The following is a 57,671-nucleotide window of genomic DNA, read 5'->3' on the forward strand; positions in this document are numbered from 1 at the left end:
CATGGTCGGTCTTACGAAATTAATGGTGTCCCTTTGATTTCGATTTGGGAGATTCCTTTTTCCGACTTGCAGTATGTCTTTAAGCGAGCGATTGATGTGGTGTTGTCTGGGTTAGCGCTGGTGGTGCTGTCTCCAGTCATGACGGTGATTGCCTTGGCTGTGAAGTTATCCTCACCTGGTCCGATTTTGTTTAAGCAGCGTCGGTACGGTTTAAATGGCCAAGAAATCATTGTCTATAAGTTCCGCTCCATGACGGTGATGGAAGATGGTGGCGCTGTGGTTCAGGCGACTCGTGGTGATCGTCGTATTACGCCAGTGGGTGGCTTCTTACGCAAAACGTCTTTGGATGAACTCCCTCAATTTTTGAATGTGTGGCAAGGTCGCATGAGCTTGGTGGGGCCTCGTCCCCATGCGGTGGCTCACAATGAGATGTATCGGAAGCTCATCAGCGGCTATATGCTTCGACATAAGGTCAAGCCTGGTATTACAGGGTGGGCTCAGGTCAATGGTTGTCGGGGTGAAACAGAGACTTTAGACAAGATGAAGCGACGCATTGATTATGACTTGGAATATCTTAAGAACTGGAGTCTGGCAAAACTGCTTGATTGGCCATCAAAGACCACACCGTAGTAAATTCAGGCCATTAACCATCGTGTTTGCCCAAAGGTGTAGTCATTCTAAAAAGCATCATCCATCCAGACCAGGCTCTAAAACAGTACCTCTCACACTTGAGCATCCCGTTATCTAAACCTCAACAGCAGCATGTGCTGCGTATTGTTGAAGGATTGATTGTGGGCAATGGCCGCAAAACCCTTAGCCACTTGTATGCTCAGTGGGTTGATGCTCCAGATGCCAGTGCAGTGGCTGACTTTTTACGAGTGAGTACCTGGTCTGAGCAATCTCTCGACAAACGCCTTGGGGAAATCAACCTGGCCGATGTCATAGAGCGCGTGCAGCGAGGAGGAAGTTCTCCTGTGGTGTATGTGAGTATTGATGACTCGACCAGTAGCAAAGATAAGGATACCCATGCCTTGGAAGGGGTGGATTGGCAGCATGACCACAATGCCAGTGGTCGCAATACTCCCAAGTACAAGAAAGGGATGGTGCATGTGAGTTGTCGGGTTCAAATTGGCAACCACAGTGTTCCCTTCGCCTATCGGCTCTATTTACGGGCAAAAACGGTTCGCAACTTGAACCGGGGACGTGCCAAGGAGGAGCGATTGCGCTTCCAAACCAAGTATCAACTGGTCCGGGAGATGCTTCAGCAGCTCCAGCCTCTATTACCCAAAGAATGGCGGGTGTACGTTTTATTCGATAGCTGGTATGCCTCCGCCAAACTACTCAAGTTTGTTCGGCGGCAAGGCAAGCGATGGTTTTGTTTGGGCGCTATCAAATCCAATCGCATTCTTGATGGCAAGCGTCTGAGTCAATGGAACAAAGACCTCAAGCACAAACACTACGACTCAGTTGAGTTAAAACAGTGACAGGCTCAAAGCACACCTACCTAACGCGCTCGATTACGGGCCGATTAAATGAGGTGCCTTTTGACGTCTGTGTGGTCATCTCCAAGCGGCACCCTCGGGATTCTCACCCGAAGTATTACCTGTGCACAGACACCTCATTGTCTGCGGCCAAAATACTGAAACGCTACTCAAAGCGCTGGTCCATTGAAACAGATTATTGGTATCTCAAGCAATGTTTGGGATTGGGGAGTTTCGCGTCCAACACTATGAAGCGATTCACAAGTGGTACTCTTTGGTGCATTTAGCGTTGCATTTTTTGTATGCTCAACTGCGCTGTTCTCAACAGAGGGATGATCCATTCATTTCAATTGCCCAAGTGATTGAACATCACCGACAGCAACAGGCTCAAGCGGTCTTAATGGCTGCTTGTGAGCAGGCCATCACGGATGGCAATACGCAAGGAGTCGTGAAGCGCTTCATTCTACCAACTCGGATTGCAGCCTAATGGCTTGAGAAACATTAGCTGAATTCGAGTTACTGCTCTGAGGCACACACTTCAGAGTAGGTTACCGCCTGTTCTGGCGGTAATGAAAGGAGGCTGAACTTTGATGAAATTTGCCAGACTCCAGTTAAGAACTGGTCTCTAAGTCTTGATATTCAAATTCTTTTGAAGACGGCTTTTGTGTTTCTGAGAGACCAAAATGCTTACTAAGCACGGTCTGGTTCCATAGATTGGCCTACGGGCAGGAAACTCCTACGGTCGTTCAGCGTCATAATTAGCACATAGGAATTGTGTATCTCTCTGCTCAATACGCTCAAGCGGGCAGAGAGTTACGCCTATGATGCTGTCTCATCGTCTGGTGACTTTATGAAAGATGCAGTTTCCCAGCCGCCCATTTCTAAGCGTGTTGTTGCTGCTACTGCTTTAGCAACGAGTCTTGCGATCGCAACTCCAAATCCAGCCCAAGCAATTCCTTTGAGAGACTTGATCTTTCGAGGAATTCAAGTGATTCAGCTGTCTAATCTTTCCAATCAGCAGGAGCGGGAGCTAGGGGAGCAGATTCACCGCAATCTGCAAAGCCAAGGCATGCGTTTACACCAGGGACAAACCCTCAATCGCTACGTTAATCGCATTGGTCAACGTTTGGTAGAGGCTGGTGCCAGACGCCGGAAAGTGGCGTATCGGTTTCAAGTGGTGGATGATAAACGGGTGAACGCCTTTGCCACGATGGGCGGGCGAGTCTATGTCACCACGGGGCTGATTAATGCTGCGGATAATGAAGCCCAGCTGGCTAGTGTGATTGGTCACGAAATTGGCCATATTGACCGCAAACACCTCGTCAAGCAGATTCGCAAGACAATGGTGGCCCAAGGACTCACAACCGCTGTTACTGGTTCTAATCGTAGTCAAGTCGCCAATATTGGGGTCAACTTATTGGTGAGTCGTCCTCAAAGCCGCAGCGATGAGTATGATGCGGATCGCGAAGGGTTGCGTATTCTGAGAGCAGCAGATTATGCCACCTCAGCCATGCCTGCGTTTATGCGCAAACTAGTGTCTAGCCGATCGACTCCTACGTTCTTAAGTACACACCCCGCCGTCCCCGATCGCGTTGTGCGTCTGGAGCAAGACATTCAGTCTGGTCCTAAAAATGTGTGCGATAGCAACCCAGATCTTAGAAGTTGTGGTCTCAGCGAAAGCCGCTATCGGCAACTCGTGGGCAGCCGTTAAGATGGAACCACTACCTCTATGCCCTCAGCTTGTGATGGCCTTACAAAGGCTGGGTAATCAGATCTACTCTTTGAATTTTGTTTTGATAGACTTCGGAAACGAATGCCTTGGAGCGATTCTCGTCTAGGGTTAGCTCAATCGTTTGAATCCCTAGGGACTCAAATAATTTCTCGTAGCTATCAATAATAGTGCTGGGTTGAAGAGAGATGCCTGCGGCTGCTATTTCTTCCGCCATCTCCTCATAAATTTCGGCTTCTTCCTCAAAGTCTTCGGTGGTTTGGTAGCGGGTTTTGGGATTTCCTGGTGAATAGAGTTGGCAGTCTACTGCGCCAGAGGTATCTTCTCCTGCAAAGACGAGTACCTGGGCATTCAGTGTTTGGGAGAAGTCGGATACTGAGTCTAGCGGTATATATCTGCCGACATGATGGAAGATAATCACCCAGTCACTATCAATAACTTGGACCACTGCACCAGTGGGGTCATATTGATCCGCTTGTTTGGTTGTGGAGGCCGTGATCGGTAAATTATGAACCATTTCACGCTGTAACGTCTCAGCATAGAGGGTTGAAACAGCATCCAAAGGGGCGTTCACAAATAAGACAACCCATGAATAATTGCCAAAATCGCCTACATAGTCTTGAAATGTTTCGGGTCTATTCATAAGGGTTTAGGACAAGGGGTTCACTTCAGCAGTTTGATGATTTAAATTCCATTGGTCTAGGGTCCGCCAGGTTTCTACAGCAGTCCATTCTCCTGGTTGTTGTGGACGGACTACTGCTAGGGTATCGAAAATAAACGTTTCCTTGATCCTCAGTGATTGAATGATGAGCTGGCGTTCGGAGGAGGCCATTTCTTTATAGATCAAACTGATATGGGGCATAAAAGGTTTGACGGCATTCTCAGGCCACAGTTCGTAAACCTGTTCCCGTAAGGTCACCAGAGAATCGGCTAAAGAAGTACGAATATAAACAGTTCGAAATAACGCTGTGCTATGGTCTAAGCCTTGATTATGCAGCTGCAAGATCGGTGTAGCCACGGCCAGCTCCGATAGGGATGCTTGATATGGAACGGAGACTTGGAGGCGTCCGGCAAGGGTGACATGGGGCCTAAATCGAGGGGCTTGATATTTTTCGGCCAGCTGATCGATTATGCCTTGCAGATAGGCGGCATCTTCGGGTTGAGGAACGAGCCAGAGTGAAACTTCTTGCATTAGCAGTGTTGCCTCTTGTATGCCGTCCCCTTTTTAATGGTGAAGTCTCGACAGAGATCAGGATATCTCTAGGGGATGCAGGACCTTATGCACTGGAGTTGCCATGACCCATCATACCCATCTGGTAGAGCAGTTACAGCAACTGGATGGCAAAGGCTACAAAGCCTATAAAGTCATTCGAGGTTCGTATGATTTTCCCCGATTTACCCTGAAAATTGATCGGGTACAGGGTGATCCATTCGCCAAACCCAGCCAATGTCGCGTCCTGATCCCCCAGAAAATCGCGGGCTTTCCAGCAGCGTTATACGCCAATCACAGTCGAGCCGTGGGACTACGAGATTTCTTGACTCGACAGTTTCACCAGTTAGCACAACAGAGGCAGCGTCGTTCAGGGACTGGCAATAGTGGCTTGATTGCGATTACCCAGCCGGGTCCAGAAATCTTAGAACGGACTGCAGCTTTTATTGATGACGAGCAGGTCGAGCTGCGATTTTGGGTGGGCTTGCCTGCTCGGGGCCGCCGCATCGATGGGTGGCAGGCGGCTGATTTGCTCTGTGAACAGATTCCTCAGTTGGTGGAGGGCCTGCTATATGCTCAATTGCCAATACAACACCTTCAGCACCATATTGATACCCAAGAAGATGCTGACTGGCTGAGGCAGCAACTGTCTACTCAAGGACTAGTGGCCTTTGTCGCTGATGGGGCCATCTTGCCCCGTCGAAGTGGCATTGATCGGCGTCCTTTAGACACCGCCACACCCTTTCAATCACCGGCATCCTTACGGGTTGAATTTCACTGTCCCCATCAAGGTGTGATTACGGGCATGGGAATTCCTGCTGGCATTACCTTGATTGTCGGCGGTGGCTATCACGGCAAATCGACGCTGCTGAAAGCCCTAGAGCTAGGAATTTACAACCATATTCCGGGAGATGGCCGTGAGTTAGTCGTGACGAACGGAGATGCAGTCAAAATTCGGGCTGAAGAAGGACGCCCTGTGGCAGGGGTAGACTTATCTCCATTTATTAACCATCTGCCCCATCAACAGAATACGACCCAGTTTTATACAGCAAATGCCAGTGGTAGTACATCGCAAGCAGCCAATATTATCGAAGCTTTGGAGCTGGATGCCCAAGTGCTACTGATTGACGAAGATACTACTGCCACCAATTTGATGATTCGCGATCGCAGAATGCAATCCCTGATCGCCAAAGACCAAGAACCGATCACTCCATTCATCGATCAAATCCGCCCTCTGTATGAAGATCGCGGCGTTTCCAGTATTTTGGTGATGGGGGGGAGTGGGGATTATTTTGAAGTCGCTGATACGGTGATTGCTCTAACGGCGTATCGCCCTGAAAATGTGACAGAGCAAGCCCATGGGATCGCAGCCCAATACCCGAGCGATCGCACCTGTGAAGCGGGACAACCCATCAACACTCACCAACCTCGAATACTGCGACTGAAGCCATCAGCATTAGAGTGGAAAGGGCGACCTGCCAAAGTTAAAGTCCATGAGTTACGAGAAATTATTTTAGGTCGCGAAGCCATTGATCTAAGCTACGTTGAGCAGCTTGTGGAGTCAGGGCAACTGCGTGCGATCGCAGCCGCTATCCTTTATCTCCACCAGTCCCCACCGCCTGATCTAATTTTTTCCCATGGGATCCGAGCTATTCTGTCGCACCTCGCTGCAGAGGGTTTGTCTGCCCTCAGTTCTTTCCCCGAAGGTGATTTTGTCGCTTTTCGCCGATTTGAACTGGCAGCAGCCCTCAATCGTTGGCGGAACCTTGACCTAGAAAATTGAAGGGTTGGAAAAATTGTCTGGGCTCAGCAAAGTTCTGTCTCCACTTCATGACAAAATAGAACAGGATTTTGATAATTACCATGTTACCTGGGGCAAAATCATGGCAACGCATCAGCGCTGATCAGGAAGTTCACCCCGCCGCAGATTAGGAGGAGCTTAATCCGGTGATACGACTGTCCAACCATTTTTGTTCAGGATTCAATTGAAGAGGACATGGGCATACTTTGAGCACTACGACTTCTCAAGCCTGCCCTTAATCAGTTAAGTCAGTGACCTTGATGGGAGATTTTGGCCCGTCAAGACTTAGGAAGCCGGTGTTTGTCCACACTGCTGCTTCACTCAATGTTATTACCCTTCTCTTCAAAACCTATGAATTCACTTGGAAGACATATCTTAGTTGAGTTTTATGGCGGCTCTGCCGAAGTCCTGAACGATGTTCTCCTGATCGAGACCAATATGTTGAGAGCGGCTAAGGAATCAGGCGCGACCATTATTACCTCCCAATTTCATCGGTTTCCGCCCATTGGCGTCTCCGGCTTTATCGTGCTCCAAGAAAGCCATTTTGCCATCCATACTTGGCCAGAGTATGGCTATGCCGCTCTAGATTTATTTACCTGCGGCATGTCCGTTAATCCCTGGATCGCCTATGAAATTTTGAAAGCAGCGTTTCAAGCCGATCATGGGTCAGCTTTAGAGTTAAACCGAGGGCAACTCCATTTGCTGGAAACAGAAGATGTAGACTTCAAGCGCCCTGAAGACGTTGCTGCCTATGAATATTCGGATCCACAGGAGAAACGCACTGTCTGGTTTACGGATCGCAATGACAATATTGCCCTATCCATTCGACATCGAGGCGGATGGATCTTCCGAGAAAAATCACCTTACCAAACTGTAGAAGTCCTTGATACCTTCGAATACGGCAAAATGCTAGTGATCGACAATATGGTCATGTGCAGCGAAGGGGATGAAAAAGCCTATCACGAGATGATTGTCCATGTGCCGATGCTCACATACTCTGCGCGCAAAGTACTGGTAATTGGCGGTGGTGATGGCGGTAGCGTCCGGGAAATTTTGCGTCATCCCCAAGTAGAAGAGGTCACCCTAGTCGAAATTGATGAGGTAGTAATCAAAGCCGCCAGAGAACATCTGCCCAGCCTATCCTCGGCCCTCGACCACCCCAAACTGAATCTGTTGATTGGCGATGGGATTGAGTATCTGGCAGCGGCCGCCGATGAGTCCTACGACCTGATTATTATTGATTCCTCCGACCCAGTCGGATGTTCTGCACCCCTGTTTACCAAAGAGTTTTATCTCCAGGTACACCGAGTTTTAAAGTCAGGTGGAATTCTGGTGGCCCAAAGCGAATCCCCCCGGTTTAATCAACCCAAATTTGTGGAACTTTATCAGGACTTAGGTGCAATTTTTGGGGCCTCTCAGGTTCACTGCTATTTGGCCTTTATCTCTACTTATCCCACTGGAATGTGGAGCTTTGCCTATTGCTCCAAAAATGGTCCACATCCAATTCAGGGTTTCGACTCACCAAAAGCCCAGCAGTTTTCCCAGGACCATCAACTGGCCTACTACAATCCTGGCATTCACCAAGCGGCTTTTTGCTTACCCACCTTCGTCAAAGACATGATTACGGTAGAGCAGCCTGTGCTGATCTGACGATGACGACCTTTGATCCTAATGGCGTGGGCCTAGAGAATGGCAATCTGTTTGGCTTGCCCTTCGATTTTGACAGTGCCCAGATTATTGTCTGGGGGATTCCCTGGGAAGTAACCGTTTCTTATGGTTCAGGAACGGCCCAAGGTCCAGCTGCGATTCTGCGAGAGTCCCCACAGTTGGATTTATACGATTTTGATCATCCAGGCGGGTGGCAGCAAGGTATTTGTCTGGCGGGCATTCCCGACTTTATTCAAGTTAAAAATGATGTGCTAAAAGACAAGGCTCAAGCTGTGATTGAGTATACTAGCCAAGGCCATGCGGTTGCCGATTCACCCCCTTTAATGGCAGCGCTCACGGAAGTGAATCAGGAATGTCGCCATCTTAATCAGTGGATTTATCAGCAAGCTCAAACTGTTCTGGCCCAGGGCAAAAAGCTGGTACTTTTAGGCGGGGACCATAGCATTCCCTTGGGCTATTTACAGGCACTAGCTGAGCAGCATAGCGAATTTGGCATTCTCCAAATCGATGCCCATTCCGATTTACGTCAAGCCTATCAGGGGTTTGAATATTCTCATGCATCGATTATGACCAATGTCTTGAAATTGCCCCAGGTCACGAAACTTGTTCAGGTGGGGGTGCGGGATGTCTGTGCGGCTGAAGTGGAAACCGTCACTCAATCCCAGGGACGAATTGTCACCTACTACGACCCAGACCTAAAAACGCAGCTTTATCAAGGGACGACTTGGCATTCCCTGTGCCAAGAGATGGTGGCGCATCTGCCGAAGCAGGTCTACATTAGCTTTGATGTGGACGGTTTAGATCCCAAGTTATGCCCCCATACGGGTACTCCAGTGCCGGGTGGCTTGGAGCTGGAAGCAGCTTTCCATCTGTGTCGAACGATTGTTCTCAGTGGGCGATCGCTTATTGGCTGCGATATCTGTGAAGTGGGTGATGGGGTGTGGGATGGCAATGTAGGCGCGCGGATTCTCTACAAGCTCTGTAATTTGATGGGGCTATCTCAGCCCTAGAGGCTACTTTCAACTCTAGCAAGAGTGCAACTAAAATACTGATTAAACTTGTTGGTGATTCAAAAAGTGATCGGATTGAAGTGCTTCTAAGAATTCCTGTGCGCTATAGCATCGAGTCGGTTGGCGCTGTCTGAGTTCCTGACAAGCGGCCTGTATTTCAAGAGCTTTGACAAACAAACGTCCTCTTTGCCGTTGTTCAATAAACTCTAAAAGTTCAGTGACAGAATAATGTGCAAATTGCATGCTTACTTCTTTATGGCCAAGTCTTTTCTACAGTGCCAAAGGGATGAATACAATAGTAACCAATTCTACGGTTTTGATGATTGACAATTCCTACGTAGTAGTATCATCTATTCCCCATGAATCAGGGCTGTTTTAAGTTAGCAGCGAAAAAATAATATCGACCCGATTAGCCAGCTTAGTCATCGCGGTTTTGAGGGATTGATAGTCGTTTAGCCGCAGGATATTAATCCCAATAGTTCTAAGCACTGACCAATTGAGCAGTGCTTGTTCATCTTCGAGTCGATAATCATCTTCGCCAAAAACAACATCCTTCGGCCAATGCAACCGATTTTCAATGCCCCAATGTTCTCGGACCAGAGATTGCCAATGCTGGGGTGAGGTGGCAGCTGAACTGATGTAATAGGCCGTATTGTGATACTCCTTTCCTTTGCTTTGTGCCCCATCGTTGGACACAAAGCACAGAGCGAATTGCTGTCCATTCTTGTAGGGCTATGCCGACAGGCTCATAAACCTGTATACACCGATGTTCATCTCGTCCTCTACTTTGGGCGGAGTGGATGTGCTCAGCCATGGGTTTAAGACACTCAAAGTAAGTCTGGAGGTGGTCGTAAAGTCTTCCCTGATTGGATTTGACCGCCACAAGATAGTCGTTACCCGAGGCCACAATCTTCTCAAGTGTTTTTTGGGCGTGTAAGGCATCCATGGTAATCAGCAAGCCATCGAGTTGAAGGGTTTCCAACAAAGCCTGGACGACTTTGATTTCGCTATTATCCTCCTGAGTGAGGGCTTCGAGCTTGAGGGTGATGCCTGCTTCCACCGCAAATAAACTCACCAAGCCCACAAAACGCTGCTTCCCCTTGGCATCTGTCAGCCCCTGACGAATCCGTTTGCCATCAATGGAGGCTGCATAATTATCGGGAGAGTGAGTCTGGGCTTTCGAGAGCATCCATGCTTCAAATTGGTGGCTCAACGCTTGGAAGTCAAGCCCCTTCATCACTCGACGAAAGGTACAGTGAGACGGAACTTCGAGGCTCTCAAGCCCCAATAGCTCACTTAAAGGCTGGCGATAATCGCTCACAAAGGTTTCTAACGGACGGTACCCTTGATATCCAGCAAGCATGCCCATCACCATCAATAGCAACAGCAGCCATAACGGATGAATACGGCCATGGGCACTGCGGAAATCCGGGACTTGCTTCAAAGTATCGATTAGATGGCTCATCGGTCTCTCTACTGTTGGTCAGTAGAACCATCCTATTTTTTCTAGGAGTAACGTAAAACAACCCTGCCCCATGAATAGCTTCCAACCAATTTTTGACTGACTAACCCTACGGACAATTTTCTTCAATTTGACTCGCTAACTCAATCTGGATTTTAGTGAGAATAGGCATAATTCTGTTGGGTCAATAACCTCCATCATCTATATGAGTAAATGCGATGTCTCAGATCCGCACGAATCGTGATTTATGCCTTGAGATTAATAACTTATTGCAACAGCAGATCCAGAACAAGCGCACACTTGAAATATATCTGAGAGCTTTATTAGCAGGTGTTAATTGTTATGCAGATGCTGTTTCCATCCGGGCTAATGAATTTTATGAGCTCTTAGAAAGAGGATTTGTTGGTGTTCCATTACCTTTTAGTACCGAATGGAATGAACAGTATGATGATCTTCCGAACAATTTCGCAAGCTTTCATAGTGTTCAGTTAACCTTAATTAGACAAATCGTTGATCTGCATGAAATGGCTGATCACGGCATGCTTGCCAACAAACTACGATATTTTGGAATCCATTCCCCCCGGAAATCAATTTGGTATAACTTTGAGCCAGTAAGCTATCTTGAATGCGCTGTAGCTGGTTCCTTGGACGGCGGGAACTTAAAAAATGATATCCTGCAGCAATCTGTTCCAGGTGTAGTCGAAACCTTAGACGATAGTGCTCATCATGGAACCAAAAATTCAGAAGATATGCCTTCTCCTCAGAACGATTTAGAAAGGGTTACTTGGCAACAATTTCAAGTGTTTCTGGACTGCGGGCAAATGTACGAATGAGATTATAGTTTGGGAGATGTCTTGTGCCATTCTGTAGATTGCTCATAGGCATAGGCGGCTTGTAGTACCTGATCTTCCCGCAAGACATTACCAACAATCTGCAGACCAATCGGTAACCCTTGGTCATCAAAGCCACAGGGTAGGCTGAGGCCCGGTAACCCTGCTAGATTTACAGGAATCGTCATCAAGTCCGAGAGATACATGCTTAAGGGATCAGCGGTTTTCTCTCCTGCCTTAAATGCGGTTGTTGGCGTGGTGGGACAGACCAACACATCCACGCTCTCGAATGCCTTTTCAAAGTCTTCCTTGATTAACGTGCGGACTTTTTGAGCTTTCAAATAGTAAGCATCGTAATATCCTGCAGACAGAGCATAGGTGCCAATCATAATCCGGCGTTTCACTTCAGCGCCGAACCCTTCTGCCCGAGTATTGGTGTACATGGACATCAAATCCTCAGAGTCATCGGTGCGGTAGCCATACTTGACGCCATCGTAGCGGGCTAAGTTCGCAGAGGCTTCTGACGGGGCAATTACATAATAAGTCGGCAATCCATAGCGGAAGCGCGGACAAGAGATCTCTTGCACCTCAGCACCTAGTTCAGCTAGTTGATCGATCGCCTTGCGCACCGCCTTTTCTACAACTGAATCTAGTCCTTCTCCAAAAGTTTCGGTGATCACGCCCACCTTTTTCCCTTTGAGGTCAGGAATCAGAGACTTGGAATAATCAGGAATTTCGACTTTGAGGCTAGTAGAGTCTTGGGGGTCGTAGCCCGCGATTTCTTGTAGAAGGATGGCAGCATCTTCGACCGTGCGACCAAAGGGACCAATTTGGTCCAAGGAAGAGGCATAGGCCACTAGGCCAAAGCGAGACACCAAACCATAGGTAGGCTTGAGGCCGACTACGCCACAGAGGGCGGCTGGCTGTCGAATAGAACCACCTGTATCCGAGCCAATGGATACCACACATTCATCAGCGGCTACTGCTGCAGCCGAGCCCCCTGAGGATCCGCCCGGTACTCGGGACATATCCCAGGGATTGCCCGTGACTTGGTAGGCAGAGTTTTCTGTGGAGCTGCCCATGGCAAATTCATCCAGGTTGGTTTTACCCACCATAACCGCCCCCGCAGCCGCTAATTTTTGGGTTACGGTAGACTCGTAAGGGGGAATAAAGTTTTGAAGGATTTTTGACCCACAGGTTGTAGCAATTCCTTTGGTACACATATTATCTTTGATACCAATGGGAATCCCCGCTAGTAAACCAATCTCTTCCCCCGCAGCTAACTTAGCATCGACCTGTTTAGCTTGGGCGAGTGCTTGGTCAGCAGTAATGGCCAAAAAGCTATGGAGTTTGGGTTCTAATTGATGAATGGTTTCCAGGGCTGCTTCGGTAATTTCTTGGGCTGATCGCTCTTTAGTGATTAGCTCTTGATGCAACGCTTGGATGGATGCCATGCAGCAAATCCTTCTGTTCAAAATGTGCCAATCCTCAGTATACGGTGACCTATGACTCACCCGCTTTATATCGCCTTTATTTGGCATCAGCATCAGCCTCTTTATAAAAGCCGAGTCACCGGCCAATACCGACTTCCTTGGGTTCGGTTGCACGGGACTAAAGATTATTTAGATTTGGTCCTGTTGCTGAGTCGCTATCCTAAATTGCACCAAACGGTTAATTTAGTGCCATCGCTACTAATGCAGATTGAAGACTATGTAGCAGGGACTGCCATTGACCCTTATTTGGAAGTGGCGACTCTGCCTACAGAAAAGCTGACACCAGAGCAACATCAATTTATTGCCCAGCATTTCTTTGATGCCCATCACCAAACCTTGGTTGATCCCCATCCCAGATATTCTGAACTGTTTTGCCAGAAGCAGGAAAAAGGGCAAGCCTGGTGCTTAGAAAACTGGACGGCCCAAGACTATGGCGATTTATTGGCCTGGCACAATCTCGCCTGGATTGATCCCCTGTTTTGGGATGATCCGGATATTGCCCGCTGGCTTAAACAGGACCGCAATTTTAGTCTTCAAGATCGCAAAGACATTATCGAAAAGCAGCGTCAGATCCTCAGTCGCATTGTGCCCCAACATCGACAGATGCAGGATGACGGTCAGCTAGAGGTAATGACGACCCCCTACACCCACCCCATTTTGCCCCTGTTAGCGGATACCGATGCGGGACGAGTCGCGGTGCCCCATATGGATTTACCGGAAACTCAGTTTCAGTGGCCGGAAGATATCCCTCGCCATCTCAAGAAAGGATGGGAGATGTATGAGGAACGATTTGGACGCTCTCCCCGAGGGTTATGGCCGTCTGAGCAGTCTGTGAGTCCTAGTATTTTGCCCTATGTGGCCAAGCAAGGTTTTGATTGGCTGTGTTCCGATGAAGCCGTTTTAGGATGGACTACCCATCATTTCTTCCATCGGGATGAGTATGGCAATGTCTTTGAACCGGAGATTCTCTACCAGCCGTATCGCTTAAGTACCTATGAAGGCGATCTGTCGATTGTCTTTCGAGATCACCGATTGTCGGATCTCGTAGGCTTTACCTATAGCGCCATGCAGCCGGAAGAAGCCGCCTCTGATTTGGTGGGGCATCTGCATGCGATCGCAAACACCCTCATCGACCGCCAACCTGAAGAAGGCACCGCTCTGGCGAAACCCTGGCTGGTGACGATTGCCCTCGATGGCGAAAACTGTTGGGAGTACTATGAAAGGGATGGCATCCCTTTCATAGAGAGCCTCTATCAAAAGCTGAGTGAGATAGATGACCTCAAGCTCGTCACCGTCTCTGAATATCTGGAACAGTTCCCACCCCAAGCAACTCTGCCGACGACTAAACTCCATAGCGGATCTTGGGTGGATGGCAGTTTCACCACTTGGATTGGCGATCCCGTTAAGAATCGAGCCTGGGATTTATTGACCGAGGCGAGAAAGACCTTAGAGAAGCATCCTGAAGCCACAGAAGAACAGAATCCAGACGCTTGGGAAGCCTTATATGCCGCAGAAGGGTCTGACTGGTTTTGGTGGTTTGGTGAAGGACATTCTTCCAATCAAGATGAAATTTTTGATCAGCTTTTCCGGGAGCATTTAGTTGCCCTCTATCAATCCTTAGACGAGCCAGTCCCCGAAGTTCTGCAGTATCCTCTGGAAGAGCATCAGTCAACGGCGGATCATCGTCCCCAAAGCTTTATCCACCCTGTAATCAACGGTGTTGTGGATGAACAAGATTGGGATCATGCAGGCCGGATAACCATCGCGGGTTCCAGAGGGACCATGCATCGTAGTAGTACCATCCAGCGCCTTTGGTATGGGTTGGATCACCTGAATTTTTACATGCGATTTGATTTTCAGGTTGGTAAAAAACCGGGCGTTGATTCTCCCCCAGAACTGCACTTGTTGTGGTTCTATCCGGGACAAACGATGAACAATAGCCTCATCCCTCTGGGCCAAGTTCCTGATCAAAGTCCTCTGAACTACCGATATCACCATCATCTGGGCATTAATCTCACCAATCACGATATTTGGCTGGAAGAAGCAGCTGACCATAATCAGTGGTACGGTCGCTCCCATCGGGTACAGATTGGTCTTGATCAATGCCTAGAAATCGCAGTGCCTTGGAGCGATTTACATCTACAGCCTGATTGGCCCCTAGAGTTAGTGGTCGTTTTATCTAAACACGGTGAGTTCGTTGAACACCTGCCTGATAATACGTTGGTGCCCTTGCAAGTGCCTTAGAAGTATGATTGGCTCTTTGCCTACACAAAACAATAGCCCCCAGAACTACACCAGTTCTGGGGGCTATTGTTGATGAAAGATGACATATTCAACCCAGTGGATGGGGCTGGTACAAGGAAGCCTTATGCCTCTTTGAGGAAGCCACTGTAGGCTTCCATGCCATGTTCGCTGATATCGAGTCCTTTGATTTCTTCTTCTTCAGGAACCCGGAGTCCAGCAATTGCCTTGATGGCAGCCCAAGCAATGGCCGTTGTGACCAACGTGAAAGCACCGACAGCCAAGATCCCCACGATTTGCGGAATCATTTGTTCAAATCCACCGCCTAGGATAAGACCCTTTGCAGGACCGCCTCCTTCGCCATAGATCAGACCATCTGGTCCTTGAGAAAATAGACCGACCGCCAAAGTGCCCCAAACACCACAAACACAGTGAACAGAGATGGCACCCACTGGGTCATCAATCTTCATGCCATCAATGATAGTGACCGCAAACACAACAATCACCCCAGCAATCAGACCAATCACCGCAGCCCAAGGAACCGTCACCCAAGCACAAGGGGCCGTAATGCCCACTAATCCAGCCAAGATGCCATTGATGACCATGGATAAATCAGGCTTGCCGAGGTAGAACCAAGCCGTGAAAGTTGCAGCAACGCCACCGAAAGCAGCCGCAATGTTTGTGGTCAGGGCCACATGAGCAATGGCAGCACCATCCCCTACCCCCATAGTGGATCCTGGGTTAAAGCCAAACCATCCTAACCACAGAATCAAACACCCTAGGGTGGCAATACTCATATTGTGACCAGGCATAGCAGTGGCCCCAGTTTGAGAATAGCGACCTAACCGAGGTCCAAGGAACGCAGCACCAACGAAAGCTGCCCAGCCTCCGACAGAGTGGACGACTGTAGAACCGGCAAAGTCCCAAAAGCCCATACCTGCTAACCAGCCGCCACCCCAAATCCAGTGACCAGAGATGGGATAGAGAATGCCAGTGAGTACTAAGCTAAAAATCAAGAAAGAGACAAACTTAATGCGCTCAGCCACTGCTCCAGACACGATGGTGGCTGCAGTTCCAGCAAACACAAGTTGGAAGAGGAACTTTGCAAAGAGGGGAACGCCCGTCCAGTTCAAAGCGCTAAAGATACCTTCATAGGCATCTCCTGTCGCAGGACTATTATCAGCACCTCCGACAAACCATCCAGCCGTCCCTAAGACGGGGCTGCCATCACCAAACATCAAGCCAAAACCAATGGCCCAGTAGGCAATAGTGGCCAATGCAAACACAATCAAGTTTTTGGCTAGGATATTGACGGCATTCTTTTGACGGCAGAAGCCCGTTTCCAGCATGCCGAACCCGGCGTTCATAAAAAAGACTAAAAAAGCACAGAGCAGTACCCAGACCGTATCTAACCCAACGGTGAGGGTTGCTGTGGGGTCAGGGGGAGCTGCTTCTTGGGCAACAGCGGCCACGGACCAAAATAATAAAACTATTGCTGTCATTGGCATGCAAAGCTGCCAAGCAGGAGATAAGCGCTTTCTGCGCTTGAGGTTTTTAGGCCTCGAGTTAATTGGCTTAGACATCACCACAATACGTTTCCTAGATAAACGATGGACAACCAATTGCTCTAGTAGTTGATTTGATAAGGGCATCAAAATCATGACTTAATAACAACTTGAGGGCCATCTTTGAATGATTACTTAAGTGATAGTTGGGACTTGAATGCACTCAAACCTATTTGGGGTCCTAATCTAATCGATTCAACAGTGCTAGGTACTGTAATTCTGTATTTTTAGATACATTTTTCTTTTGCAAAAGACCTCATGGCTTAACTGGATCAGCCCATTGAAGCCTCAATCATAAAATATTCTCCACCCTATCCTTAGATGTAAACCTGAGCCTGTGTAGTTTGGATATATTCACAAAACGCCCTGGAGAATACCAGGGCGTTTTGTGAATATATGTTGTTCAACCTCTAATGCCAGACATTTTCTAGATAGCTTTTTAGAGAATTCTTAGCGTATTGCTGAGGTTGCTCGGCTGCCTTGAACTTGAGCATCTTTGAGGAAGCCACTGTAGGCTTCCATGCCATGTTCGCTGATATCGAGTCCTTTGATTTCTTCTTCTTCAGGAACCCGGAGTCCAGCAATTGCCTTGATGGCAGCCCAAGCAATGGCCGTTGTGACCAACGTGAAAGCACCGACAGCCAAGATCCCCACGATTTGCGGAATCATTTGTTCAAATCCACCGCCTAGGATAAGACCCTTTGCAGGACCGCCTCCTTCGCCATAGATCAGACCATCTGGTCCTTGAGAAAATAGACCGACCGCCAAAGTGCCCCAAACACCACAAACACAGTGAACAGAGATGGCACCCACTGGGTCATCAATCTTCATGCCATCAATGATAGTGACCGCAAACACAACAATCACCCCAGCAATCAGACCAATCACCGCAGCCCAAGGAACCGTCACCCAAGCACAAGGGGCCGTAATGCCCACTAATCCAGCCAAGATGCCATTGATGACCATGGATAAATCAGGCTTGCCGAGGTAGAACCAAGCCGTGAAAGTTGCAGCAACGCCACCGAAAGCAGCCGCAATGTTTGTGGTCAGGGCCACATGAGCAATGGCAGCACCATCCCCTACCCCCATAGTGGATCCTGGGTTAAAGCCAAACCATCCTAACCACAGAATCAAACACCCTAGGGTGGCAATACTCATATTGTGACCAGGCATAGCAGTGGCCCCAGTTTGAGAATAGCGACCTAACCGAGGTCCAAGGAACGCAGCACCAACGAAAGCTGCCCAGCCTCCGACAGAGTGGACGACTGTAGAACCGGCAAAGTCCCAAAAGCCCATACCTGCTAACCAGCCGCCACCCCAAATCCAGTGACCAGAGATGGGATAGAGAATGCCAGTGAGTACTAAGCTAAAAATCAAGAAAGAGACAAACTTAATGCGCTCAGCCACTGCTCCAGACACGATGGTGGCTGCAGTTCCAGCAAACACAAGTTGGAAGAGGAACTTTGCAAAGAGGGGAACGCCCGTCCAGTTCAAAGCGCTAAAGATACCTTCATAGGCATCTCCTGTCGCAGGACTATTATCAGCACCTCCGACAAACCATCCAGCCGTCCCTAAGACGGGGCTGCCATCACCAAACATCAAGCCAAAACCAATGGCCCAGTAGGCAATAGTGGCCAATGCAAACACAATCAAGTTTTGGCTAGGATATTGACGGCATTCTTTTGACGGCAGAAGCCCGTTTCCAGCATGCCGAACCCGGCGTTCATAAAAAAGACTAAAAAAGCACAGAGCAGTACCCAGACCGTATCTAACCCAACGGTGAGGGTTGCTGTGGGGTCAGGGGGAGCTGCTTCTTGGGCAACAGCGGCCACGGACCAAAATAATAAAACTATTGCTGTCATTGGCATGCAAAGCTGCCAAGCAGGAGATAAGCGCTTTCTGCGCTTGAGGTTTTTAGGCCTCGAGTTAATTGGCTTAGACATCACCACAATACGTTTCCTAGATAAACGATGGACAACCAATTGCTCTAGTAGTTGATTTAGATGTAGAGACTTCAGCCATTCCTAAACTTTGGATACTAAAGCAATTAAACGATCTAAAGAAGATAAGCCCGATCGGTAAAGCAAATTGGATATGGGATCACCCAACCCACTGATTTAATCGATTCAACAGTGGTAGAGGCCGCAGTTCTGTATAGGGTGATACATTTCTTTCTGGGTAGAGAACAGAGTAACCTGAAAGGAGTGGATCAATAACACCTTGGGGTTTCTCACCTAATTCCCCAAAACTTTACACTGATAAAGCATCTAGGGTTTGACATTAAATATGAGTAAGGTTTGGGAAATCGATTTTTATTCGCGCCCCATTTTAGACGAGCAACAAAAAAAAATTTGGGAACTATTGGTTTGTGATTCTCAGCGAAACTTTGAGTTCACCAAAGTCTGCTCAGGTTCGCAGGCCAATGCCCGTTGGCTACAAGAAGCATTAGCTGAGGCGTTACCCCTATGGCGTCAGCAAGGGAATTATGGTGAGCAAGACTTTCCAGAAAGAATTCGCTTTTTTCGGCGTTCGATGAAAAGTATCATTCCGCGGGCTTGTGAAGCGTTGGAGATCCCAGCCCAGCCGAGTCGGAGAACATTTGGGGTGTATCAGTGGCTTTGCGAACGGGAGCAGACTGTATACCCTCAGCATCCGGGGTATCAACCCATGATGGCTGCGCCCATGACCTTTGAACCTACCTTGCCGAAGCCTTTACCAGATGCTCTGCAAGGAGAGGGTTGGCGGCTTGTGACGCTTCAACTCAGTGCATTTGAAGATATGGATGAGTGGGATATTGCTTTTGGCGCTAAAATTCCATTGGCGCAGCTGAATCTACCGCCAGAGACTGCAATTCCTGGACTCCTGATTTTCTCGGAGCGCTCTACGCCCTTGGCAGGGTGGATGTCGGGTTTAGAATTAGCCTGCCTGAAACTGGAAATGGATCCTAAACCTCAATTGCTTCTAGAAACAGGACTTAGCGATCGCTGGGTGATTGCCTATCTGAATGATGATCCCCTGGTAGCTGAAATTCAGGACTTTGAAAAAACTAAGCAGGCTGCCCAGCAAATTCATTTTGTGGCTGTGCAATCTTCGCCTGAATCTGAACAATTTGCCGGGTTCTGGTTAATGCAAGAAATAATGGCTGCTTAATGCGGGGTTCTAGCTTCATCTTGTGAAAGTTAGGTCAAATCTGTAGACAGTTCTCCAGGTTGGCTTTAGGCACCTAGAGCTAGCCATCGTTTCTGAAGCGTATTCAGGCTAAGATAGGCCAACTTGGGAGAAAAATCTGATCTGAGTAGCCCACCATGGGGCCAGAAGCCGTCATCCGCTAGATCCCACCACGTCACGGCTTGGATATAAGATTTGCTGTAGCACAGGGTATAGGACTGTTCGACCCAGTCGGCTTGGATATTTTTATTCCAAGGAGCATGCCAGAGCACGGGTGGATCTGGGCAAGGGGTATTCTCAGCCCGAGTGGTATTGGAAGAAACCTCTAACTCTGTGATGTGAATCGGTGTACCGAGCTGGCTAAATCGCTCTAAGAGTCGGTTGACTTCAAACATGTCCTGATTGGGGTAATACAGCTGCATACCGATAATTTCAAACGGGATATCATTCTCAAGACAGGTTTGTAGATATTGATAGGCACTGTGTAATGGGGGTTGGCGGGGACCCTTGGGAATATATTCGGCCCACTGACAGCAGGTGTTTCGCTTTGTGATAGCCTTCGACCGTTGCTAGAGAAGCGAATTGAGTCATCTCTCGCTGGTGTTCTGCAGAGAAATTGAGGGTATTGGCCCAGTCCGTACCCGATGAATCCGAGACTCAGCACAGGCCAAATTCAAATTCAGAGGAAAGTCTGCTGGTGTATAGCCTCGGCCTTGGTTGTCGGCATAAAGGGCAACTTTACCAAACCCTTTAACCGCCAGATAGAGAACAATTGCAAACGGAACAGGGGGGGGTGTGGTCCACAATACACCCGAGTCTACTTGACGGGGAGGATTGGGCATGGGTTCATCCCCTAAGGTGAGGAAAAACGTTTGGTTGAAGACTTTAGCAGGCATGGGTTTGCCCGTAGATGTCCATGCCTGCAGCTTGATCCGATTCGTAAGGGCGGGAACCTTGGCCTTAGATTGTTCAGAGCGTGAAGCGCCCAAGGTGAGGAGTGCTGCTGTTCCGCCAGTTAGCGTTAAAAATTGCCGTCGATCGATTGCCGCCATGCAGGGTCCCCCATTTTGAGTTGTCAGCTAAAGTTAGCGATCCGGGTAATCTGACTGCAAGGTACCCAATATTTGTAATGGCCATATCCTCAGACTCACAATTTGATGATCTGAACCCCTCTTCTGCGGATACAGCGGCGGCTACCTCGCCGCGATCGCTCCTCGGTATTCTCTGTCTAGGGCTATATTTTTTGTTCACGCTAATGCCTGATAGTCACAGCATTATGGCGGCGTGGCCCTGGGTGTTGGTGTGGCAATTGACCTGGCTGTGTCCCGTGCTCTGGCTAGTGGGACAGCTTTGGCAGCGTTCACCGATCCCTCGTTTACAGCAAGGTCTAGATTGGCTCGCTGCATTGACCGTGGTGGGGTTGCTGCTATCGGCCTTCTTGGCTAGATTCCCCAACCAGGCGCGTTGGTACACGGGGGCTGCCCTGGGTGGCATAGCCGCCATCTACTGCGTCAATGCCTGGGCACGAACGCCCCTTCGCCGTCAACAATTACTGGTGACCCAAGGCATCGTGAGTGCGGGGTTGATTGTCACCAGTCTTGGCCTTTGGGTGAGTCAGACCTTATTGCCAGAGCTGAATCGCCTCCAGTCGCTGCAAAAATTAGGGGTGCAAGCTAGCTATAACTTCTCAACTCTAGAACTGCGAAATTGGGCTCCCTTTGGTCATCAAAACTATGTGGCTGGCTATTTAGTGCTAGCTCTGCCGCTTTTACTGGGTTTGGGATTGACCCATCTGCGTTGGCGATGGTGGTGGTTTGGCTGTTTGGGGCTGGGTCTCATTGATCTGTACACCACTAGCTCTAGAGGTGGTTGGTTAGGGCTTTTGGTTGCCGGTGTGTATTTGGGATTGGTCCTCTTTCGTCAACAGGGATTGAACCGTCGCTGGTTAATGGGCGGAATTGGCATTGTTTTCGTCTTAGTATTCGCCAACAATCGCCTTAGCAGTCAAATCAGTAATTTTTTGCAAGGCCGTTCCGGTGGAGATATGGCCTATCGACTGATTACTCATGTGGCCGGTTGGAACATGGGACTGCAACAACCTGTGACGGGAATGGGCGCAGGAAGTGTGCCTTTGGCCTATCAAGCCTATCGACCTCACTGGGCAGGCTTAGAAGCCGAACATGCCTATCAATTACATGGAACCTTGCCACAAATTTGGGCCGAGCTGGGTTTGGCAGGAATGGTTCCTTTTGTCCTTTTGCTGGGGTGGCTAATTTGGCAAGGGGGGCGATACATGACCCAAGCCACAGCCAATCTCTTGCCCCAAAGTTTGTTCGCTGGCCTTTTAGGATACAGTCTCGTTTCTCTGACAGATTATCAGTTAGACAATATTGGCATTAGTGGTTTTATTATTATTAGTCTCGGTTGCCTCGCTGGCTTTATGAGGCCTACCAAGGAAGTAACCCAAGTCAAAGCGCCATCTGATAAGCGTAGTAAATCAATCGCAGGTGTCCTGCTTGGCGTTGTTCTAGCCTTTGGAATATCGGTTGCCCCCATCCATGCTGCTTGGCAGGTGTCTCACCAAGGATTTGCTGCTTTAGATCAGCAAGAGATCGAGCGATTCCGCCTGCACTTGGCAGATGCTCAAGCCAAGGCCCCGTGGGAACCCTATTATTCCTACCAATTGGGATGGAACTTAGGAGAAATGGGATTAAAAACCCAGGATCCTAAGTTCCGAAGTTACCTAATTCAAACTGCAACTCAGCACTTTATCCAAGGTAATCAGGCCGCTCCAGATCAAGAGTTTGGCCATACTAACTTAGGGTGGCTATATCTGCAGACAGATCCACGGCAAGCGACCCAGGAGTTTGCCCGGTCGGCAGAACTGGTGCCTGCAAAACGAGGGGTCTTTTTTGGGCTGGGTCTCAGTTTAATCGGTCAGGGCCAAACCGATCTTGCTGTGCAAGCCATGACCTTAGAATGTCTGCGCAATCCTATCTGGATTACGAGTCCGGCGTGGAAGTCACCCCCCTTGCAATCTATCTATGAAAAGGTTCTTGCGAACTTAGGACAAACCTATGACCAATTGTTGCAGGGACATCAGCATTTAGATGATCTCAATACCCATCTCCATAAAGGTAGAGGCAGTTTGGAATGGTGGCGTGGCAACTTCGAAGCGGCCCAAGCCGATCTCGACACCTATGGTAGCCCCCTCAGTCGAGCTTTGGTAGAGGTGGCTCAAAGTCAGCCAGGGGAACCTATTCAAGTTTCTCCAGAATTATCAAATGCCTCTCGCTATATCCTGCAAGCTTGGGCCATGCCGGATCAACGATCGTCTTTGTTGGCTAAAGCCTGGTTAAGGGGAATGGGGACCGATAAAACAGAGCAACTGGTGAAAGTTACCTTAGACAGCATGCAGCAGGCCCAAACGTTTCAGGAATGGTTGCAAGACTATCCCATCGTGCGGAAATATCATCGACAACGGGCCGGTTTTGGGGTGTTGAGTCGTCATACTGATGGTCCTAATCCGACAGACTTTTTTCAGGTCATCGATAATGTAGTTATGACTGAAATTTTTAGTGACATGATGCCTGTGCCTGAATATTTTCCTGATTTAGATCGAACCCTAAAAGAGCGCCGTAGTGCTTTGTTATCAGAGGTTAAAGCCTTATCAGAGAATGCTATGCTGACCTCATCGCTGATGCAAAGTGGTGCAATGGATAGAACCCACTAATGTTCTGTTGCACCCTGTCAATCTAGTTTTTAATTGCGCTTTTCTTCGGAGAATAACCCTATGAGTGAACCCAGCGATCAGGTCCCTATGAAAGATGCTACCCCTAGCGATCCCACTCGGGTTGAGGAATTTAAACTCAGCAGTGGCTCAGTGATAGACAAAGTAAAAGAGCTGGTCAAAAAAGGCAATGTCCGCAAAATCATTATTAAAACGGACGCCGGACGTTCGTTAGTGGAGATTCCCCTGTCTGTCGGCGTGGGGGTGGGTGCTGTTGGGATCATCACTGCCCCGTTATTAACTGTTTTGGGTGTTGTGGGAGTTTTTGCAGCACGTCTTACTATTGTTATAGAAAAATCCCTGGAATAGTTAAGGACTGGAATGGAATTTCAAACGCAAGCTCAGCAGGAGTGCCACACCAAAGTTGCCAGCTGGATGGATGAACTCTTTGAGGACATCCCTTGGGAGAAACTAGATGACCCAGGTTTTGGTCTGTTTATGGGGTCAGCATGGGTAGAGGTACGTGTTTTTCCTTGGCAAGAAGATAGCGTGATCAATATTCGCTCTACTGTCGTATCCGGAGCCAATATGGCTGCTGACTTGCAATCCCATCTATTGCGTGAAAATGCAGAAATGCGGTTTGGCGCATTTTCCGTGAATGATGCGGGTGACATCCTATTTGAACATACGATTGTGGGGTCAACTTGCGATCCCAATGAGCTAGAAGCCTCCGTGCATGCGGTCTTGGCTGCTGCGGATAATTACGATGATCAGATTGTTCAACGCTGGGGTGGAGAGCGAGCGTTGGATCGGAATCCTTAAAGATAGCTCCCCAAAACAGTGTGGCCAATATTTAATGCTGTGAAGGCTTCAGATATTGGCTACAACAACTGATAGGTATGGGAATGAGAGAATGAACCTGTTGACCAAAAGACTCCTGATTGCTGGGATTTTTTTGGTAGTTTGTGTGGGTATTTATGGTGTTTTCCGCAAACTGGGCTTAATTTTTCCCTTAACTCATGTCCCTGACCTTTTATGTGGTAACCAGTGTGCGCCTAAGCGATTACATCGGCCACCTGTGGGCAATCGCCTGATCAATGGAAATCAGGCGATCGCAACAATAACGAATCGCTCTACCCTCGATTCTGAAAAACTCACCCTTCTGATCGAAAAATCTAAATTTAGGCTGACAGTTTACTACGACCAAAAACCGCTCAAATCCTATCCAGTAGTATTGGGGAGTGTACCGACGGGAGACAAGTTACGAGAAGGCGATCGCAAAACCCCCGAAGGTTTGTTTCAACTCCAAGATAAATATCCCCATCCCAGCTGGTCAAAATTTCTCTGGTTGAATTATCCAACGGCTGATTCTTGGCGCAAGCATCTAGACGCCAAACGCCAGGGCACAATCAAGGCTAGTGATACTGTGGGCAGTGCAATTGGGATTCATGGGGTACCCAGAGGCTCCGATCATTTAATCGATCAGCGGCAAAACTGGACTTGGGGCTGTATCGCGCTCAAGAATAAAGATGTGGATGAGCTTTATGGGATTGTGAGCAAGGGGACTTGGATTGAAATTTTGCCCTAGTGCTGATCCCTGGCGCTGTAGTACTGAGCAGGATTGTGCTGTAAGAGATTAGCCCGGTGTTGTATCCCTGTCCTGCGGCCTTGCTGATAACCACAGGAAAGTAATTTTAGGTGTGAAGTAAGGATTTATTAGGTGTCTTAGGTGAAATTATCAGGATGATATGGACTGGTATGGGATGTCTCGGTTATTTACCCAATTCTGCTAGGCGCTTATCTAACAGCATGAGAAAAGGCTTGATTTGGTCTTGATTGGGGGTGTAGTAGAGGTTGGCATTGCCCCGATCTGTATCTTCCCAAAACTTGGGTTGAGATGCCCGTAAGCGATCGCAAGTTTTCTCGATCCGCTGCCGAAAGGCTTTATCCCCCAAAACGGCAATATCATCCAAAATATCGGCAATGATACAGTCTACAAAGTCATACTTTTGCTCTTTGAGATAAAACAGGGCTAGACAAATTTGCAAGGTGCGTACCCCACTATTAAGATGAGGCTGATTGGAATTATCGGTTTCAATCTCAGGGGGACGATCCACCAGCAGCATCTCGCCGAGCAGCTGTTTTTGAATCTCTTCAGACCATTGTTGTTGATGGACTAGCACCAAGATTTTTTTCATCTCTGCTGCCACCACATCCACAATGAAATACATGGCAGAACTACTCCGACCATAACCATAGGCTTCATTCCCATACAGACGCAGGTAATAGAAGCTCTGCCAGGAATGGTGAAGACGGTGGTGGGTGACGAGGTTCTCAATAAAAGCCCGATAGTGAAAGGCCAAATTATAGAGATTGCGGGCCTCATTATGTTTGACCCCATGTTTCAGGGCAAACCGGAACATGGTGTTAAAGCGGACAATAATCACTTCTAAGAGCTGATCATCTTTCAGTTCGATCGCTTTTAAGCCAATATTGCTCATCTCTGAAGCACAGAGGGACGCTAAATCAAATTCCGAATCATCCAAGAGATGGACATAGATATTTCCCAAGAGGCGAAAGCATTTCTGCTCATAAAAGGTTTTGCTTCGTTCTAGATCCTCGAATTGATCAATCAGGGTTTTGAAGGAAATATCTGAGCAGACCGTATGACCGACTCTGAAGAACTTGGGATTAATATGGGGCTTTGTGGTGATATAAGTCTGAATCATCAGACTTATATTTTGAATGGCTTGGGCCTTGGGTTCCTTGAAGGTCAGGTATTCCAGCAAATTTCCTAACTGGTTCAAAGACTCTAACAGGCGGTGCTGACATTCTTCTCGATAGGCATTGTTGTGGAGGAGTCGGTTGACGGAAGATCGCTGTAATTTGTGAATATTAGCGATATGGGTATCAACAATCTTGCGGATCACCGTAATTGGCTGAATGCTTTTGAGAACATAGAAAATATAGGGAAATGCAATGATGATCGACCCCGGTAAAAAGATATAGAGGTTGAGCATCAGGCTGGCGGGCCTGATGCTGGCTGTATCTTGGTAATACTTGATCAGAAGAGCATGGCTGCCACCGATCATCAGGAACCAAATGTAGGCTAAGCTCACCCAATCCCGCATGTAGAGTTCCGCAATTTTGGGAATGGTTTGGGCGGCGACGGAGATGGCAATCACCAAGGTCCCTAAGGTTAGGGCAATGAGGGATAGCCATACTTCGGGAGCAAAGGCAATATCGAGGGTTTCTAAAAAATTAGGATAAACTTGCCAGATTTGTTCTAGGGTTTGTCTGGACAGGGTAAATAGACGGGTGCAGATGATATCGATGGAGATAAATCCTGCTAGCACCGTCAGAAACGACAATAGGGAACGGTGCTTAGACCCGAGGGCAATGATTCGATGCAGCAGATAAAGGACTTTTAGATCCACAGGTCAGCGGAGTCTCCTTTAAACGACTATCCGCTCCCAATCGGAACAAACTGGTTAGCTGAGCTAGGTCAATCTGTTGAATTGGGAGCGGTCTAGCGGATCATTCAAGTTAAAGTCTGACTGCCGAAAGAACTCCGACATGAACTACTAGGTAGTTGATTCAGAGAACAGTCTCGGCGCACAGCCGACCTAGCTTAACTTGATGACCCTGCATTTTACTACTATCTTGCATGGGCATCACCTCCTTAATCCCTGGACGGTTTATTCTCAAACACATCAAGTGTGGAATGCTCTAAAGATAGCACATCTATTCCAGAGTGCAACGGTCAAAGCCTTAAACGATGGGTTAGGACGAAAATTGCAGCCAAGCTAAGCGAGTACCGGGATAAAAGTGAGCCAAAATTTGCTGGTAGTTATATTGTCGTTGCGCCAATTGATTGGCACCGTTTTGGCTCATGCCAAACCCTTTGTGGACTTCTTGTACGATTTGATCCGAGGCGGCATAGAGGGATTCCACCACTGCGCCGTTGTGGGAAAGGACAATACCTGCTGTGTCTTCAACTGCAGCTAAAGTAGAGCCGGTTTCGGTTTCGATACCTTTATAAGCTTGCCATCGTTGAGTATCGCCTAGATCAAATAATGGGTTAGCTGGACGCGCAATATGGGCTAAAGCATAGGAGCGGGCGGCAATTGCCTGGGATTTAAGAGCTTCTAAAGGCCATGAGGCTGGCATCTCTGAACCCACAACGCTGTAAAGGTAGGACTCCATATCGAGATGGTTGACCCCTGTGAGTTTGCCGTTATTGGCTACCACCTGAATAGCACCTCGATACCACCGACCGGATACATAAACCAAGCCTGTGTCTGATTCAGGCTTAATCCAAACTACGTTAGGGGCGCTCTGAGCACCAATCCGCATCTGTCCGCTCTGGGCCATAAAGTTTTCGGCAGCGGAGGGCACAAGCTTTTTGACCGCCTGACCTTGCTGATCCACCACTGTAGCGGGGGTGGAAGAGCCAATCACTAAGTAGGGAGATTGCTGTGCGATCGCAACTCGAATCGGAACTCGGGGAGACGCTTGAGTAGGTTTGGGGGGCAAAGCCAGTGCCTCAGCCTGAGTGGCCTGATAAGAAGAAGCCTTACTGGTTGGTTCTGAGAAAGGCGTAGTAGCAGGCTTGGTCTTCGTAGGAGCTGGACGCTGGATATCCGAACTCGGTGCCGGTTGTGTCGGCACTAGAGTCGTTAACTCTGGTGCGGGAATAACAGGGGTTGAAGGTCTGACGGGCTGAACCCTGGATGTTGATTGGACTGTTGTTTGACGATCACAGCCACTGACAATGAGCCCTCCAAGACTGATGGTCAGCAATAGAACAGCACGGGAGACAGAGCTGAACCCAAAAATCTTTGATTGAGGGCAAAACATATTAATTGAGATTAAAGATATTCAAAATAAGTCTGTTATCTTCTTTATTCTATCGTTTGACGCCCATATCATGATTTTATACCGTCAACTAGAAAAAAGAAGAGGTAGACCCCCTTTTAAAGTTCCCGTTTATATTCCTGAACAGGGCAATCGCTTCTTCCTGATAGTTGGATATACCAATTCATAAAAGCAGATTATTTGTCGGCCACAAATATTAAAAAAATAAGAAAATATTGCGAAATATGGTCTTTGGAAATAAAAGCAAAGCGTTATACAGCCTTAATCTGCAAAGCTTTATATCGATATCTCATCAATTGTAAAGAACCACACCAATAATGAGACTCACAGGAGGACAATGAGAGTAATAAAAGAATTTTAGTTAAATTCCTTTATTTTTCAGTTCAGTTCTTAACTGATCCCCTGTGTTTCTCGATTGAGCCTCATGAATAAGTATTGGTTTGATATCTCTAAATCCTCACTTCAGAAGAGCAAACGGTATACAAGACTACCGATGTATCTTCTCAGTGGTGTGGTCTTGGTGCATGTATGGGGTGTTACATCCCTCTGTGCCAATGCTCAATCCACCCTAAAGGGGATCGAACCGGCAAAGGATATGAATTCCAATACGGCTGTGGCGGTTTCGCTACCCCAGTCTCCTCTCCAGGATGGCGTTCATCTATTTGGGCGATCCCAAGAACCTGGACAGTTACAAACTGAATACTTGATTTTTAAAATGAAGCGCAATCGGGTGATCGGGGCCTTCTTTATGCCATCGTCTTCCTTTGATTGCTTTGCGGGGCATTTGAAAGGTGGGAACTTAAACCTATCGGTGCTCGAAAGCTATGAGCAGCAGACCTATGAGCATAGCGTCAACTTAAATCAGTATTACGCCATCAAACAGATCAACAATAACGACATGCGCATTCTTGATGTTTGTGCAGTTCATTCAGGCCACACTGCTCAAGAGCCATGATTGACTAACGTAGCGCTAAGGTCTCATCTAAGGTTAAATCGAGATCCTGTTTGGCATCGATAACGACCACTTCTACTTTTTCGCGCCGACCTAACAACCAGCCCCCTAATGCACCTGCGCCTGCACCGCCTAAAACTTCTAGGACGCCGGCATCGCCAAAGATTTCAGCTAAAACCCCGGCGGCAGCCCCCCCCACCAGCGCTCCCTGCCAAATGCGGTCGTTATTGCCTTTACGAATTTCTTCTTTGCGAGTGATCACATCAGACGTAGCGTCGATGTCCTGCCGTTCGCGGTTGGTCAAGATGAGAGTATTGGCAACAAACTGAGATCCGTCGCCACTGGGTTCGAGTTGCCCTGCAATGCGACTGCCTCGGGGAATCAAGATCGTGCCTCGGGAATTACGGACATTCTCAACCACTGTCAAGGTCACGGGTAAGGTTTCATCGGGCTTGAGAATGATTCGTTCAGCCCCTTGGTAAGCTGCTGGAATCACAGTACCGGATCTGAGGGCCACTCGGCTAGAACGAGGAAAACTCTGAGCTTGAACAGGCAGAGCTTGAATCAGAGGTGCAACACCAGCACTACAAATCCCCAACGCCAATAGCGCTGCTAACCCGGCTTGAGAAGTTGGTCGATGAATAGTCATGGGATTGTCCTCGCATGAAATATGTTGCACTTTGTCCTTGCATATTCTGAAAGACAACGGGGTAGCGAGGAATGTTCCTGACGGTTAAGGGAAATTACGGTGACTCAGACTGGGCATAATATTGCTCTGCGACTTGTTTAAGGCGCTGTAGCTGACTCTGCATATCTCGACGAGTCAGTTTCGCTGCAAAGGTCTGAAAACCAAAGGCAACAACCGGATTCTCCATCCGGAACTCAAACCGATTAATCAAGCGAGTGCCGCCAATCTCGGGTTGGCATTGCCAGCGATCTCGCCCTTGGAAAAAACCATCAAATGCCCAAACCACAAGTCCTTCTTGCCGTTCAATTACGCGACTCTGTAAGGTAGGGTTAAGCAGCGGGATCCGAATCATAAAACGAGTTTGGCTACCGATCTGTGAACTCCATTCTCCTACGGGTTCACATTTTAAGAGAGGATTGAGCCAACGGTGCATCAGCTCTTGGTCGGTAATGGTTTGATCGACGATAGCAATCGGGGCATCGATGTAGACAGATTGTTCAAAGGTGGTTGTGTCTGCCATATTCAGTAGAAAAACGGTTGGCAATTGCTGAATCAAACACGATGTTAAAACAAGCAAACGATTGGTGGTGCTGCATTGTGCAACAGCCTTGGCAATCTCACTTTAAGATATGAAGCGCCGATTGGGTACTGAATTCTCTTGAGTTTCATCAATCTGAGAGGCATGAATGCCACCTGATGGGTTTTAGATTGGCCATTATCCTCCAAACTATTGTTCTAGCCGTGACATCGCTATTCATCATAGGAGACAGTTTTGAACTTCTCACGACGCCATTTCCTCTCCATTGCCGGGGCCAGCTTAACGGGGACCCTCATCAGTGCTCCGCTATCGCGCCTGTTTACAAGAGCGGCCAATGGACTATCGATTCAAGCTGAAGGCTATGGTCCGCTGGTTCCCGATCCCTATGGACTCTTAGATTTGCCCCGTGGCTTTCAATATCGGGCGTTTTCCCATACGGGAGAGCGGATGAGCGATGGTTTTCCGGTGCCTGGAAAACATGATGGCATGGCAGCCTTTTCGGGGCCTAATCAGACGACCATTCTGATTCGTAATCATGAATTAAGTCCGAACCAGTCGCCCTCTGTTCAGGGGGACAATGCCTATGATCCGCGATGTACGGGGGGGACAACGACGCTGGTGCTGAATGCTCAGCGTCAGTTAATCCGGCATTATGCTTCTTTGACAGGGACCTATCGTAATTGTGCGGGGGGACCTACTCCTTGGGGATCGTGGATTAGTTGTGAAGAGAATACGTCCACGCCCGAGAGTGATCCGGAGGTGAGTAAACGGCATGGGTATAACTTCGAAGTGCCGATGCAGGCAACCGGACCCGTGGAACCCAAGCCTCTTGTCGCAATGGGGCGTTTTAACCATGAAGCGGTTGCGGTCGACCCCGATAGCAATATTGTCTACCAAACGGAAGATCGTGGGGATGGGCTGTTCTATCGTTTTCGTCCTCAGCAGCCGCAAAATTTACAGGCTGGAGGAGTGCTTGAAGCCTTAAAAATTAAAGGGCAACCTCAACTTAATACCAAACAGGATATACCCATCGGTCAACCCCTGCCTGTGGAATGGGTGCGTATCGACAATCCTGATCCGGTCACAGATACCGTTCGAGCGGAGGGATATGCCAAAGGGGCTGCGCTATTTAGTCGTGGGGAAGGTATTTGCTTGGGTAAAGGCGAGGTTCTGTTCTGTTGTACAAGCGGTGGCGTTGCTAGCCTTGGCCAAGTCTGGCGGTATACCCCCAACGATAAGGATGGTGGTACTTTGACTTTATTTGTTGAACCCAATAATCCAGGAGTATTGGACTATCCTGACAATTTAACCATGGCTCCCTTTGGCGATCTCTTTCTGTGTGAGGATGGGCGAGGTGAACAATTTATTCGGGGTATTAATCAGCAGGGACAACTCTATGCGTTTGCCCGTAATGCTTTAAATGACAAAGAGTTAGCGGGTGCCTGTTTTTCGACTAATCCTTTAACGTTATTTGTGAATATCCAAACGCCTGGCATTACCTTTGCCATTTGGGGACCTTTTGTCTAGTTTTATCCAAACATAGAACTCAAACTTTGGGTGTGATGAAAACAATTTGGCTGAATAAATATAAACTGGTGGAGAAATAAAGATCACATCGAAGGTTAAAAGTTAGCAATATTGGGTCAAGATGGTGCGCAACATGTGCCTTTCTGGGCTGAGTAAAACAGCTTCATATTGCTCGTATAGCGTTCTGGATATTGATCACTAGGGTTGTCAGAGCCTGATATCTTCAATAGTGACTATCCGCCTATGTTATCTCCACGATATGGATATGAATCAATCTGTACCATCCCTCACTTTATGTGCCTAAGTTTGAGAACACGAGATGCATTAACGATGCTCTTTTTGCCCTAGTCCCACTGACTGCATGGATTCAGAAACCAATTTTTCTTCGCTACAACTGACCTGTCCCATTTGCGATCAAAGCAGTGTGCGTTTATTTCGCAAGAATAGTTATTGGATACGAGAATGCGATCGCTGCCATCACCAATTTTCAGAACAACAACCGACTGCCAAAAGTGTTAGCCAGATCTATGATGGCCAATATTTTCAGGGAGATGGTCCAGGCTATATCGATTACTTAGCAGAAGCCGAATTATTGCAACAACTCGGCCAATATTATGCTGAGCGATTGGCTTATTATGTGTTGCCGGGTACCGTTTTAGATGTCGGTGCAGCGGCGGGTTTTGTCCTTCAAGGACTGATGACTGCTGGATGGCGGGGAGAAGGGGTAGAGCCCAATCCGCGCATTGCTGAATTTGGTGAGGAGCAGTTGGGATTGAAAATGACTGTTGGCACCCTTGAGAATTATCCTACCCAAAATCGGTTTGATCTGGTGATGATGGTTCAAGTCATCCAACACTTCTACAATTTGAAACTAGCGCTCCATACGGCCAGTATGGTGACTAAACCTGGCGGGTTTTGGTTGATTGAAACCTGGGATCGATCGAGTCTACTGGCTCGGATGCGGGGCCAGAATTGGCATGCCTATACCCCTCCGAGCCGTTCCCATTGGTTCTCGCCACCGGGGTTAGAACGTCTGGTTGCCCAATATGGGTTTCAGGAAGTGGCGCGGGGCAGTCCGAGTAAGTGGATGAATGGTCAGTATCGGAAATCGGTATTGCGATACCAACTGATGGATAAGGCTTGGGGCAAGACCTTAGCCCAAGGTTTGAATTTGATGCCTGACCAGATAAAAACCCCTTATATCGGCGGGGATATCTTTTGGGGCCTTTATCAAAAGGCGGTTTAGGGTGGGCTGTGGGGTTGGTTCTTTGCAGAATTGCCCAGGGCAGCGCTGGCAAAATAGCACTTTGGTATGGTGCACAATAAAGTGATGCTTGCCCAATTTAATTTGATTTGAGGTGTTCATGGCCGCTGATAATTCCACTAACTCTGAGAAAGACAAAGCCCTAGGCGTCGTCCTGAATCAAATCGAACGTACCTTTGGGAAAGGATCGATTATGCGTTTGGGTGATGCCACCCAGATGAAAGTGGAGACGATTTCGAGTGGTGCTTTAACCCTGGATTTGGCTTTAGGGGGCGGCTTGCCCAAAGGCCGGGTAATTGAGATTTATGGTCCTGAAAGTTCCGGTAAAACAACCTTGGCGTTGCATGCGATCGCAGAAGTGCAGCGATCCGGCGGCATTGCCGCTTTTGTGGATGCTGAACATGCTCTCGACCCCACCTATGCTTCAGCCGTAGGCGTCGATACGGAAAATCTGCTGGTGGCTCAACCTGATACCGGGGAATCGGCCTTAGAAATTGTCGACCAGCTGGTCCGCTCTACCGCCGTTGATATTGTAGTGATTGACTCCGTAGCGGCCCTCGTTCCTCGCGCTGAAATTGAAGGTGATATGGGAGATTCCCATATGGGACTGCAGGCCCGCCTGATGAGTCAGGCCCTACGGAAAATTACTGGCAATATTGGTCGCACTGGCTGCACGGTGGTGTTCCTCAACCAGCTACGCCAAAAAATTGGCGTGACCTACGGTAATCCGGAAGTGACTACAGGCGGAAACGCTCTCAAGTTCTATGCTTCAGTACGTTTAGATATTCGCCGGATCCAGACTTTGAAAAAAGGTACTGAAGAGTTTGGGATTCGAGCCAAGGTCAAAGTGGTCAAAAATAAAGTGGCTCCTCCGTTTCGGATTGGAGAATTTGACATTATCTTTGGTCAAGGCATCTCTACCCTGGGTTGCCTGTTAGATATGGCGGAAGAAACTGACATTCTGATTCGCAAAGGGGCTTGGTATAGCTACAACGGCGAAAATATTGGTCAAGGCCGTGACAATACGGTTCGCTATATGAAGGATAATCCTGAGTTTACGGAGTCCCTGACCCAGCAAGTGCGAGCCAAGCTAGATACAGGGGCGGAAGTGTCGGCCAATACTGTTGCGTCTACTAAAAAAGGGGAAAAATCAAAAGAGAAATCAGAGTAGGTCCGTTGATCGGGATGAGAAGGTGATTGCAGAGGTAGTGGGTTGAATATTATCCATTCTCTGGGCACCCGGCTGACCGTTTTTAATCTGATAGGACGCCAATGTGCGTATGGTTGCGCCTGGCTTCTCGACTTGTTCCACTACCCGCAACTGTGCGGTCCATTGCTGGGGCGTGACTTCACAAACCACATATCCTCGATACCGACTCTCAAAGAACTGAATGTGGGGGTTCACTTTTAAAGCTAAGGTAAATAGGTCAGGATTGGGGCCACGGGAGCTGATCGACGTGCCGACAATCTCCGTTGCCACCACGGGGGATTGTGGATCTTGAAAATCTGATTTTAAGTCGGTGACCCAAAACGAGTGGATATCGCCACCAATGACGACGGGGTTTTTAGGTTGATATTGGCTGATGGATTCGAGGATGCGATCGCGGGTGGCAGCATAGCCATCCCAACCATCGGTCCAATATCCAGCCAGTGGTCCGATGCCTTGTTTTAGCTCGGCCATCAACATTGGCTGAGCAATGACCGTCCAACCCGTAGATGCATTTTTTAAGCCATCTAAAAGCCATCGTTCTTGCTCGAAACCCAGCAGCGATCGCTTTGGATCCAGGCGCTCGTCACAATTGAAGGCAACTTGCCCACCCCCTTTGCCGTTTTGATCGCAGGCTTGATCATCTCGGTATTGGCGAGTGTCTAAGCAATGGAATTCAGCTAAATTCCCAAAGCAAAACCGTCGATAGAGCTGTAAGTGATCCCCTTGGGGTTGGGAGGTAGGGCGTAGGGGGAGATGCTCATAATAGGCTTGATAAGCAGCTTGCCGACGCCGTCGGAACATAGCTGGATCCTCAAAGCCTTGGGACTCATCATTGGCATAATCATTCTCGACTTCATGGTCATCCCAAATACAGATAAAAGGAAATGCTGCATGGGCTGCTTGCAAGTGCGGATCGCTCTTGTACAGGGCATAGCGCCAACGATACCCCTTGAGGTCGATGGGATTGGGGCCGACATGTTGGCGAGGTCGTCCAGATTTCGGTTTCCCTTCGTAGATGTAGTCTCCCAAATGAAACACTAAATCCAACTCTTCTTGAGCTAAGTGCTTATAGGCCGTGTAATGGCCATATTCATAGTGCTGACAAGACACATAGGCAAATTTGAGGTGCTCAGCCTCAGATGCGGAAGCAGGTATAGTGCGGGTCCGACCGATGGGACTGATTTCATCTCCGGCTTGAAATCGATACCAATACCATTGTCCTGGCGATAAGTTGTCCACCACGACATGTACTGAATGGCCCCATTGGGGAACGGCTTGGACCGTTCCTTCTTGAACTACCTTGGTCATCTGGGCATCCGTTGCAATTTGCCACTGAATAGGAATAGCAACAGCAGGCATGGGTTGCCCTGATAAGGGCTCAGGAGCCAGCCGGGTCCACAACACGACGCTATTAGACTCTGGGTCCCCCGAAGCGACCCCTAAGCTAAATGGGTAGGCCGAAAATTTGGGCTGTGCGAGTAGGGGTAGCTGGTGGTTAGACCAAAGAACCCACCCCATAGCGCTACCAGCGGTCAATAAGAATTGCCTGCGGTTCAACATATTTATATCTGGTAAAGATGAGAAGTTTGACTATCTATACCTTGATGCAATTCAGAGGCCTAGGTTTCTAGAATTTAACCTCAATCCAGTCAGGAATGGGTTGGGTCATCATCTTGAAGATCGGTAGTGGATGTTCTGTCAGACAACCTGCCCCAAGGCTGTCCACGCCAGTTCCAGAGACGATTAACGGCGACTTGCTCAGGGAGGCCAAACAGTGTTAGAGGAACCAGGTGTCGTGACATATATAGGACATTGACGGTTCGTATCCTTGCAGTAATAAAACTCGAATCAATGTCAGCATCGGCAAGAATCATGACATCTCGACGAATATTCCTGGCAACAAAACGCGACAAGGTTTGTCCTTGACGAAAGATTTGACGACGTCTGTGTTTCTGAACTTGATGGAAGAGCGCTTTAATCGCCTGCAGCATGATTGCTGAGATTCATAACTAAACGTTATGGCGTCCTAAACACGAATTAATATTCTGAATCGAACGTTCTCAATTATGATCAAAGAAGTGATTGTTCTTATCAAATCTTTAAATCACCCCTTTAAGAAACATCCTTATACCGTTGTCTAGGGAGTCAACTCATGGCTACATCCGAGAAAAAACCCGAAGAAGGGGCAATTGAGCTCTACCAAACTCCTCCCCTACCTCAAAATCGACCCATCGCAGCAAGAACCTTAGAAGTTGTAGATACTTCAAGCTTGCCTGGTAATCGTCCGATCACTGCGGTCCACTTAGAAGTGGTCGATACTGATACCCTACCGAACCACCGCCCCATCATCCGGTCTGGGTTGGATATCGTTGACGAAGAAAGCTTAGTTGGTAATCGTCCCATTGTGAATATGGGTTTGCCCTTGGTTCCTTCTCCGAACCTGCCCAACAATCGCCCCGTTGCCACGGAACCCATTTACGATCCAGCCGACTTGATGGGCTATATCGACTAACGGTTCATTAAGCTTAATAATGAACGCAATCAGGTGAGACAGCGGTTTATCCCCTGTCTCCTCCTGCCCTATACCCTTTTCAAAAAAGACCAGGCAAAATAAAGTAAGGTGACTTCCGCTTAAACTTTGTCTAGAGCAAAGTATTGCCTAAGCCCATCCTTCTGTAATTGAGTATGCCAAACCTCAATGAATGCTATCGCACCTTAGAGTTGAGGGTTGGCGCGTCTTTAGAAGAGGTCAATGAAGCCTACAAAGACTTAGTCTTTATTTGGCACCCCGATCGTATTCCCCAAAGCCGCGAGCGTTTGCAGCAAAAAGCCATCGTCAAGCTACAAGATCTCAACAAAGCTCGTGACTATCTGCAATCCTACCTGCAACGACGTCAAAACTTGCGGTCAGCCCGTCGTCCGGCTCAGAAAGCAGCGGCAGCAGGCCAGGCCCGATCAGCCAGTTCACCTGCTCCTGCAAAAACGACAAGACGCACAGCTCCACCCCGCACCACTCAAAAGCCTAAAGAGCGACAATCCCAAGCTGCTCAAAAGTTTCGGCAGCGCACCAAGGCAACTCAACCCCCACCCAGATCTGTTCCCAATCCTAAGACGCAAAAGGCTGCTCCGCCCCAAAGTAAGCCTCCTCAGCCACCTGTTGCGACCGATTCTGCTGCTAAGCGAGCTGCTAAACGATGGCGCACAGGTCGAGCGGCAGAGCCTGCTAAAACAGCTCCTGCAGCAACCAAGTCTACCTCGCGTCCTCTGACGCCAGACCACAGTGGTGTCGATTGGCACGGTGCTGATCTACAAGAGCGGGATTTCTCAGGGCGCAATCTGAGTCAAGCTAATTTAGCGAATGTCAATCTCAAAGATGCATTTATGCATAAGGTGAATCTGGCGGGTGCTAATTTGACAAATGCCAATTTGACTCGTGCCAATCTACTCCAAGCCAACCTCACCCAGGCCAACTTGCAAGGCGCTAATCTGACCGCTGCAGATTTAAGTGGCGCTGATTTGCGAGGGGCAGATTTTACCGGGGCCAATATGGGTATCGGCAAAAAAGTAATGGTCAAACTAACGGGTGCTAATCTCTCTGGGGCGATTATGCCTAACGGCACAATCCATACCTAAAATGGCTTGGTAGTCGGTATTGAGAAGACGCCATAGTAAAGAGCAAAGCTGCTATCTTCAATGGAATGGTCTAGTGTCGTGATGACACCACGCTCCAGGGTAAATTCGTCACAATAAATAAGGTGCTCTTAAAAGACATGCTGAATGAGGCTGTGCTTGGATGGTTCCTGGAAATGGTCATTCGACGTGTGGCATAGCGCATAGAGTCAAACCTATCTTCGACATTCTCAGCGTCCGTAGTGTGAAAAGACTCAGTACGCTTGGGCGTGGCAGAACGATGGAGCTTTATCTACGCACTCTGCATATTTGGCTCAGTATCGAGTGCAAACTATAATCCACAAACTTTAGGTGTCAACACAATGGCGTTTGATTTAGAAAATATCCCTTCTCAGCAAGGCAAGGTTGCCATTGTGACTGGGGCGAATACAGGCCTGGGCTATGAAACGGTGAGTTATCTAGCGCAAAAGCACTTCAAGGTGATCATGGCTTGCCGTGATTTGGAGAAAGCGGCACAAGCCAAAGCCAAAATCAAGATGACAGTGCCGGTCGCGGATTTAGAGATTCTCCAGATTGATTTGTCTGATTTGTCATCTGTAAGAGGGTTTGCCCAAATCTTTCGACAGAACTACAACAGCCTCGACCTTCTGATCAATAATGCTGGAATTATGTGGCCTCCCTATGCCCTGACTGTAGATGGGTTTGAGAGCCAAATGGGAGCCAATTACTTTGGTCATTTTCTCCTGACGGCATTGCTGTTGGATCTGATGCCGAATACCTCTGAATCTCGGGTGGTGTCTCTGAGTAGCAATGCTCATCGGTTGGGGGCTGGGAAAATTAATTTTGACGATTTGCAATCGAAACAGAACTACTCCAAAACGGGAGCCTATGCCCAGAGTAAGCTGGCCTGTTTGATGTTTGGGAATGAATTGCAGCGACGGTTAGCTCAAGCCGGTAAAAAAATTCTTTCCGTCACGGCTCACCCTGGCGTTTCCAACACAGAACTCGCCAGACATATGCCTCAATACCAGGTTCAACTTATTCAATATACGATTGGTCCGTGGCTCTGCCATGCCCCGGATCAGGCCGCCCTGCCCATTGTGATGGCGGCGCTTGACCCTGAGGCCCAAGGGGGAGAATATTTTGGCCCTCAAGGGTTTATGGAAATGAAAGGTCAGCCTGGACGGGCCACACAGTCAAACTATGCCCAAAATCTAGCTGCTGCTGCCCAGCTCTGGGATGTCTCAGAAGAATTAACAGGGTGCACCTTTGCTATACCTCAAGTTCAAGCCGTCACAACGTCATAGTCAATCAACTGCTGAAACATATCGACAAGGGATGTGGCTAGGGGGCGATAAGTTAGCCCTAGCTCGCGGATGCTTTTGCTGTTATCGACGCCAAAGGGAACACCCACGTTTCTATCAATGATTTTGCGCGTCATACTGCTATCCAATAATGGTCCCACTAGCCAAATCAATGCTTTGGGTAGAACACTTTTGGGGAAGGGATAAGCCTCGCCAAAATGAGCCCGCAAAATCTCAGCCATTTGAGGGAAATTTGTGTTGTATCCAGAGGTGATATGGCGGCCTTGGGCATTGGGAGTAAATCCCGCAGCCAGATGCGCTTCTGCGACATCCCGAACGTCCACGACCCCCATCTGATAGTCTGGTACGCCCATTTTCATCGTGCCATCTCCCAGCTGTTTGATCAGTGAGAAGGACTCTGAAGTAGCAAAAGGGTTAATCCCAGGCCCTAAAACGAGGGAGGGATTGATGGTGACTAAGTTCCAGCGGTTCTGGCTCTTGGCAATTTTCCAAGCTTCTTGCTCAGCTAAGGTTTTGGAATAGGAATAGGGCTGATGGGTGAGGGAGGAGGTGGTATTCCAGTCTGCTTCAGTAAATAAATCGCCTGGAACCATTTCTAAGTCTGCACTATCGCCATAAATGGCGGCACAACTGCTGGTGACCACCACCCGCTTCACAGACTCAGTTTGATTGGCTTGTTCTAAAACATTGCGGGTGCCGAGCTGGGCTGGTTCAATCAGATCTTTTTGTGGATTATCAACGGCAATAGTGAAAGGGGAAGCCGTGTGAAACACTACGGTACAGCCCTGCATGGCCTCGGCGTAGGATCCTAGCGTCAGTAAATCTGACTGGAAATATTGGATCTGCCCTGGAGACTGATCTGCCAAAGCATTAAGGTATTTAAGCTTCTCAGTATTGCTGGGATTGCGAACAGCTGCGTGAACGGTAAAGCCTTCTTCCAGTAAACGCTTGACGAGCCATCCGGCGACATAACCAGTCGCTCCAGTGACGAGAACGGGGGCTGACGTATCGTAGGTGGGGTTGGTCATACTGCTTCCCTATTGCTGCAGGATTGGTCAAAATACCGTTATCCCGTAGAGTAGCGTATTCACTGGGTGGATGCTGGAGCAAGAGGTTCTGGGTCGCTTGATAGTGCGCAAGGGGGTTGCGATCGCAACCCCCTTACTCAATACCTATAGGTATTTGTGGTGTCCTTCAAGCTCTTTGACTAGTAGTGGGCTAAGCTCGATCATCTGAGTTGCACCTGTCCGAGATTGCTTCTTTCATATGAAACGCTAGACCACTGCACTGCAACAGTTACTTGGATCATGGCTGAACATTATCTCTTGATATCTGATGACGTGCCTTTGGCACAATTCGAAAGTGAAGAATCAGACATGTGGTATCTCTTCGGAAAAATTGCACCTATTCCATCGGGTAAAGTTGCTATTCATAAGATTTTCTCAGTTACAAAGCATCTAGAATTCAAAGCTGTGTTGTGTGATTGGTCCCAAGGTTATCGGTGCGATCTACAAGCTGGAACAAGCATCATTCCATGTGTATTGATGGAATGTAATCCACAACAAGTCATCCTCAGAATGCTCACTGCCTCTGAAACAATCGCTTGGTCAAAACAACACCTTCGGCCATTGTCCATCAGTGAATTTTGAATCGGTCTTAACTGTCCCTTGCTGGGAGTATCTGGTGTTGGCAGCCCTTACCGTTACTCTGGAGTAGTTTGCTGAGCGGTTACCAAATATAGGAGAGGACCAAAAGAGCCCATCAATATCGTTGCCAGAACCCAAGGCCATGGATTGCGATTATTTTTCTTTGCCTCTGGAATCAACCAGCTCAACACTAGTCCTAACGCAATCACCAAGTCTGTAAGCACTTGCCAACCAGCTGGGCTATAGCGGTTGTAATCTAAAATGCCCAGATAGCCGACCTGGGCCATGGCATACCCCGACAAAAGGGTAAAGGGAACCAGAATGATGAGCGCTATTTGTTTGTTGATCATAACTAACTCCTTGCAAAGTGATCTGCATCTAGCCTGACCGCTCTGTTGGATAGCCGCAATAACCTCATAGGTCATTGAATTCATGATCGGTCTCGGTTGAGAATAGAGAGCAGAGTGGAGATATGCATGACCTCTGCCGACCCACAAAACTTTCAACATATTTGTCGCCATTGGCGTAAATTTAGGAAGCTATCGCAACTGGATTTAGCCCTGGCAGCTAATGTGTCACAACGCCATGTCAGTTGGCTGGAAACCGGGCGTAGTCATCCTAGCCGTGCCATGATAGAGCGACTTTCAGAGGCCATGAATATCCCCTTACGGGAACGGAATGTGCTGTTACAAGCCGCTGGGTATGCAACAACCTATCGCGAAACGGCCTTGGATCAGCCTGTGATGAGGCCAGTGCTAGACGCACTGAATCATGTCTTGCAATACCATGCCCCCTTGCCAGCTATCGTGGTTGATCGCGGCTGGAACGTTAAAAAAGCCAATCAGGCTGCAGAACTACTGCTCAGCCTTGGGGGAGACCTGCCAGCATTTCAGAAAAATGTAGGGGCAGATGAGCCTCTCAATTTAGCCTTGCTAACGCTTCATCCCGAGGGGCTCAGGCAATATATAACCAATTGGGATCAGGTTTGGCCTTCGATCATCCGCCGACTGAGGCGTGAATCTCTGGCCTCGGGGGATCGAGCTCTGCAAGAGCAATTTGCCCAATATATCGAATTAGCTGGTCCAGAAGGTTATAGCGAGCCAGATAGTGCTAGTTTATTGCCCGTTTTACCCTTGGAACTGGATATTAAGGGGTTGGAACTGAGTCTATTCTCGATTATTGCGACCTTTGGTACACCCCAGGACATTACGACTGATGAACTTCGGATTGAAACCTTTTATCCTACCGATGCTAAAACCGAACAGTTTTTTCGGAACCATCATTTTGAGAAGTCCGTTGTAGGTGAAATGTAGTGGGGAATGACCCACGGATCACCTAGAGCCATCTTGCACAAAGCTCGGCCAAGGTTTGTCTACAACTATCGGATGTACTCCATCAAAAGCGCTATGATTGCCCTCCTGCGATGTGATTGCCTGCTGGATGACCTCAAGATGGCAGTGGTTTTATTCCCCCACAATTGTGAGCTTTGCCCATTGTTGAGGGTCGTTGCTGGTAAATAGCTGTAGAGCATCACCTGCAAAATCTGGATGGGGTGTCCCCAGTTCATAGATGGAATTTTTGGTGGTTACATACACCCGTCCTGCTTTGGTTAGGCATCCTTTGATGGGAGAAGATTTCAGCTTTTTCCCAGCCGGATACTTGGAGTGGTTAAAGATTTGCCCCTGAATAACGACTTGATTGCCGATATCAACGCAAAGCCACGATTCGATAATCGGTAGGCTGAGAGATGCAGTATTGGATGCAGTTAAAGTGGGTTGAGAATGTTCTAAATAATAGTCCGTGATGTCATCAGCAATCATGATCAAGCTTGGTAGGGTTGATGCTCAGTTAGGGGAGGAGTTCTGTGGGCAAAGAACAACACAGCAGTGATGGGTTCAGATGTCTCTAGTCTAAGCAGAATCTCCCGCAGAAAGTACAGTGAGAATGCGGAAATCTATGCTATCTGATAGGCGGAATTGGAGTAGACTGCCTAGTTAAATATTCGGAGTGATTGCGATAGCATTGACAAAATTGTTGCTGTTATTCGGCGTAGCTGTACTGAAGCTAGTAACGTTGGCTTTGATGAGTCTTTTAAATTAATTTTTGGTGTCGTAGAGAGTCTTCCAGTCTGGAAAAGTCATGCCTAATAGATTGCTGAGATCTGCAGTTTGTTTGAGTTGAATGGGCCGGAGAAATTGAATTGCTTCCTGTAGGTCTTCAGCATCCTTGTCTCGGTCCACTTCCCGAACTGCTAATTTGAGGCCAGAAGAGCGAATCTTTTTGGGGAGTAATGAGGCCAGTTGGTTGAAAGGCCATGTGTATCGTAGACGAAATAAAGCACTCTTTTGGTAGAACTGCTTTGGCGTTGCATGAAATTTTTCCGAGAGATTCTCAGGCGCAAAGGAGGCATCGACCCCCAGCCACTCAAACGTCTTGGTCATGCAGGCTTCCGCATTATTACAAAGTTCTTCAAAGGTGAGAAACAAAAATTGATCGGGCGAAAAATATTGAAAGTAATGGTTGAGCTGCTTGGGATAATTACTAACATCTTGATAAAGCGGATTATTCTGTACGGCTGTTAGTAGGCTTTGATTTTCGTTCCCTTGACGAGTTTCATGCCAGTAGTGACTCACCGTGCGCTCAATGGGGTCCCTCATGATGTAAATAAAGCGAGCTTCAGGGTTAAACTGGGCGATGCGTTCAGCCACATCCGTAATATGAGGCTCTTTGGCATACAGCGTACTCGATTCACCCAGAATTGTTGCCTCACCAGCACCCTCAAAGAGGCGGAGATATTTCTCTTCATTTCCCCACAGGCCGAGCTTTTTCATATTGGGCCAGTTCAACTGTTGGGGATGCACAAAATAGCAGGGCTCTTTGGGCTCGCACATGAAAATAGACGGGTGATTATTGAGATATTGGTGCAAGGATGAGGTGCCCGATTTCATCGCACCAATAATAAACAGATTCGGTTTTCTTAAATCGCTCATGGTATTAATGTGGAGGCCGCCTTAGCTTCACTTCTTTCTACAGTAGCAGTTGGTTCTAGTCAATCTGCACGGTGAAAAATGGAAGGTTTATGACCGCAAGATAAATCGAGCTTTTAGCTGTCTAGGCACAGAGACGCCAAAATAAAATTCTTGGTCATGGGGCTGATCGCCAAATTCGATCTCTACTTTTGCTAACAAGGTGGCTAAGGTTAAGCGCATAAAGAATTTGGCAAAATCTTGACCAATGCAAGCTCGATCACCTCGACCAAACGGGAAAAAGTAATCGCTACCATAGTCATTTTCGGCCAACGTTTTGGCATCCCAGCGTTCTGGCTGAAAAGAGTCTGAATCGTGCCAGTGGGGTGAGAGGCGATGGAGAAACCAGTTATTGATAAAAATTTGGGTATTCGCGGGAATCTCGTGACCCGCTAGATGGGTAGCGCCAACCGTATTGCGCGTAAAAAAGGGCACGGGCGGCCAGAGTCGCAGGGACTCTCGCAATACTTGCTCCACTGGGAGACAATTTTCCAGTCGTTCCAAGGTGAGGGGTTCCTTGAATAACCCGTCCAAATCGTGCTGAAGCGCCGATAGGGCTTGAGGATGCTGAAACAGCAAATGAAGTGTAGAGGTAATACCGCTGGGTGCAGAAACCGCTCCGCCTGGGTAGACCCCAGCGCAGAAGTTTCGCATTTGTTCAGGGGTAAAGGCAGAGCCTCCTCGTTTCAGAACCCAATCCAGGAGCGAACCACCAGCAGGATCGGCTTGAGTGGTTTCTAGCACTTCGCTAAAGCGCTGAAACCATTGGCGACTTGCTTCTTTATAGTGCTTACCTTTTGGTTCTTCCGGAATCATCCAGCTGGCAATGGAGGATCGGTTCATGCGATCAGTGCCTGTTGCACAGAGGGTATTGAACTGTTCAAAGACCTGATCGGGAAAGACTTGGCCTACGGTTGCCAGGGAAAAACTGTCGAAGACTAGTTTCTGAATGACCTCATAAGCTGGGAGCATTTCGGTCTCAGACTGTTTGACCAATGCCTCCGCCCGACTTTCGATAAAAACCTGCAAGGGCTGAATTTGAGTCTCCATCCACTCGCGGAAGTAGGTCATATTAAATGGATTATTTTTAACCAGATGCTGCCATTTCGATCCAGCAGTTTTGGCCACAAAAGGATGACTATCCGTGAGGATGGGGCGAAGGGCTTTGCGGGGGATATCTTTATAAAAATCAGCTTGGTTGGCCCGATGTTCATGGGAATGTGGGTTAGTCTGCTGCTGGGCCGTAAGCAGGACTTGTTGGATTAAATCGGGGTCGTTGAGAACTAAGGATGGCCGGGCCAAAATCCAGAATAAGGACAAGCCACCATATTGCTGCCCCTGTTCTCCTAGCACCTGCCAAATCGGTTTCCCTTGCTGCAGAACCCAGACATTACCAATGGGGAAGAGAGGCTGAGGGCCTGGAATCTGGCTGAATGCTTGGGTCTGTTTGCTAAAGATCCGCTGAAATAAGGCCTGGGAATAGGACTGTAACTTTGACTCTACCCACTGTCGGGGTTTGGCCTCTATCTGTTTGAGGGTATTGTGCAGTCCTGTAGTGAGGGATCCGGCTGATAGACCTGTCATGGGTGTATATCCTCTTATGCTGAATAGTTGCGGTTGCCACGAGGTAATCTGCCAAGGCCCATCGCGTTGGCAAGTGCATTTTTGATGGCGAGTAGACTTTAGATATTGATGCTCTAGATATTGATGCTCTGGGGAATGTTGGACGGCTGTAGGTAGCGGTAAGGGTAGGGGCGATGGCGGTTTCGTTCTGCGATCGCAGTTTCGATATCCAGTAAATTGGCCTGAAAACGATGCAGAGGCGCGAGTACACGCTGATCAGAGAACCAGGACTTTTCGTATTGACCGAGTTGCGTATGGTAAATCTGCCCGAGCAAATACGTTAACTCCAGCTGATTTAAGGCCTGGTGTAGGGGGGGCAGTTGGTTGAGCCGATCCTGGGAAGACATCGCTGTCGTGTTGGGAGCGGGCTGGTAGCCTGCTAATGGCATCCCTGGGGTATAGACCATGATGTCGCCCTGGGGAAAATTCACAGCGGCATGTTGGGCACTCGCGGTAAAAATGATCAGCGTGAGGGCTTGAATTAAGTAGGCCTGGGTTCGCAATTGTCCATCCTCACCAAAATCTGGGACTCGGCCACCCTCTTCAGCCTGTAGCTCCTGCGCCCAAGCCTGAAGGGCCGCATCTTTTTGCACGGAGTCATCTGTTGGGTAGTACAAGCTCACATAATCAGTGACCCAAGTTTCGATGGCCTGCCAAATCAGCAAGGCATCGTCTCGATAGGGATGGATGGGCAGTGCCGCTGCATTATCCAAACCCAGTTGCTGCAATTGTTGGGGCAGCATGGCCTGATTAAAGGAATAGCTTTGTAATCCCTTTACGGCTAAGACCCTGGCACAGTCGATGGTGGCAGCCAAGACCGTATCCACTCCACCTTCTGGCGCCATTAACATGCTTTGAGCGCCGTTGTTGATACTTAAGGTGCCTTCAAAGTGAGGCCGAAGCAGGACACTCACAGGATGAGACGGCAGTAATTGGCGATGGGTGGCAATTACAAACGGGCTAATAAACAGATGGGTTCGACCCAAATGGGTGACGGCCTCGTGGTAATTGCTATCGGCAACTTGCACGCAGGTCTTCGCCATGTCCCAGGCCTGTTTTTGGTCTGGATTCTGATCCGTAGGCGGCGTCAGAATCGGTGTTTCAGGCCCTGGAGATTGGCGGCATTGAATAGCGATGGGCTGGAGATTTCGGCAGGGGGCATCAGCTGAGGGAACAGCAAAAAGGGCGATGGGAGCCGAAATATATTTTTGCTGATCGGGGTAGTTACCATTGATCGCACCGGCCAAAATAGCATAATCGGCGATGTATAGTCGGCCCTCGGTGACCGCTGTTTGCAGAGAATCGTCTGCTCCCATCACGGCCTGATAATGCTGATTCGTAACCGGGAAATGAGAGCAGAGGGTGTCTCCCGATAAATGACGGACTTGTTGCAGCAAAACAGGATTAGGACCGGCTACTCGCAAGTAAGCAAAAAACTCATCTTCCTGAAAGTATTCGGCACACTCCGGTAACGGAATTGTCGCGAATTGCTGATTAAAGTCTGCTATTGAAGTAGGACGATCTTGTCTACATTCATGGGCTAGATGTTCTTTTAAGTTCAAGTGCAGAATCCGTAATAGATCATGCTCTAAATGGGCGGCTAAACTGTGCAGCAAGCTTTCTGAATCAGCGAACGACAACCGTAAACCGTTAATCAACGTCGTTGGTGCTGTTTTCAGCAGATGCCAGATGAGACGCCACCGCACCTCGGGGCGTTGAGTCAAGATATTCACCAAGGTTTTGCGAATGAGACGGGAAATATGTTGCTCTGCTTCATGCTCATGGTGGTGATTGTGGGCGCCAACAATGGCATTCGAGAGAATCTTGAACATGGTACGGAACAACTTTGACCACCAAGTCCGAGAGGGGAGTTCCTCTTGGGGTAAGCGATCCACCATGGCTACAGGGGCAATGTGACTGTAGTTGTATTGATATTTGCGTCGAGCTGCTTTTAGCGCTGCGGGAATCGGCTCCGGCTGGGTCGGATTAGGACGAGTGGAGGTCAGAGTGGGTTGATGTTTGTCCTGTTGAATTTCAACAGGCGTGATTTGGGTCGGCAGGCCAGTGAGGGAGTACTGATGCGTCATTGTTGATCCGGTCTATGTGTGTTCTGACGTAAATGGCAACTGCCTGTGATCAGGGGTGTAGGGATAGTCCGTAGCAGCTACCGATTCAGCTCTAGTGTTCCCAAGTCTGGCCTAGATTTTACTGTCGAAATAGCTTGAAGTCTGGGCAAGCTTGTACTATCAAGATTGATAACTATTTAGTCCCTAAATGAGAAATGTTTGTATTAAAACCGATGTCAATTGAATTGTGATAAATCGAGTTATAGACTTATTCTTAATGGTTAGCTAAAAGTGAGGCTACTGAGTGCTGCTGATGCTTTATCAAACTTAATATTGCTAGGTATTTATTGATTTAGGCTGATATCGCTGTTTAAATTGAGAGAGATGCAAATAATAGACTATTCAAAATTAAAATATCTAATTTCCCGTCTTTATCAATATTTTTTCGGGTTTATGATAGCTCGATTAAAACGCAGTCTTAGATGGCTGATCTAAATATTACAATTACAACTATGCCTCATTAATTTGGTGTCTATCCATCGTGATCCTTGTTTGCTGAATAGTCTTGAAACCATAACAAAGAAATTTCTGAGAACTTGCAAGTTTTAGGTGAGTTTGGGGAACATCTAGATTGAAGCAATTGCTTGTATTTTTCTTTTAAGAAAAGTTAGTTATTCTATTTCCTGGCTTGGAGCAATAATTGATGTTGGGGACAATCGCGGACTGTCGTCTGGTTGAGCATCTCTATGAGAGTGAGAATTCTATTGTGTATCGGGGCCAACGACAGGCTGAGCCGCATCAGGTCATTCTGAAAGTCTTGAAAGAAGATTACCCAACTGCTTCAGAACTGACTCGGTATCGTCAAGAATATGAGATTACCCGCAGCCTCGAACTCGAAGGGGTGATCAAAGTGTTGGGGTTAGAGCCCTATCAACGGACCCTAGCTATTATTTTGGAAGATGTTGAAGGGGTGTCCCTGAAGTCCTATTACCAGGGAAAGGTGGTGCCATTGGTGGAGTTTCTACCCTTAGCCATCAGTATTACCGAAGTTTTAGGTCGGATTCATAGTCATAATGTCATCCATAAAGATTTGAATCCTAGCAACATCATTTTGAATCCAGACACGCATCAGTTACGGATCATTGATTTTGGCATTTCTACCCAACTCAGCCGAGAAACAACCATCCTTAAAAACCCTCAAGTTCTCGAAGGAACGCTGCCCTATATTGCGCCTGAACAGACGGGGCGCATGAATCGCTCTTTGGATTATCGGACGGACTTTTATGCATTGGGGGTGATGTTTTATGAGCTACTGACGGGACAGTTACCTTTTACGGCTGAGGATCCGCTGAAGTTAGTCCATTGTCACTTAGCGCAACAGCCCACCCCTCCCCATCAAGTCAATCTCGACATTCCTAGGGTGTTATCTGACTTGGTGATGATCTTAACGTCGAAAACCGCCGAAGAACGGTATCAGAGTGCATTCGGAATCCAAGCTGATTTGGCGACCTGTTGGCAACAACTGAAGCAAACAGGGGAAATTCGAGCCTTTCCGCTTCGGACCCAGGACCATTCGGATAAGTTTCATATTCCGCAAAAGCTCTATGGGCGGTCCCAAGAAATTGCGACCTTATTAACGGCCTTTGAGCGGGTCAATCACCCCCAAAATCCAACCAAAGGGAGTGAAATGATGCTGGTGGCGGGGTATTCCGGGATTGGCAAATCGGCTCTAGTCGCAGAAGTCCATAAACCGATTACCGAAAAACGAGGATATTTTATCTCGGGGAAATACGATCAATTTCAGCGAGATGTGCCTTACTCGGCAGTCATCAGTGCGTTTCAAGATTTAGTCAAGCAACTCCTGACTGAAAGTGAAACCCAATTACTCCAATGGCGACGACAATTGCTGGCTGCTTTGGGACCGAATGGTCAAGTCATCATTGATGTCATCCCTGAAATTGAGTTGATTACAGGGTCTCAGCCTCCAGTGCCTGAATTGGGACCTGCAGAAGCTTTGAACCGATTTAACCTGGTATTTCAAAATTTTATTCGGGTGTTTTGTACCCCAGCCCATCCCTTAGTGTTGTTCTTAGATGATTTGCAATGGGCTGATTCCGCCAGCTTAAAGTTGATCAAGTTGATGATGACGGATCGGCAAATGCGATCGCTGTTGCTCATCGGTGCTTACCGTGATAACGAAGTCGATGCGACCCATCCCTTGATGACCTTGGTGAAGCAGCTCTGGCAAGAAAAAGTCAACATCAATACGATTACGCTACAGCCTCTCTCTCAGCTGCATTTGTGCCAGCTGATTGCGGATACTGTTCACCATAATTTAGAGACCACCCTCTCCTTAGCGGAGTTAGTCCTCAATAAAACGGAAGGAAATCCCTTTTTCGTCAATGAGTTTCTGAAGAATCTCTATGGGGAAGAGCTGTTGCAGTTTAATCCCCGCGCTCAACAGTGGGAATGGGATATGGCCCAAATTCAGTCTCAGGATCTCACGGATAACGTGATTGAACTGTTGATTAGCAAACTGAAAAAATTACCCCCTGCTACCCAAGATGTTTTGCGGTTGGCTGCTTGTGTGGGGGCTGAATTTGATCTGCAGACCCTGAGCCTGATTCGTCAGCAATCCCATGCCGAGGTATTTTCGGATTTGAAAGTCGCGATTCAGCTTGGGTTGATCTTTGCCCAGTCTGAGCTCAATGATGCGTTAGTGATTACGGATTTCCGCTTTGGTCACGATCGGATTCAACAAGCCGCTTATGCGTTAATTGATACCGATAGCCGTTCTGCAGTGCACTTAAGAATTGGCCGTTTGTTATGGCATAACGTGGAAACGGAACAACTGGCAGAGCGTATTTTTGAGGTGGTGGACCATCTCAATCAGGCCCTCCTCCTGATTACGGATCTAGACGAACAAGGTCAGGTCGCTCAACTTAACCTCAAAGCGGGCCAGAAAGCAAAATCAGCGACGGCTTACGGTGCTGCCGTCCGGTATCTGCAAACGGGATTGAGTTTAGTGGGAGAGACGGGATGGCAAAATGCCTATCCCTTAACCCTCCAGCTCCATCAAGAAGCAGTTGAAGCGGCGTATCTACACCAAGATTATCCCCAGCAAGAACAGTTAACGACTGTGGTGCTGCAGCAGGCCAGAACCGTGTTGGATATGGTGAAAGTCTACCGGGTCAAGATTTTGGCCCGTTCTGCTCAGAATCGCCATCTAGAGGCAACGGATATTGGCTTTGAGATTTTGGAGCGGCTAGGGGTCACCTTTGTAGACCCCACCCCTGAGAACTTGCAGCAAGAGTTGGAGCAAACCAAGCAGCTCTGTGGGGACCGCTCGATCCAAGATTTGATCCGTTTGTCTCCTATGACTGCAGAGGACAAACTAGCAGCCATGCAGATTCTCTCGGATATCTTGTCCTCTGGCTATCAAGCCTCTTTTGAACGCTTTATTCTCAGTAATCTGAAGCAAATTCACTTATCTCTCACCTATGGCAATACGGCACCTTCCGCGTTTGCCTACGACTGCTATGGCATTACCCTCTGTGGGGTCGTCGGAGATATTGAAGCAGGCTATCAGTTTGGCCGGTTGGCCTTACAGGTGGTTGATAAGTTTCAGGCGAAAAAGACCAAGAGTCGGGTGGTCTTTGTGTTCAATGCGTTTGTGCGCCACTGGACAGATCCCCTGAATTTGACGATTCCCGATTTGCATGAAGGGTATCAAATTGGTTTAGAAACCGGGGATTTAGAATATGCCAGCTATTCCCTCTGTTGGGAGGCGATGCATTCTTTATTAACGGGGGAGCAACTGTCAGATTTGGCGCTGCGAATGCTGGAGTTTCAGCAAGCCATTGCCGGTTTTCAACAGGCCGCTTGCCTCCTGTATCTCCAAATTTTTCAACAGGTCACTGCTCATTTAACTGAGCCTAACTTGGATCCGACCCGCTTGTCTGGGACGTACCTACAAGAACGACAGGTCCTTGTGGACAGTGCGGATAATAAGCTAGCCTTAGCATTCTTTTATACCTTGAAAGCTCAGGTGGCTTACCTGTTGGGACAGCCTAAGATGGCTTTAGAGAGTACCCAACAAGCGGCGGCCTATGTGGACGGGATGACGGCTGCAGCGACGGTTGCCAGCCTCAATTTTTACGATTCTCTGGCCCGGTTAGCTCTCTATGATGGGCTACCCCCTGTAGAGCAAGAGCAGATGTTGGCAGTCGTTGCTACGAATCAAGACCAACTCCAGAAATGGGCTAACCATGCACCTGCCAACCATCAGCATAAATATTGCTTAGTAGAAGCAGAGCGGTATCGCGTCTTGCGGCAGCTACCGCAGGCGGGGGAGGCTTATGATCGAGCGATTGCCCTGGCACAATCCCACCATTACCCTAATGAAGCCGCCTTAGCGAATGAGCTGGCAGCGAAGTGTTTTCTGCAGCAAGAGCGAGATAACTTTGCTCGGGTGTATCTGAATGAAGCTTATTACGGGTACTACTGCTGGGGGGCCACGGCTAAATTACGTCAATTAGAAGCGTCCTACCCCTACCTCCTGGCCCAGCAGGTAATCCATTCCCAACAGGGCACTATTCCCACTACACCTCTAGCCGCGGCAGCATCAACGAGTACCATTCGCACGGGGCAAGCTCTGGATCTGAATACGGTCTTGCAGGCTTCACAGGCGATTGCAGGGGAAATTGTCCTCGATAAGCTATTGATGACCCTGATCAAAATCCTTGTGCGCAATGCAGGGGCCCAAGTAGGGCATTTAATTCTGAATGTGGAAGGCAGCCTTGTTATTGAAGCCTCGTTTAATTCTCAATCTGACCAGGGTCAAGTGCTGCAGTCTCAGCCCATTGCGGATCAGCTCCCCGATAGTATCATCAACTATGTGCTCCGAACCCAGGAGAGCGTTGTCCTTCGACAGGCTACCCAAGACAGTAACTTTGGCTTGGATACTTATATCACGACCCATCAGCCCAAATCGATTCTTTGTGCGCCGCTCCTGAATCAAGGACAGTTGAGCGGGATTCTTTATTTAGAAAATAATCTGACGACGGGAGCCTTTACGGCGGATCGCCTAGAAATTTTGCAGCTGCTGTCAGGACAGGCTGCGATCGCAATCGACAATGCCCTGCCTGTATACCAACCTGGAAGAGAAAGTCGATGAACGGACTCAGGAACTCTCCCAAGCCCTAGAAGATTTACAACTCGCTCAAGAAGGACTGATTCAGTCAGAAAAAATGGCGGCATTGGGACAATTGATCGCGGGCGTGGCTCATGAAATTAATACTCCCTTGGGGGCGATTCGGTCTTCGATTGAATATATTGCTAATTTTCTCGATCAACATCTGACCACCCTGCCGCAATTTTTTCGGGAGTTACCCATCGAGCAAGCCGAGCAATTTCAGTCCCTGTTGTTACGCGCCTTAACCCCTTCACCGACCCTGTCTGGTCGTGAACGACGCCATACCCGTAAGGCAATCGCCAAGCAACTCACCGAGCAGGGGATTTTATCGGCGGAGTCCTTAGCCAGTTTATTGCTGGATTTAGGGATTTGTGATGATCTCCATGATCTCCTTCCTCTCCTGTCTGAACCCAGGAGTGAACCCTTATTAAAGATGGTGCGCCAGTTTACGCGGGTGCGTGAAAGTACACGGGATATTGCGACCGCTAGCGATCGTTCTGCCAAAATTGTGTTTGCTCTGAAAACTTATGCCCGCTATGACCATAGCGGAGACAAGATTGAAGCCAATATCACGGACGGCATTGATGCAGTCTTAACCCTCTATCACAACCAAATCAAACATGGAGTGACGGTCCATCGCTCTTTTGCCGAGATTCCCCCCATTGCTTGCTATTTTGATGAACTGAATCAGGTGTGGACCAACCTCCTGCATAATGCCCTCCAGGCCATGGACCATCAAGGCACCCTTGATATTGATGTCAGTCAACAGGCAGATCAAGTCTGCGTCAAGATTACCGATAGCGGTCCTGGCGTTCCCCTGGAGTTAAAAGAGAAAATTTTTGAGCCCTTTTTCACCACCAAACCTCCTGGTGAAGGCAGTGGTTTAGGGCTTGACATTGTTCGCAAAATAATTGACAAGCATCAGGGTACCCTAAGCTTGGACTCCGTTCCAGGCCGCACGACGTTTAGTGTGACCTTGCCCATGTCTGTCATGCCGACCCCTCAACCGACTCCTGCCCTATGACCAAACTGGCCATTCTTTGTGTTGATGATGAAGTCATTATTCTCAATAGTCTTCTACGACAGTTGCAAACTGCGTTTGACGATCACTATATCTATGAAACGGCTGAAAATGCCAGCGAGGCATTGGAGCTGATTGAAGAACTGCAGGAAGAAAATACAGATCTGTTAGTGATTGTGTCGGATTGGCTTATGCCTGGGGCAAAAGGAGATGAATTTCTGATTCAAGTCCACCAGAAGTTCCCAGGAGTCGTCAAGATTTTGCTGACGGGCCAAGCTGATGAAGCAGCGGTAGAACGAGCGCAGTCCCAAGCCAATCTGTTTAATTGTTTACGCAAACCCTGGAATGAAAGTGATCTGATCCAATGTATTCAATCAGCCTTAGGAACAGTGTAAAGACTAAGCAGGACGATGCCTAAACCCATAATTGTTTGTGTGGATGATGAAATCGCAGTCCTAGATAGCCTCAGACGTGAGCTATCTGAAGTGTTTGAAGATACCTGCGAAATAGAAACTGCCATGGGAGGCAAGGATGCCATGGCCCTGGTCCATGACCTGATCGCAGATGAATGCGATTTATCGGTCATCATTGCTGATTATCTGATGCCGGATATCAAAGGAGACGCGGTCTTACAACAAGTCCATCAGCTCTCTCCCCAAACTTTAACCATCATGTTGACGGGGCAAGCGAATGTTGATGGTATTTCCAATGCCATCAATACGGCCCAGCTGTATCACTACATTGCCAAACCCTGGCAACCTGAAGCGTTACAGTTAACGGTGCGAGAGGCCCTCAATCGCTATCAGCTCTCTAAAAAAATTAAAGACTATCAACAAACCCTCGAACGTAAAGTTGAAGAGCGCACCCAGAAATTATCCGAAACATTGCATACCCTGCAAACCACCCAGGCAGAACTGATTCAGGCGGAAAAAATGGCTGCTCTAGGCCAGTTAGTGGCGGGCGTGGCCCATGAAATTAATACCCCGGTGGGCAATGCCCTGTTAGCTGCCTCGGTATTGAATAATGAAACCAGTTCTTTAACTCAAGCCTTTGAGCAAGGAGCGTTAAAACGATCGGCCTTAGTGGGCTATTTGCAGACTGCTCAAGAGAGTAGTGATCTGATCTTGCAAAATCTGCATGGGGCGGCGGCCCTCATTCAAAACTTCAAGCAAGTTGCGGTGGATCAAACCAGCCATGAGCAACGAGAGTTTCAGATCATCCCGTATATTGAGAGTGTATTGACCAATTTGGAACCGAAATTAAAACAGACTCGCCATACGGTTACGGTTTCAGGGGATGCTGCTCTAAAAACCACTAGTTATCCAGGAGCACTGTCACAAGTTGTGACTAACTTTGTCATGAATTCCCTTATGCATGCCTACCAACCTGGAGAGGCAGGGCAATTAAAATTTGAAGTGACTCAACAACAAGATCGGATTATTCTCGAATATGCCGATGATGGTTGTGGCATTCCTGCAGAACATCAGCCTAAGATTTATGAGCCTTTTTTTACCACGGGTCGAGATCGCGGCGGCAGTGGTTTAGGTCTGCATATTGTTCACAATCTGGTCACCCAGTCCCTTGGAGGAACCGTGTCTTGCCAGAGTGAGGTTTCCGTAGGAACCCAGTTTATGCTGCAGTTACCCTTGACCTTAAGGAAGGGGGAGGCTCATGCCCGAGGATAAATCCTTGCTTTCTGCAGGAACCCTTGAAGCCGATGATGAACTTCAGTTTTTGGAAGAGTTAGCCTGCCATTCCCAGAGTGAGGTGATTCCAGGGGGATGGAAAGTCATTGTAGTGGACGATGAAGAACAGGTTCATGAGGTGACGCGTCTCGCCCTGAAAAACTTCAAATTTGCTGATAAACCCCTGGAAATTATTTCGGCTTATTCCAGTGAAGAAGCTCAGCAGGTATTGAATCAAAACCCAGATACAGCAGTGTTGCTGTTAGATGTGGTGATGGAGACGGATGAAGCTGGCCTAGAGCTGGTCAAGCATATCCGTGATCATTTGCATAATATCTTTGTGCGTATTATTTTGCGCACCGGCCAGCCGGGCATCGCTCCCGAAAAATCGGTGATTGAAGGCTATGACATCAATGACTACAAAACTAAAACCGAACTCACCCAACAAAAACTCTTTTCTACCTTAATTACAGCCATTCGGTCTTATCGAGATTTACTCACCGTTGAGGAGAGTCGTCAACAGATTGCGTCTTTAAATCAACAGTTAGAAGATGCCAAACTCAGTTTGGAGAATAAGGTCAAAGAACGCACCCAAGCGCTGCAGCAGCAAACCTTAGCCTTAGCTGCCAAAAACAAGCAGCTAGAAGAAGAGATTCAGGCCAAACTCTATGCCCAGCAGACTTTAGAAGCGACCAATAAGAAGTTGGATGAAGCCAATAAGCAGCTGTCTCTGATTGCGAATCATGATGCCCTCACGGGGTTGGCGAACCGCCGTCGTTTTGATGAGTATTTGCAACAAATTTGGAAGCAAACTCAGCGAGAACAACAGCCCTTAAGCCTTTTAATTTGCGATATTGATTTTTTCAAGCAGTATAACGATACCTATGGTCACCTAGAAGGAGATATTTGCCTCCGAACGGTGGCCCAAAAGATTCACCAAACCATTGTGCGTCCCTTAGATTTAGTGGCCCGCTTTGGGGGGGAAGAATTTGCGATTGTGTTGCCCAATACCGATTTAGAGGGAGGGCAAGTGGTGGCGGAGCGCCTGAGAATGATCATTCAGAAGTCTCAACTTCCCCATCGTGGATCTTCTGTGAGCGAATTTGTGACCGTTAGTATTGGGGCCGCTACGGTGCGATCGCATCCCCATACCTCCGTATCGAGCTTAATCAGCCGAGCCGATCAGGCCCTCTATCAAGCGAAACAATCTGGACGAGACCAAGTGGTTGCTCTATCAATAACGGAGTAGGTTTTTCAGCAGGAGAAGAGTGCGATTTACAGACAGCCGGGGAACACTGGATGTAATTCGCGAGATCAGCCGAACGGCCATGCAAGACGTCAATGCTCCAACATCTCCATTCCAGGAAGCTTCCAGGACATCATCCCTAGAGAACTCTGATCAGGATCGACCCGTTATTCTGATTGCTGAAGATGATCGGATGACGCGAGCCATGATTAGTCATATCCTCACGAATGATGGATATCGGGTCGTGGAAGCCGAGGATGGAGAAACCTGTTTGGCCGCTTACCAAAAGAGTCCTCCTAACCTAGTGCTACTAGACGCCATGATGCCAGGTATGAACGGCTTTGAGTGCTGTGGTGAACTGATGAAGTTCCCTGAGAGTACCTACACCCCCGTTCTGATGATCACGGGATTAGAAGATCAGACCTCTGTTGATTGGGCCTTTGATGTGGGAGCATCAGACTACATTACGAAACCGATCCATTGGCCTGTTTTGCGACAGCGGGTGCGGATTCAGCTAGAAAGAACCCAACTCCATAAACAGCTGGAAGAAGCGAACAAGCGCTTAACCTACCTAGCTTCAGTGGATGAATTGACCCAACTTCCGAATCGCCGAGCTTTTACTGAAGCCCTTAACCGGGAATGGCGAAGAATGGCGCGGGAAAATTCTAGTTTAGCCTTAATCATGATCGATATTGACTATTTCAAAGTCTATAACGATACCTATGGACACCCGGTTGGGGATAGTTGCCTATTTCAGGTGGCCC

General features: G+C 48.2%; 49 protein-coding genes and 1 pseudogene (2 of these 50 running past the window's edge). 29 read left to right on the plus strand and 21 right to left on the minus strand.

The features are described 5' to 3' along the window. The 4 genes from ON05_RS19390 to ON05_RS19405 all read left to right on the plus strand — a co-directional run. Positions 1-630: the 3' end of an undecaprenyl-phosphate glucose phosphotransferase gene (locus ON05_RS19390; protein WP_262561988.1), read on the plus strand. The gene continues 741 nt to the left of window position 1, outside the view; 630 of the gene's 1,371 nt are visible here — the last part of the coding sequence; its start codon lies off the left edge, out of view; it ends in the stop codon at positions 628-630. Between the two features lie 26 nt (positions 631-656). Then, complete coding sequence (locus ON05_RS19395; protein ID WP_262561989.1) at positions 657-1,484, plus strand: transposase; 828 nt, start codon at positions 657-659, stop codon at positions 1,482-1,484. A 211-nt stretch (positions 1,485-1,695) separates the two neighbouring features. Next, on the plus strand, positions 1,696-1,968 hold the full coding sequence (locus ON05_RS19400) for a hypothetical protein (RefSeq protein WP_262561991.1): 273 nt from the start codon (positions 1,696-1,698) through the stop codon (positions 1,966-1,968). Positions 1,969-2,331: 363 nt separating this feature from the next. Beyond that, entirely contained in the window at positions 2,332-3,192 is an 861-nt protein-coding gene (locus tag ON05_RS19405; protein ID WP_029315678.1) for a M48 family metallopeptidase, read from the plus strand. 40 nt (positions 3,193-3,232) lie between these two features. Here the strand turns inward: ON05_RS19405 and ON05_RS19410 are convergent, their stop codons facing one another. Continuing rightward, positions 3,233-3,853, minus strand: a complete 621-nt coding sequence (locus ON05_RS19410) for a hypothetical protein (protein ID WP_010479976.1) — start codon at positions 3,851-3,853, stop codon at positions 3,233-3,235. 6 nt (positions 3,854-3,859) lie between these two features. Then, positions 3,860-4,402 (minus strand): 2'-5' RNA ligase family protein, encoded by a 543-nt coding sequence (locus ON05_RS19415; protein WP_010479975.1) that lies wholly within the window; start codon positions 4,400-4,402, stop codon positions 3,860-3,862. A gap of 103 nt (positions 4,403-4,505) precedes the next feature. On the opposite strand from ON05_RS19415, the gene ON05_RS19420 reads away from it, so the two are divergent. The 3 genes from ON05_RS19420 (at position 4,506) to ON05_RS19430 (ending at position 8,899) form a co-directional block, all read left to right on the plus strand. Further along, entirely contained in the window at positions 4,506-6,203 is a 1,698-nt protein-coding gene (locus ON05_RS19420; protein WP_010479974.1) for an ABC-ATPase domain-containing protein, read from the plus strand. Between the two features lie 369 nt (positions 6,204-6,572). Beyond that, a complete protein-coding gene (speE, locus tag ON05_RS19425) occupies positions 6,573-7,871 on the plus strand; it encodes a polyamine aminopropyltransferase (protein WP_029315677.1) in 1,299 nt (432 codons plus the stop codon). A 2-nt stretch (positions 7,872-7,873) separates the two neighbouring features. Then, positions 7,874-8,899, plus strand: coding sequence for an agmatinase family protein (locus tag ON05_RS19430; RefSeq protein WP_010479972.1), 1,026 nt, complete (start codon positions 7,874-7,876; stop codon positions 8,897-8,899). A 42-nt stretch (positions 8,900-8,941) separates the two neighbouring features. Here ON05_RS19430 and ON05_RS19435 read toward each other — a convergent pair whose 3' ends face one another. Together ON05_RS19435 and ON05_RS19440 are read right to left on the minus strand one after the other, a co-directional pair. Continuing rightward, positions 8,942-9,142: a hypothetical protein gene (locus ON05_RS19435; RefSeq protein WP_010479971.1), complete on the minus strand. Its 201-nt coding sequence runs from the start codon at positions 9,140-9,142 to the stop codon at positions 8,942-8,944. Between the two features lie 132 nt (positions 9,143-9,274). Continuing rightward, a protein-coding gene (locus tag ON05_RS19440) for an ISAs1 family transposase (RefSeq protein ID WP_262561993.1) occupies positions 9,275-10,364 on the minus strand; the annotation gives its coding sequence in 2 pieces (ribosomal slippage) (positions 9,275-9,568 and positions 9,570-10,364; 1,089 coding nt in all). 215 nt (positions 10,365-10,579) lie between these two features. On the opposite strand from ON05_RS19440, the gene ON05_RS19445 reads away from it, so the two are divergent. Beyond that, positions 10,580-11,194 (plus strand): hypothetical protein, encoded by a 615-nt coding sequence (locus ON05_RS19445; RefSeq protein ID WP_010472791.1) that lies wholly within the window; start codon positions 10,580-10,582, stop codon positions 11,192-11,194. Between the two features lie 2 nt (positions 11,195-11,196). Here ON05_RS19445 and gatA read toward each other — a convergent pair whose 3' ends face one another. Then, entirely contained in the window at positions 11,197-12,645 is a 1,449-nt protein-coding gene (gene gatA, locus ON05_RS19450) for an Asp-tRNA(Asn)/Glu-tRNA(Gln) amidotransferase subunit GatA (RefSeq protein ID WP_010472789.1), read from the minus strand. A gap of 51 nt (positions 12,646-12,696) precedes the next feature. Here gatA and ON05_RS19455 point away from each other — a divergent pair, with 51 nt between their 5' ends. Next, the gene (locus ON05_RS19455; RefSeq protein WP_010472788.1) at positions 12,697-14,928 is read left to right on the plus strand and encodes a glycoside hydrolase; all 2,232 of its coding nucleotides are present in this window, start codon (positions 12,697-12,699) and stop codon (positions 14,926-14,928) included. 122 nt (positions 14,929-15,050) lie between these two features. Here the strand turns inward: ON05_RS19455 and ON05_RS19460 are convergent, their stop codons facing one another. Continuing rightward, positions 15,051-16,508: an ammonium transporter gene (locus ON05_RS19460; RefSeq protein ID WP_396149779.1), complete on the minus strand. Its 1,458-nt coding sequence runs from the start codon at positions 16,506-16,508 to the stop codon at positions 15,051-15,053. A gap of 432 nt (positions 16,509-16,940) precedes the next feature. Next, positions 16,941-18,433: pseudogene (locus ON05_RS19465) on the minus strand (ammonium transporter). Between the two features lie 343 nt (positions 18,434-18,776). On the opposite strand from ON05_RS19465, the gene ON05_RS19470 reads away from it, so the two are divergent. Then, positions 18,777-19,640: a Tab2/Atab2 family RNA-binding protein gene (locus tag ON05_RS19470; RefSeq protein ID WP_010473634.1), complete on the plus strand. Its 864-nt coding sequence runs from the start codon at positions 18,777-18,779 to the stop codon at positions 19,638-19,640. A gap of 65 nt (positions 19,641-19,705) precedes the next feature. Here the strand turns inward: ON05_RS19470 and ON05_RS19475 are convergent, their stop codons facing one another. Both ON05_RS19475 and ON05_RS19480 read right to left on the minus strand, forming a co-directional pair. Beyond that, positions 19,706-20,212, minus strand: coding sequence for an endo-1,4-beta-xylanase (locus tag ON05_RS19475; protein WP_085945177.1), 507 nt, complete (start codon positions 20,210-20,212; stop codon positions 19,706-19,708). Between the two features lie 33 nt (positions 20,213-20,245). Further along, positions 20,246-20,710 carry a twin-arginine translocation signal domain-containing protein gene (locus ON05_RS19480; protein ID WP_029315207.1) on the minus strand — a complete coding sequence of 155 codons (465 nt, stop codon included), beginning with the start codon at positions 20,708-20,710 and terminating at the stop codon, positions 20,246-20,248. 77 nt (positions 20,711-20,787) lie between these two features. Between ON05_RS19480 and ON05_RS19485 the strand changes: the two genes are divergently transcribed. The 4 genes from ON05_RS19485 to ON05_RS19500 all read left to right on the plus strand — a co-directional run bounded on the left by ON05_RS19485 (position 20,788) and on the right by ON05_RS19500 (position 24,976). Then, positions 20,788-23,391, plus strand: a complete 2,604-nt coding sequence (locus ON05_RS19485; protein WP_050857470.1) for an O-antigen ligase family protein — start codon at positions 20,788-20,790, stop codon at positions 23,389-23,391. Positions 23,392-23,451: 60 nt separating this feature from the next. Beyond that, positions 23,452-23,757, plus strand: coding sequence for a DUF4342 domain-containing protein (locus ON05_RS19490; RefSeq protein WP_010473632.1), 306 nt, complete (start codon positions 23,452-23,454; stop codon positions 23,755-23,757). Between the two features lie 12 nt (positions 23,758-23,769). Continuing rightward, positions 23,770-24,210: a T3SS (YopN, CesT) and YbjN peptide-binding chaperone 1 gene (locus ON05_RS19495; protein ID WP_010473631.1), complete on the plus strand. Its 441-nt coding sequence runs from the start codon at positions 23,770-23,772 to the stop codon at positions 24,208-24,210. Between the two features lie 91 nt (positions 24,211-24,301). Next, on the plus strand, positions 24,302-24,976 hold the full coding sequence (locus ON05_RS19500) for a murein L,D-transpeptidase family protein (RefSeq protein WP_010473630.1): 675 nt from the start codon (positions 24,302-24,304) through the stop codon (positions 24,974-24,976). A 184-nt stretch (positions 24,977-25,160) separates the two neighbouring features. On the opposite strand, the gene ON05_RS19505 is transcribed toward ON05_RS19500, so the two are convergent. Beyond that, positions 25,161-26,825, minus strand: a complete 1,665-nt coding sequence (locus ON05_RS19505; RefSeq protein WP_010473629.1) for a hypothetical protein — start codon at positions 26,823-26,825, stop codon at positions 25,161-25,163. Positions 26,826-27,171: 346 nt separating this feature from the next. Beyond that, entirely contained in the window at positions 27,172-28,248 is a 1,077-nt protein-coding gene (locus ON05_RS19510) for a SpoIID/LytB domain-containing protein (RefSeq protein WP_010473628.1), read from the minus strand. Positions 28,249-28,690: 442 nt separating this feature from the next. Here ON05_RS19510 and ON05_RS19515 point away from each other — a divergent pair, with 442 nt between their 5' ends. Next, on the plus strand, positions 28,691-29,221 hold the full coding sequence (locus ON05_RS19515) for a hypothetical protein (protein WP_029315206.1): 531 nt from the start codon (positions 28,691-28,693) through the stop codon (positions 29,219-29,221). 4 nt (positions 29,222-29,225) lie between these two features. On the opposite strand, the gene ON05_RS19520 is transcribed toward ON05_RS19515, so the two are convergent. Beyond that, on the minus strand, positions 29,226-29,867 hold the full coding sequence (locus tag ON05_RS19520; protein WP_010473625.1) for a hypothetical protein: 642 nt from the start codon (positions 29,865-29,867) through the stop codon (positions 29,226-29,228). 94 nt (positions 29,868-29,961) lie between these two features. Next, positions 29,962-30,426 carry an SRPBCC family protein gene (locus ON05_RS19525; protein ID WP_010473624.1) on the minus strand — a complete coding sequence of 155 codons (465 nt, stop codon included), beginning with the start codon at positions 30,424-30,426 and terminating at the stop codon, positions 29,962-29,964. Between the two features lie 252 nt (positions 30,427-30,678). On the opposite strand from ON05_RS19525, the gene ON05_RS19530 reads away from it, so the two are divergent. The 3 genes from ON05_RS19530 to recA all read left to right on the plus strand — a co-directional run bounded on the left by ON05_RS19530 (position 30,679) and on the right by recA (position 34,406). Beyond that, positions 30,679-31,971 (plus strand): alkaline phosphatase PhoX, encoded by a 1,293-nt coding sequence (locus ON05_RS19530; protein WP_010473623.1) that lies wholly within the window; start codon positions 30,679-30,681, stop codon positions 31,969-31,971. A gap of 361 nt (positions 31,972-32,332) precedes the next feature. Continuing rightward, positions 32,333-33,217, plus strand: coding sequence for a class I SAM-dependent methyltransferase (locus ON05_RS19535; RefSeq protein ID WP_010473622.1), 885 nt, complete (start codon positions 32,333-32,335; stop codon positions 33,215-33,217). Between the two features lie 118 nt (positions 33,218-33,335). Next, on the plus strand, positions 33,336-34,406 hold the full coding sequence (gene recA / locus ON05_RS19540) for a recombinase RecA (protein ID WP_262561998.1): 1,071 nt from the start codon (positions 33,336-33,338) through the stop codon (positions 34,404-34,406). Here recA and ON05_RS19545 read toward each other — a convergent pair. Both ON05_RS19545 and ON05_RS19550 read right to left on the minus strand, forming a co-directional pair. Then, positions 34,398-36,005 carry an alkaline phosphatase gene (locus ON05_RS19545; protein WP_010473620.1) on the minus strand — a complete coding sequence of 536 codons (1,608 nt, stop codon included), beginning with the start codon at positions 36,003-36,005 and terminating at the stop codon, positions 34,398-34,400. The two genes, recA and ON05_RS19545, sit on opposite strands and share 9 nt — an antisense overlap. Positions 36,006-36,094: 89 nt before the next feature. Further along, a complete protein-coding gene (locus tag ON05_RS19550; RefSeq protein ID WP_010473618.1) occupies positions 36,095-36,436 on the minus strand; it encodes a hypothetical protein in 342 nt (113 codons plus the stop codon). 161 nt (positions 36,437-36,597) lie between these two features. Here ON05_RS19550 and ON05_RS19555 point away from each other — a divergent pair, with 161 nt between their 5' ends. The 3 genes from ON05_RS19555 to ON05_RS19565 all read left to right on the plus strand — a co-directional run bounded on the left by ON05_RS19555 (position 36,598) and on the right by ON05_RS19565 (position 39,382). Beyond that, entirely contained in the window at positions 36,598-36,957 is a 360-nt protein-coding gene (locus ON05_RS19555; protein ID WP_010473616.1) for a hypothetical protein, read from the plus strand. A gap of 173 nt (positions 36,958-37,130) precedes the next feature. Then, complete coding sequence (locus ON05_RS19560) at positions 37,131-38,078, plus strand: pentapeptide repeat-containing protein (RefSeq protein WP_010473614.1); 948 nt, start codon at positions 37,131-37,133, stop codon at positions 38,076-38,078. 359 nt (positions 38,079-38,437) lie between these two features. Next, a complete protein-coding gene (locus tag ON05_RS19565) occupies positions 38,438-39,382 on the plus strand; it encodes an oxidoreductase (protein WP_010473612.1) in 945 nt (314 codons plus the stop codon). Here ON05_RS19565 and ON05_RS19570 read toward each other — a convergent pair. Then, positions 39,361-40,428 carry an NAD-dependent epimerase/dehydratase family protein gene (locus tag ON05_RS19570; protein WP_010473610.1) on the minus strand — a complete coding sequence of 356 codons (1,068 nt, stop codon included), beginning with the start codon at positions 40,426-40,428 and terminating at the stop codon, positions 39,361-39,363. The two genes, ON05_RS19565 and ON05_RS19570, sit on opposite strands and share 22 nt — an antisense overlap. 279 nt (positions 40,429-40,707) lie before the next feature. Here ON05_RS19570 and ON05_RS19575 point away from each other — a divergent pair, with 279 nt between their 5' ends. After that, positions 40,708-41,049 carry a hypothetical protein gene (locus ON05_RS19575; protein ID WP_010473609.1) on the plus strand — a complete coding sequence of 114 codons (342 nt, stop codon included), beginning with the start codon at positions 40,708-40,710 and terminating at the stop codon, positions 41,047-41,049. A 53-nt stretch (positions 41,050-41,102) separates the two neighbouring features. On the opposite strand, the gene ON05_RS19580 is transcribed toward ON05_RS19575, so the two are convergent. Next, positions 41,103-41,396, minus strand: coding sequence for a hypothetical protein (locus ON05_RS19580; RefSeq protein ID WP_010473607.1), 294 nt, complete (start codon positions 41,394-41,396; stop codon positions 41,103-41,105). Positions 41,397-41,522: 126 nt separating this feature from the next. Between ON05_RS19580 and ON05_RS19585 the strand changes: the two genes are divergently transcribed. Next, positions 41,523-42,359: a helix-turn-helix domain-containing protein gene (locus ON05_RS19585; protein ID WP_010473606.1), complete on the plus strand. Its 837-nt coding sequence runs from the start codon at positions 41,523-41,525 to the stop codon at positions 42,357-42,359. A gap of 150 nt (positions 42,360-42,509) precedes the next feature. On the opposite strand, the gene ON05_RS19590 is transcribed toward ON05_RS19585, so the two are convergent. From ON05_RS19590 to ON05_RS19605, 4 genes are all read right to left on the minus strand, one after another. Further along, positions 42,510-42,866, minus strand: a complete 357-nt coding sequence (locus ON05_RS19590; RefSeq protein WP_010473602.1) for a hypothetical protein — start codon at positions 42,864-42,866, stop codon at positions 42,510-42,512. Positions 42,867-43,142: 276 nt separating this feature from the next. After that, a complete protein-coding gene (locus tag ON05_RS19595; protein ID WP_010473600.1) occupies positions 43,143-44,036 on the minus strand; it encodes a sulfotransferase in 894 nt (297 codons plus the stop codon). Between the two features lie 87 nt (positions 44,037-44,123). Further along, positions 44,124-45,656 (minus strand): cytochrome P450, encoded by a 1,533-nt coding sequence (locus tag ON05_RS19600; protein ID WP_010473599.1) that lies wholly within the window; start codon positions 45,654-45,656, stop codon positions 44,124-44,126. 113 nt (positions 45,657-45,769) lie between these two features. After that, positions 45,770-47,782 carry a lipoxygenase family protein gene (locus ON05_RS19605; protein WP_010473598.1) on the minus strand — a complete coding sequence of 671 codons (2,013 nt, stop codon included), beginning with the start codon at positions 47,780-47,782 and terminating at the stop codon, positions 45,770-45,772. 682 nt (positions 47,783-48,464) lie between these two features. On the opposite strand from ON05_RS19605, the gene ON05_RS19610 reads away from it, so the two are divergent. The 6 genes in view from ON05_RS19610 to ON05_RS19635 are tightly spaced (at most 19 nt apart) and all read left to right on the plus strand, a layout consistent with a single transcriptional unit that may run on beyond the window. Beyond that, positions 48,465-52,937 carry an AAA family ATPase gene (locus tag ON05_RS19610; protein ID WP_010473597.1) on the plus strand — a complete coding sequence of 1,491 codons (4,473 nt, stop codon included), beginning with the start codon at positions 48,465-48,467 and terminating at the stop codon, positions 52,935-52,937. Next, positions 52,897-53,979 carry a sensor histidine kinase gene (locus ON05_RS19615; RefSeq protein ID WP_010473595.1) on the plus strand — a complete coding sequence of 361 codons (1,083 nt, stop codon included), beginning with the start codon at positions 52,897-52,899 and terminating at the stop codon, positions 53,977-53,979. Before ON05_RS19610 ends, ON05_RS19615 begins: the two co-directional genes overlap by 41 nt. Then, positions 53,976-54,371, plus strand: coding sequence for a response regulator (locus ON05_RS19620; RefSeq protein ID WP_010473593.1), 396 nt, complete (start codon positions 53,976-53,978; stop codon positions 54,369-54,371). Before ON05_RS19615 ends, ON05_RS19620 begins: the two co-directional genes overlap by 4 nt. A 15-nt stretch (positions 54,372-54,386) precedes the next feature. After that, entirely contained in the window at positions 54,387-55,661 is a 1,275-nt protein-coding gene (locus ON05_RS19625) for a hybrid sensor histidine kinase/response regulator (RefSeq protein ID WP_010473592.1), read from the plus strand. Then, positions 55,648-56,910, plus strand: a complete 1,263-nt coding sequence (locus ON05_RS19630; protein WP_010473590.1) for a diguanylate cyclase domain-containing protein — start codon at positions 55,648-55,650, stop codon at positions 56,908-56,910. The genes ON05_RS19625 and ON05_RS19630 overlap by 14 nt, the downstream gene beginning before the upstream one ends. A 19-nt stretch (positions 56,911-56,929) precedes the next feature. Then, a protein-coding gene (locus ON05_RS19635; RefSeq protein WP_010473588.1) for a PleD family two-component system response regulator crosses the window boundary here: on the plus strand, positions 56,930-57,671 show its 5' portion. 365 nt of this gene lie beyond the right edge of the window; 742 of the gene's 1,107 nt are visible here — the first part of the coding sequence; the start codon lies at positions 56,930-56,932; its stop codon lies beyond the right edge, outside the window.

Origin of the sequence: Acaryochloris sp. CCMEE 5410 (assembly GCF_000238775.2) — a bacterium.
In the GTDB taxonomy this organism is placed as follows: domain Bacteria; phylum Cyanobacteriota; class Cyanobacteriia; order Thermosynechococcales; family Thermosynechococcaceae; genus Acaryochloris.

Bases quoted from the DNA above. Each gene is read 5' to 3' on its own strand.
- ON05_RS19435 (WP_010479971.1), bottom strand. From the start codon at position 9,142: ATGCAATTTGCACATTATTCTGTCACTGAACTTTTAGAGTTTATTGAA.
- speE (WP_029315677.1), top strand. From the start codon at position 6,573: ATGAATTCACTTGGAAGACATATCTTAGTTGAGTTTTATGGCGGCTCT.
- ON05_RS19565 (WP_010473612.1), top strand. From the start codon at position 38,438: ATGGCGTTTGATTTAGAAAATATCCCTTCTCAGCAAGGCAAGGTTGCC.
- ON05_RS19410 (WP_010479976.1), bottom strand. From the start codon at position 3,853: ATGAATAGACCCGAAACATTTCAAGACTATGTAGGCGATTTTGGCAAT.
- ON05_RS19625 (WP_010473592.1), top strand. From the start codon at position 54,387: ATGCCTAAACCCATAATTGTTTGTGTGGATGATGAAATCGCAGTCCTA.
- ON05_RS19430 (WP_010479972.1), top strand. From the start codon at position 7,874: ATGACGACCTTTGATCCTAATGGCGTGGGCCTAGAGAATGGCAATCTG.
- ON05_RS19480 (WP_029315207.1), bottom strand. From the start codon at position 20,710: ATGGCGGCAATCGATCGACGGCAATTTTTAACGCTAACTGGCGGAACA.
- ON05_RS19620 (WP_010473593.1), top strand. From the start codon at position 53,976: ATGACCAAACTGGCCATTCTTTGTGTTGATGATGAAGTCATTATTCTC.
- ON05_RS19515 (WP_029315206.1), top strand. From the start codon at position 28,691: ATGAATAAGTATTGGTTTGATATCTCTAAATCCTCACTTCAGAAGAGC.
- ON05_RS19545 (WP_010473620.1), bottom strand. From the start codon at position 36,005: ATGTTGAACCGCAGGCAATTCTTATTGACCGCTGGTAGCGCTATGGGG.
- ON05_RS19600 (WP_010473599.1), bottom strand. From the start codon at position 45,656: ATGACAGGTCTATCAGCCGGATCCCTCACTACAGGACTGCACAATACC.
- ON05_RS19610 (WP_010473597.1), top strand. From the start codon at position 48,465: ATGTTGGGGACAATCGCGGACTGTCGTCTGGTTGAGCATCTCTATGAG.
- ON05_RS19500 (WP_010473630.1), top strand. From the start codon at position 24,302: ATGAACCTGTTGACCAAAAGACTCCTGATTGCTGGGATTTTTTTGGTA.
- ON05_RS19460 (WP_396149779.1), bottom strand. From the start codon at position 16,508: ATGTCTAAGCCAATTAACTCGAGGCCTAAAAACCTCAAGCGCAGAAAG.
- ON05_RS19535 (WP_010473622.1), top strand. From the start codon at position 32,333: ATGGATTCAGAAACCAATTTTTCTTCGCTACAACTGACCTGTCCCATT.
- ON05_RS19490 (WP_010473632.1), top strand. From the start codon at position 23,452: ATGAGTGAACCCAGCGATCAGGTCCCTATGAAAGATGCTACCCCTAGC.
- ON05_RS19605 (WP_010473598.1), bottom strand. From the start codon at position 47,782: ATGACGCATCAGTACTCCCTCACTGGCCTGCCGACCCAAATCACGCCT.
- ON05_RS19560 (WP_010473614.1), top strand. From the start codon at position 37,131: ATGCCAAACCTCAATGAATGCTATCGCACCTTAGAGTTGAGGGTTGGC.
- ON05_RS19455 (WP_010472788.1), top strand. From the start codon at position 12,697: ATGACTCACCCGCTTTATATCGCCTTTATTTGGCATCAGCATCAGCCT.
- ON05_RS19400 (WP_262561991.1), top strand. From the start codon at position 1,696: ATGTTTGGGATTGGGGAGTTTCGCGTCCAACACTATGAAGCGATTCAC.
- ON05_RS19555 (WP_010473616.1), top strand. From the start codon at position 36,598: ATGGCTACATCCGAGAAAAAACCCGAAGAAGGGGCAATTGAGCTCTAC.
- ON05_RS19580 (WP_010473607.1), bottom strand. From the start codon at position 41,396: ATGATCAACAAACAAATAGCGCTCATCATTCTGGTTCCCTTTACCCTT.
- ON05_RS19570 (WP_010473610.1), bottom strand. From the start codon at position 40,428: ATGACCAACCCCACCTACGATACGTCAGCCCCCGTTCTCGTCACTGGA.
- recA (WP_262561998.1), top strand. From the start codon at position 33,336: ATGGCCGCTGATAATTCCACTAACTCTGAGAAAGACAAAGCCCTAGGC.
- ON05_RS19510 (WP_010473628.1), bottom strand. From the start codon at position 28,248: ATGTTTTGCCCTCAATCAAAGATTTTTGGGTTCAGCTCTGTCTCCCGT.
- ON05_RS19525 (WP_010473624.1), bottom strand. From the start codon at position 30,426: ATGGCAGACACAACCACCTTTGAACAATCTGTCTACATCGATGCCCCG.
- ON05_RS19495 (WP_010473631.1), top strand. From the start codon at position 23,770: ATGGAATTTCAAACGCAAGCTCAGCAGGAGTGCCACACCAAAGTTGCC.
- ON05_RS19615 (WP_010473595.1), top strand. From the start codon at position 52,897: ATGCCCTGCCTGTATACCAACCTGGAAGAGAAAGTCGATGAACGGACT.
- ON05_RS19595 (WP_010473600.1), bottom strand. From the start codon at position 44,036: ATGAGCGATTTAAGAAAACCGAATCTGTTTATTATTGGTGCGATGAAA.
- ON05_RS19590 (WP_010473602.1), bottom strand. From the start codon at position 42,866: ATGATTGCTGATGACATCACGGACTATTATTTAGAACATTCTCAACCC.
- gatA (WP_010472789.1), bottom strand. From the start codon at position 12,645: ATGGCATCCATCCAAGCGTTGCATCAAGAGCTAATCACTAAAGAGCGA.
- ON05_RS19485 (WP_050857470.1), top strand. From the start codon at position 20,788: ATGGCCATATCCTCAGACTCACAATTTGATGATCTGAACCCCTCTTCT.
- ON05_RS19585 (WP_010473606.1), top strand. From the start codon at position 41,523: ATGACCTCTGCCGACCCACAAAACTTTCAACATATTTGTCGCCATTGG.
- ON05_RS19550 (WP_010473618.1), bottom strand. From the start codon at position 36,436: ATGCTGCAGGCGATTAAAGCGCTCTTCCATCAAGTTCAGAAACACAGA.
- ON05_RS19415 (WP_010479975.1), bottom strand. From the start codon at position 4,402: ATGCAAGAAGTTTCACTCTGGCTCGTTCCTCAACCCGAAGATGCCGCC.
- ON05_RS19445 (WP_010472791.1), top strand. From the start codon at position 10,580: ATGTCTCAGATCCGCACGAATCGTGATTTATGCCTTGAGATTAATAAC.
- ON05_RS19630 (WP_010473590.1), top strand. From the start codon at position 55,648: ATGCCCGAGGATAAATCCTTGCTTTCTGCAGGAACCCTTGAAGCCGAT.
- ON05_RS19405 (WP_029315678.1), top strand. From the start codon at position 2,332: ATGAAAGATGCAGTTTCCCAGCCGCCCATTTCTAAGCGTGTTGTTGCT.
- ON05_RS19420 (WP_010479974.1), top strand. From the start codon at position 4,506: ATGACCCATCATACCCATCTGGTAGAGCAGTTACAGCAACTGGATGGC.
- ON05_RS19470 (WP_010473634.1), top strand. From the start codon at position 18,777: ATGAGTAAGGTTTGGGAAATCGATTTTTATTCGCGCCCCATTTTAGAC.
- ON05_RS19575 (WP_010473609.1), top strand. From the start codon at position 40,708: ATGGCTGAACATTATCTCTTGATATCTGATGACGTGCCTTTGGCACAA.
- ON05_RS19520 (WP_010473625.1), bottom strand. From the start codon at position 29,867: ATGACTATTCATCGACCAACTTCTCAAGCCGGGTTAGCAGCGCTATTG.